At 65.9% G+C, this 56241-nt stretch carries 52 protein-coding genes (2 of these 52 only partly in view); 20 read left to right on the forward strand and 32 right to left on the reverse strand.

Going from position 1 to position 56241, the window contains the following annotated elements:
* From cls to icd, 19 genes are all read right to left on the reverse strand, one after another.
* A protein-coding gene (cls, locus tag AC07XP_RS02245; RefSeq protein ID WP_062471451.1) for a cardiolipin synthase crosses the window boundary here: on the reverse strand, positions 1 to 1327 show its 5' portion. The gene continues 122 nt to the left of window position 1, outside the view; only the first 1327 of its 1449 coding nucleotides appear in the window; the start codon lies at positions 1325 to 1327; its stop codon lies beyond the left edge, outside the window.
* A gap of 100 nt (positions 1328 to 1427) precedes the next feature.
* Positions 1428 to 3749: an ATP-dependent Clp protease ATP-binding subunit ClpA gene (gene clpA, locus AC07XP_RS02250; protein ID WP_062471453.1), complete on the reverse strand. Its 2322-nt coding sequence runs from the start codon at positions 3747 to 3749 to the stop codon at positions 1428 to 1430.
* Between the two features lie 67 nt (positions 3750 to 3816).
* Complete coding sequence (gene clpS / locus AC07XP_RS02255) at positions 3817 to 4176, reverse strand: ATP-dependent Clp protease adapter ClpS (RefSeq protein ID WP_062471456.1); 360 nt, start codon at positions 4174 to 4176, stop codon at positions 3817 to 3819.
* Positions 4177 to 4316: 140 nt separating this feature from the next.
* Entirely contained in the window at positions 4317 to 4898 is a 582-nt protein-coding gene (locus tag AC07XP_RS02260; RefSeq protein ID WP_495263676.1) for a hypothetical protein, read from the reverse strand.
* A complete protein-coding gene (locus AC07XP_RS02265; RefSeq protein ID WP_495263677.1) occupies positions 4895 to 5938 on the reverse strand; it encodes a type VI secretion system protein TssA in 1044 nt (347 codons plus the stop codon). The genes AC07XP_RS02260 and AC07XP_RS02265 overlap by 4 nt, the downstream gene beginning before the upstream one ends.
* Positions 5939 to 5963: 25 nt before the next feature.
* Positions 5964 to 7121, reverse strand: a complete 1158-nt coding sequence (gene tssG / locus AC07XP_RS02270) for a type VI secretion system baseplate subunit TssG (protein WP_495263678.1) — start codon at positions 7119 to 7121, stop codon at positions 5964 to 5966.
* On the reverse strand, positions 7118 to 8239 hold the full coding sequence (locus tag AC07XP_RS02275; protein ID WP_495263679.1) for a TagK domain-containing protein: 1122 nt from the start codon (positions 8237 to 8239) through the stop codon (positions 7118 to 7120). The genes tssG and AC07XP_RS02275 overlap by 4 nt, the downstream gene beginning before the upstream one ends.
* Positions 8236 to 8967 (reverse strand): type VI secretion system-associated protein TagF, encoded by a 732-nt coding sequence (gene tagF, locus AC07XP_RS02280; protein ID WP_495263680.1) that lies wholly within the window; start codon positions 8965 to 8967, stop codon positions 8236 to 8238. Before tagF ends, AC07XP_RS02275 begins: the two co-directional genes overlap by 4 nt.
* 18 nt (positions 8968 to 8985) lie before the next feature.
* Complete coding sequence (gene tssM / locus AC07XP_RS02285; RefSeq protein ID WP_495263681.1) at positions 8986 to 13053, reverse strand: type VI secretion system membrane subunit TssM; 4068 nt, start codon at positions 13051 to 13053, stop codon at positions 8986 to 8988.
* A 24-nt stretch (positions 13054 to 13077) separates the two neighbouring features.
* Complete coding sequence (gene tssL / locus AC07XP_RS02290) at positions 13078 to 14442, reverse strand: type VI secretion system protein TssL, long form (RefSeq protein WP_495263682.1); 1365 nt, start codon at positions 14440 to 14442, stop codon at positions 13078 to 13080.
* A gap of 51 nt (positions 14443 to 14493) precedes the next feature.
* Positions 14494 to 15150 carry a hypothetical protein gene (locus tag AC07XP_RS02295; protein ID WP_495263683.1) on the reverse strand — a complete coding sequence of 219 codons (657 nt, stop codon included), beginning with the start codon at positions 15148 to 15150 and terminating at the stop codon, positions 14494 to 14496.
* Between the two features lie 12 nt (positions 15151 to 15162).
* Positions 15163 to 16425: a sterol desaturase family protein gene (locus AC07XP_RS02300; RefSeq protein ID WP_495263684.1), complete on the reverse strand. Its 1263-nt coding sequence runs from the start codon at positions 16423 to 16425 to the stop codon at positions 15163 to 15165.
* Positions 16422 to 17777 carry a type VI secretion system baseplate subunit TssK gene (tssK, locus tag AC07XP_RS02305; RefSeq protein ID WP_139706207.1) on the reverse strand — a complete coding sequence of 452 codons (1356 nt, stop codon included), beginning with the start codon at positions 17775 to 17777 and terminating at the stop codon, positions 16422 to 16424. Before tssK ends, AC07XP_RS02300 begins: the two co-directional genes overlap by 4 nt.
* Before the next feature lie 35 nt (positions 17778 to 17812).
* Positions 17813 to 18397, reverse strand: coding sequence for a type VI secretion system lipoprotein TssJ (tssJ, locus tag AC07XP_RS02310; RefSeq protein WP_495263685.1), 585 nt, complete (start codon positions 18395 to 18397; stop codon positions 17813 to 17815).
* Positions 18398 to 18515: 118 nt separating this feature from the next.
* The gene (locus AC07XP_RS02315; RefSeq protein ID WP_062471480.1) at positions 18516 to 19001 is read right to left on the reverse strand and encodes an Hcp family type VI secretion system effector; all 486 of its coding nucleotides are present in this window, start codon (positions 18999 to 19001) and stop codon (positions 18516 to 18518) included.
* Between the two features lie 127 nt (positions 19002 to 19128).
* The gene (gene tssC / locus AC07XP_RS02320; protein WP_139706204.1) at positions 19129 to 20619 is read right to left on the reverse strand and encodes a type VI secretion system contractile sheath large subunit; all 1491 of its coding nucleotides are present in this window, start codon (positions 20617 to 20619) and stop codon (positions 19129 to 19131) included.
* Between the two features lie 34 nt (positions 20620 to 20653).
* Positions 20654 to 21199, reverse strand: a complete 546-nt coding sequence (tssB, locus tag AC07XP_RS02325) for a type VI secretion system contractile sheath small subunit (RefSeq protein ID WP_495263686.1) — start codon at positions 21197 to 21199, stop codon at positions 20654 to 20656.
* A gap of 98 nt (positions 21200 to 21297) precedes the next feature.
* The gene (gene tssH / locus AC07XP_RS02330) at positions 21298 to 24003 is read right to left on the reverse strand and encodes a type VI secretion system ATPase TssH (RefSeq protein WP_495263687.1); all 2706 of its coding nucleotides are present in this window, start codon (positions 24001 to 24003) and stop codon (positions 21298 to 21300) included.
* Between the two features lie 361 nt (positions 24004 to 24364).
* A complete protein-coding gene (icd, locus tag AC07XP_RS02335) occupies positions 24365 to 25624 on the reverse strand; it encodes an NADP-dependent isocitrate dehydrogenase (protein WP_062471491.1) in 1260 nt (419 codons plus the stop codon).
* Between the two features lie 219 nt (positions 25625 to 25843).
* Between icd and AC07XP_RS02340 the strand changes: the two genes are divergently transcribed.
* The 3 genes from AC07XP_RS02340 (at position 25844) to AC07XP_RS02350 (ending at position 27085) form a co-directional block, all read left to right on the forward strand.
* Complete coding sequence (locus tag AC07XP_RS02340) at positions 25844 to 26182, forward strand: hypothetical protein (protein ID WP_062471494.1); 339 nt, start codon at positions 25844 to 25846, stop codon at positions 26180 to 26182.
* 152 nt (positions 26183 to 26334) lie between these two features.
* Complete coding sequence (locus tag AC07XP_RS02345; RefSeq protein WP_492736206.1) at positions 26335 to 26523, forward strand: hypothetical protein; 189 nt, start codon at positions 26335 to 26337, stop codon at positions 26521 to 26523.
* A 91-nt stretch (positions 26524 to 26614) separates the two neighbouring features.
* Complete coding sequence (locus AC07XP_RS02350; RefSeq protein ID WP_082548869.1) at positions 26615 to 27085, forward strand: DUF192 domain-containing protein; 471 nt, start codon at positions 26615 to 26617, stop codon at positions 27083 to 27085.
* A 69-nt stretch (positions 27086 to 27154) separates the two neighbouring features.
* Here AC07XP_RS02350 and AC07XP_RS02355 read toward each other — a convergent pair whose 3' ends face one another.
* Entirely contained in the window at positions 27155 to 27736 is a 582-nt protein-coding gene (locus tag AC07XP_RS02355; protein WP_095745206.1) for a superoxide dismutase, read from the reverse strand.
* A 50-nt stretch (positions 27737 to 27786) separates the two neighbouring features.
* A complete protein-coding gene (gene xseA, locus AC07XP_RS02360; protein ID WP_495263688.1) occupies positions 27787 to 29100 on the reverse strand; it encodes an exodeoxyribonuclease VII large subunit in 1314 nt (437 codons plus the stop codon).
* A gap of 312 nt (positions 29101 to 29412) precedes the next feature.
* On the opposite strand from xseA, the gene AC07XP_RS02365 reads away from it, so the two are divergent.
* The 6 genes from AC07XP_RS02365 (at position 29413) to adk (ending at position 33346) form a co-directional block, all read left to right on the forward strand.
* Entirely contained in the window at positions 29413 to 30045 is a 633-nt protein-coding gene (locus AC07XP_RS02365; RefSeq protein ID WP_070060550.1) for a MotA/TolQ/ExbB proton channel family protein, read from the forward strand.
* A gap of 145 nt (positions 30046 to 30190) precedes the next feature.
* A complete protein-coding gene (locus tag AC07XP_RS02370; RefSeq protein ID WP_495263689.1) occupies positions 30191 to 30616 on the forward strand; it encodes an ExbD/TolR family protein in 426 nt (141 codons plus the stop codon).
* Complete coding sequence (gene lpxK, locus AC07XP_RS02375; protein ID WP_495263690.1) at positions 30617 to 31621, forward strand: tetraacyldisaccharide 4'-kinase; 1005 nt, start codon at positions 30617 to 30619, stop codon at positions 31619 to 31621.
* Positions 31602 to 31784, forward strand: a complete 183-nt coding sequence (locus tag AC07XP_RS02380; protein WP_013541700.1) for a Trm112 family protein — start codon at positions 31602 to 31604, stop codon at positions 31782 to 31784. Before lpxK ends, AC07XP_RS02380 begins: the two co-directional genes overlap by 20 nt.
* Positions 31781 to 32554, forward strand: coding sequence for a 3-deoxy-manno-octulosonate cytidylyltransferase (kdsB, locus tag AC07XP_RS02385; RefSeq protein WP_495261604.1), 774 nt, complete (start codon positions 31781 to 31783; stop codon positions 32552 to 32554). Before AC07XP_RS02380 ends, kdsB begins: the two co-directional genes overlap by 4 nt.
* Positions 32555 to 32689: 135 nt before the next feature.
* Positions 32690 to 33346, forward strand: a complete 657-nt coding sequence (gene adk, locus AC07XP_RS02390; protein ID WP_062471515.1) for an adenylate kinase — start codon at positions 32690 to 32692, stop codon at positions 33344 to 33346.
* 30 nt (positions 33347 to 33376) lie between these two features.
* On the opposite strand, the gene AC07XP_RS02395 is transcribed toward adk, so the two are convergent.
* The gene (locus tag AC07XP_RS02395) at positions 33377 to 34363 is read right to left on the reverse strand and encodes an asparaginase (protein WP_495263691.1); all 987 of its coding nucleotides are present in this window, start codon (positions 34361 to 34363) and stop codon (positions 33377 to 33379) included.
* 73 nt (positions 34364 to 34436) lie between these two features.
* Here AC07XP_RS02395 and lexA point away from each other — a divergent pair, with 73 nt between their 5' ends.
* From lexA to AC07XP_RS02440, 9 genes are all read left to right on the forward strand, one after another.
* The gene (lexA, locus tag AC07XP_RS02400; protein WP_062471522.1) at positions 34437 to 35120 is read left to right on the forward strand and encodes a transcriptional repressor LexA; all 684 of its coding nucleotides are present in this window, start codon (positions 34437 to 34439) and stop codon (positions 35118 to 35120) included.
* A gap of 144 nt (positions 35121 to 35264) precedes the next feature.
* Complete coding sequence (locus tag AC07XP_RS02405) at positions 35265 to 35645, forward strand: hypothetical protein (RefSeq protein ID WP_495263692.1); 381 nt, start codon at positions 35265 to 35267, stop codon at positions 35643 to 35645.
* A gap of 167 nt (positions 35646 to 35812) precedes the next feature.
* A complete protein-coding gene (locus tag AC07XP_RS02410; RefSeq protein WP_062471528.1) occupies positions 35813 to 36820 on the forward strand; it encodes a D-2-hydroxyacid dehydrogenase family protein in 1008 nt (335 codons plus the stop codon).
* Positions 36821 to 36824: 4 nt separating this feature from the next.
* The gene (locus tag AC07XP_RS02415; protein ID WP_159277084.1) at positions 36825 to 37985 is read left to right on the forward strand and encodes an MFS transporter; all 1161 of its coding nucleotides are present in this window, start codon (positions 36825 to 36827) and stop codon (positions 37983 to 37985) included.
* A 133-nt stretch (positions 37986 to 38118) separates the two neighbouring features.
* Positions 38119 to 39639 carry a 3-hydroxyacyl-CoA dehydrogenase gene (locus tag AC07XP_RS02420; protein WP_495263693.1) on the forward strand — a complete coding sequence of 507 codons (1521 nt, stop codon included), beginning with the start codon at positions 38119 to 38121 and terminating at the stop codon, positions 39637 to 39639.
* A gap of 11 nt (positions 39640 to 39650) precedes the next feature.
* Complete coding sequence (locus AC07XP_RS02425; protein ID WP_062471537.1) at positions 39651 to 40430, forward strand: oxepin-CoA hydrolase, alternative type; 780 nt, start codon at positions 39651 to 39653, stop codon at positions 40428 to 40430.
* A gap of 60 nt (positions 40431 to 40490) precedes the next feature.
* Entirely contained in the window at positions 40491 to 41210 is a 720-nt protein-coding gene (locus tag AC07XP_RS02430; RefSeq protein WP_062471540.1) for a Crp/Fnr family transcriptional regulator, read from the forward strand.
* Positions 41211 to 41222: 12 nt separating this feature from the next.
* Positions 41223 to 42329, forward strand: coding sequence for a phosphotransferase (locus AC07XP_RS02435; protein ID WP_139706561.1), 1107 nt, complete (start codon positions 41223 to 41225; stop codon positions 42327 to 42329).
* A gap of 34 nt (positions 42330 to 42363) precedes the next feature.
* A complete protein-coding gene (locus AC07XP_RS02440) occupies positions 42364 to 43641 on the forward strand; it encodes an acyl-CoA dehydrogenase family protein (RefSeq protein ID WP_139706559.1) in 1278 nt (425 codons plus the stop codon).
* A 105-nt stretch (positions 43642 to 43746) separates the two neighbouring features.
* Here the strand turns inward: AC07XP_RS02440 and AC07XP_RS02445 are convergent, their stop codons facing one another.
* From AC07XP_RS02445 to AC07XP_RS02465, 5 genes are all read right to left on the reverse strand, one after another.
* On the reverse strand, positions 43747 to 44241 hold the full coding sequence (locus AC07XP_RS02445) for a GNAT family N-acetyltransferase (RefSeq protein WP_062471549.1): 495 nt from the start codon (positions 44239 to 44241) through the stop codon (positions 43747 to 43749).
* Complete coding sequence (gene glmM, locus AC07XP_RS02450; RefSeq protein ID WP_495263694.1) at positions 44238 to 45575, reverse strand: phosphoglucosamine mutase; 1338 nt, start codon at positions 45573 to 45575, stop codon at positions 44238 to 44240. The genes AC07XP_RS02445 and glmM overlap by 4 nt, the downstream gene beginning before the upstream one ends.
* A complete protein-coding gene (gene folP / locus AC07XP_RS02455) occupies positions 45572 to 46384 on the reverse strand; it encodes a dihydropteroate synthase (RefSeq protein ID WP_495263695.1) in 813 nt (270 codons plus the stop codon). The genes glmM and folP overlap by 4 nt, the downstream gene beginning before the upstream one ends.
* Positions 46385 to 46499: 115 nt before the next feature.
* The gene (ftsH, locus tag AC07XP_RS02460) at positions 46500 to 48416 is read right to left on the reverse strand and encodes an ATP-dependent zinc metalloprotease FtsH (RefSeq protein ID WP_062471558.1); all 1917 of its coding nucleotides are present in this window, start codon (positions 48414 to 48416) and stop codon (positions 46500 to 46502) included.
* A 165-nt stretch (positions 48417 to 48581) separates the two neighbouring features.
* Positions 48582 to 49250: an RlmE family RNA methyltransferase gene (locus tag AC07XP_RS02465; protein WP_495263696.1), complete on the reverse strand. Its 669-nt coding sequence runs from the start codon at positions 49248 to 49250 to the stop codon at positions 48582 to 48584.
* Between the two features lie 33 nt (positions 49251 to 49283).
* Between AC07XP_RS02465 and AC07XP_RS02470 the strand changes: the two genes are divergently transcribed.
* The gene (locus AC07XP_RS02470; protein WP_062471564.1) at positions 49284 to 49763 is read left to right on the forward strand and encodes a YhbY family RNA-binding protein; all 480 of its coding nucleotides are present in this window, start codon (positions 49284 to 49286) and stop codon (positions 49761 to 49763) included.
* Positions 49764 to 49804: 41 nt separating this feature from the next.
* Complete coding sequence (locus tag AC07XP_RS02475; protein WP_167395020.1) at positions 49805 to 50524, forward strand: glycosyltransferase; 720 nt, start codon at positions 49805 to 49807, stop codon at positions 50522 to 50524.
* Between the two features lie 37 nt (positions 50525 to 50561).
* Here AC07XP_RS02475 and AC07XP_RS02480 read toward each other — a convergent pair whose 3' ends face one another.
* The 5 genes from AC07XP_RS02480 to carA form a co-directional block, all read right to left on the reverse strand.
* The gene (locus tag AC07XP_RS02480; protein ID WP_495263697.1) at positions 50562 to 50984 is read right to left on the reverse strand and encodes a DUF4149 domain-containing protein; all 423 of its coding nucleotides are present in this window, start codon (positions 50982 to 50984) and stop codon (positions 50562 to 50564) included.
* 5 nt (positions 50985 to 50989) lie between these two features.
* Positions 50990 to 51466, reverse strand: coding sequence for a transcription elongation factor GreA (greA, locus tag AC07XP_RS02485; RefSeq protein ID WP_056518766.1), 477 nt, complete (start codon positions 51464 to 51466; stop codon positions 50990 to 50992).
* Positions 51467 to 51532: 66 nt separating this feature from the next.
* On the reverse strand, positions 51533 to 52402 hold the full coding sequence (gene kdoO / locus AC07XP_RS02490; RefSeq protein ID WP_495263698.1) for a Kdo hydroxylase KdoO: 870 nt from the start codon (positions 52400 to 52402) through the stop codon (positions 51533 to 51535).
* Positions 52403 to 52414: 12 nt separating this feature from the next.
* On the reverse strand, positions 52415 to 55663 hold the full coding sequence (gene carB / locus AC07XP_RS02495) for a carbamoyl-phosphate synthase large subunit (RefSeq protein WP_062471576.1): 3249 nt from the start codon (positions 55661 to 55663) through the stop codon (positions 52415 to 52417).
* Positions 55656 to 56241 carry the end of a glutamine-hydrolyzing carbamoyl-phosphate synthase small subunit gene (gene carA, locus AC07XP_RS02500; protein WP_493192425.1) on the reverse strand. Its footprint extends 599 nt past the window's final position, so 586 of the gene's 1185 nt are visible here — the last part of the coding sequence; its start codon lies beyond the right edge, outside the window; its stop codon occupies positions 55656 to 55658. Before carA ends, carB begins: the two co-directional genes overlap by 8 nt.

Below are 56241 nucleotides of genomic sequence, written 5' to 3' on the forward strand. Positions count from 1 at the left end.
GCTGGGTCAGCGCGGGCCCGTAGACCACGGCGCAGACCTCGAAGTTGAGCCGGAAGCTGCGGTTGTCGAAATTGGCGGTGCCGATCATCGCGCAATGGTCGTCGACCACCAGCGTCTTGGAGTGCAGCATGCGTTCCTTGTACTCCCAGATCTTGACGCCCGCGGCGATCAGCTCGTCGAAGTACGAACGCGCGGCGGCGCTCACGATGGCCGAATCGCTGCGGCGCGGCACGAGCAGCCGCACGTCGACACCGCGCAGCGCCGCGCTGGTCAGCGCCATCAGCGCGGGCTCGCCCGGCACGAAGTACGGCGTGGTGAGCCAGGCCCGGCGCGTGGCCGAATGGATGGCCTCGACGTGCATGCGGTGGATGGCCTCGAAGGCGTTGTCGGGGCCGCTGGTGACGATCTGCACCGGGATGTCGCCCGCCTCCACCTGGGGCAGCAGCGCGTCCAGGACGGCGTCGGAGCGGTGCTGCTTTTCGCCGGTGGCGTAGCTCCAGTCCTCCAGGAAGGTGGTCTGCAGCCAGCGCACCGCGCTGCCTTCGATGCGCACGTGCACGTCGTGGTACGCGTCCTTGGGGTTGGTGCGCTTGTCTTCCTCGTCGGTGATGTTCACGCCGCCCGTGAAGCCCACGCGGCCGTCGCACACCACGATCTTGCGGTGGGTGCGGTAGTTGGTCACAGGGCGCAGGCGCCGGCCGATCTTGGTGTCGTGGAATAGCGCCACTTCCACGCCCGCCGCGTGCATCGGCGCCATGAACTTGCGGCCGATGCGCTTGGAGCCGAGCGCGTCGAGCAGCAGGCGCACCCGCACGCCGGCCTGCGCGCGCTCGACCAGCAGGTCGCGCAGCGCGGTGCCGATGCGGTCGGGCTCGAAGATGTAGTACTCGAGGTGGATGTGGTCGCGCGCCGCGCGCACGGCCTCGAAGATCGCGTCGAAGGTGCGCGCGCCGCCCGAGAGCAGCTCGACGCCCGTGGCGCTCGACACCGGCAGGCCGCAGGCGGCGGTGCCCAGCCGGGCCATCTGCTGCAGTGCCGGCGGCGCATGCTGCGAGGCGTCACGCAGCCGCGCCAGGTCGGCCTGCGCATGGGCGTTCGCGCGGTTGCGCAGGCGCTTGAGCCGCTGCTTGCGCAGCCGCTGCGGCCCCAGGAAGTAATAGACGATGAAGCCCGCGAACGGCAGCAGCGCCAGCGACAGGATCCAGCTCATGGTGGACACCGGCGCACGCTTTTGCATCACGATCCAGATCGACAGCACGGCGATGTAGCCGCTCCACGCCAGGGAGAGGCCGGTTTTCCATTCGTGGCTGAGTTCGGGGAGGATCAAGGCAAAAGCGGTTGAAGGCGGGGTGTTTTCGGCCGGCCCAAAGAAAAAGGCCAGCAGCGAATGCTACCGGCCTTTGACTTCGTTCCTCAGAGAGGCGGGATCAGCCCGTGGCTGCTTCCTCGGCTTCGGGCTTCGACTTGCCTTCCTTCTTCGGGATCGGCTGGATGTCGAGCAGCACTTCGTCCTTCTCGTCGAGGTCGACTTCGAGGCGACCGCCGTCGGTCAGGCGACCGAACAGCAGCTCGTCGGCCAGTGCACGACGGATCGTGTCCTGGATCAGGCGCTGCATCGGGCGTGCGCCCATCAGCGGATCGAAGCCCTTCTTCGCCAGGTGCTTGCGCAGCTTGTCGGTGAAGGTGACCTCGACCTTCTTCTCGCTGAGCTGGGTTTCCAGTTGCAGCAGGAACTTGTCGACCACGCGCAGGATGACCTGTTCGTCGAGCGCCTTGAAGTTGACGATGGCGTCCAGACGGTTGCGGAATTCAGGCGTGAACAGGCGCTTGATGTCGCCCATTTCGTCGCCGGCCTGCCGCGCGTTCGTGAAGCCGATGGTCGCCTTGTTCATGGTCTCGGCACCCGCGTTCGTCGTCATGATGATGATGACGTTGCGGAAGTCGGCCTTGCGCCCGTTGTTGTCGGTCAGCGTGCCGTGGTCCATGACCTGCAGCAGCACGTTGAAGATGTCCGGGTGCGCCTTCTCGATTTCGTCGAGCAGCAGCACCGCGTGCGGCTTCTTCGTGACAGCCTCGGTCAGCAGACCGCCCTGGTCGAAACCGACGTAGCCCGGAGGTGCGCCGATCAGGCGGCTCACCGCGTGACGCTCCATGTACTCCGACATGTCGAAGCGGATCAGCTCGATGCCCATGATGTAGGCCAGCTGCTTGGCCGCTTCGGTCTTGCCGACGCCCGTGGGGCCGGAGAACAGGAACGAGCCGATCGGCTTGTCGCCCTTGCCCAGGCCCGAGCGTGCCATCTTGACCGCGGAGGCCAGCACTTCGAGTGCCTTGTCCTGGCCGAACACCACGCTCTTGAGGTCGCGCTCGATCGTCTGCAGCTTGCTGCGGTCGTCGTTGCTGACGTTGGCCGGGGGAATGCGCGCGATCTTCGCGACGATTTCCTCGACCTCGGTCTTGCTGATGGTCTTCTTGCGCTTGCTCGGCGGCAGGATGCGCTGGGCGGCACCGGCTTCGTCGATGACGTCGATCGCCTTGTCGGGCAGGTGACGGTCATTGATGTACTTGGCGCTGAGCTCGGCTGCAGCCTGCAGGGCCGCCACGGCGTACTTCACGCCATGGTGTTCCTCGAAGCGCGACTTCAGGCCCTTGAGGATGTCGACGGTTTCCTGCACCGACGGTTCGACCACGTCGACCTTCTGGAAACGACGCGACAGGGCCGCGTCCTTCTCGAAGATGCCGCGGTATTCCGTGAAGGTGGTGGCGCCGATGCACTTGAGCTGGCCGCTGGAGAGCGCCGGCTTGAGCAGGTTCGACGCGTCGAGCGTGCCGCCCGAGGCTGCGCCCGCACCGATCAGGGTGTGGATTTCGTCGATGAACAGGATGGCGTTCGGCTTGTCCTTGAGCGACTTGAGCACGCCCTTCAGGCGCTGTTCGAAGTCACCGCGGTACTTGGTGCCGGCCAGCAGCGCGCCCATGTCGAGCGAATAGACCTGCGCCTCGGCGAGGATCTCGGGCACGTCGCCCTGGGTGATGCGCCATGCCAGGCCTTCCGCGATCGCGGTCTTGCCCACGCCGGCCTCGCCCACGAGCAGCGGGTTGTTCTTGCGCCGGCGGCACAGGATCTGGATGACGCGCTCGACCTCGTATTCGCGGCCGATCAGCGGATCGATCTTGCCGTCCTTGGCAAGCTGGTTGAGGTTTTGCGTGAACTGTTCGAGCGGCGAGGCCTTCTCGTTGCGTTCGCCGCCGCCCTCTTCGCCCTCGCCCTGAGGCGCTTCGCCGCTGCCCTTGACGGCTTCCGGTGGATCGCTCTTCTTGATGCCGTGGGCAATGAAATTGACCACGTCCAAGCGGGTGACGCCCTGCTGGTGCAGGTAGTACACGGCGTGCGAATCCTTCTCGCCGAAGATCGCGACCAGCACGTTGGCGCCGGTGACTTCCTTCTTGCCGTTGCCGGTGGACTGCACGTGCATGATGGCGCGCTGGATCACGCGCTGGAAACCCAGGGTGGGCTGGGTGTCGACATCATCGGTACCCGCCACTTGGGGCGTGTTGTCCTTGATGAAGTTGGTGAGCGACGCCCGCAGGTCGTCGACGTTCGCCGAGCAGGCGCGCAGAACTTCCGCGGCGCTCGGGTTGTCCAGCAAAGCGAGCAGCAGATGTTCCACGGTGATGAACTCGTGGCGTTGCTGCCGGGCCTCGACGAAGGCCATGTGCAAGCTGACTTCCAGTTCCTGGGCAATCATGTGATTTCCTTTTGCCTTGCTGTAAATAAGTTCTCAGATGGGTTGGAGCGCGTGCAATTCAACTGGTTCACGCGACCGGTTCGCTGACACATTGCAGCGGGTGCCCTGCCTGCTGCGCGGCCTCCATCACCTGATTGACCTTGGTGGCCGCCATGTCGCGGGAATAAACCCCACAGACACCCCGGCCATCGAGGTGGATCTTGAGCATGATCTGGGTCGCCGTCTCTCGGTCCTTGCTGAAGTATTCCTGCAGGATGACGATCACGAACTCCATCGGCGTGTAGTCGTCGTTCAGCATGACGACCTGGTACATCTGGGGCGGCGCCGTTTTTTGCGGGCGGCGCTCCAGAACGACCGAATCTCCGTCGTCGCCCGCCGGTTTCTGCGCCGGTGGGGTGCTGGGAGTTTTGGGAATTCTCGTTGCCATGAAAAAGATTCTATAGAGCGTGCAAGCACCGTGCCGACGCCAACAGACTTGGTGACGCCTATTCGACAAATCAAGAGGCATGCGTCGTGTACGACAGCACGAAGACAGACGTAAAAAAACCGGCAGGTTGCCGGTCTTTTTTACAGATTGCGCAGAACGGGACCTTTGGGCGCCGGCAATTTCCGGCCCGGCACCCGGGTCGGAACCGGCAGATCGGGCGGCAAGGCGTCGATTTCTTCGTCGGTGAGTTCGCGCTCGGGGGCCGATTCTGCCTCCGGGTCAACAGCGGTGGGCAGGGCGAGCGGGACCGGCGAGTTCTGCGGCTCCGAATCCTCGTGAAAGGCGGGGCCTGGTTGCGATCGCGGCCGCTGTGTGGGGAACGGTGCAACGGGCGGCGCAACCGGCCCTCCTCTTCTGCCCGCCAAAGGGGGGAGCGCTGGCGACAACGCCTGCCATTCAGCCATCCGCCGCGCATCTTGCTCAGCCTGCCACCGCGCCAGTGCCAAGCGTTGCGCTTTCTGATGTGCGGTCTGCTGCTGCCCAAGCAGCGCCAACTCGGCGCGGATCATCAGTCGCACCTGTTCGCGCTCCGAATCCGAGGCACGGCGCTGCGCGTCGAGTTGCCTGCCGAGCCTGTGCGAGAACACCCAGAGGCCCAGCAAGGCGCCGGCGGCGCCGACCGCGAAGCAGACGACAAGAAAATTGGCCTGGATCAGCGTCACAGCGAAGCCTCCTCGTCGGCGTCCCACTTGCGCAGCAGATCGAGTGGAATGGCATCGGCCACCTGGGAAAACCGCAGGCCGGTCATGCGTTCGGCCTGCTTGAGCAACACGGCGACAGGACTGCTTGGTTCGTGGTTCTCGAACCATCGGCGGGCCTTGCGAATGTCACGCAGGATGTCGTCGCGTGTCGCCAGGCCCTCACCGGCTGGCGTGCTTGCCGGCCACGACGGGAGTGGGTCAGGCCTTGCCGCGGCCACGACAGGCGGCGCCGACGACCCGGTTCGCTGGAATGGGGCCAGCAACCGCACCAGCGCATGCAGTGGAGGCGCGTCCAGCCCCAGGTGCTGGGCGGCCCAGGCGACGATCTGCGCCGCCGCCTCTGCCGCTTGCGCCAACAGGCGCAGCGGCGCTTGGTCGTCGCCTGACGCAGCGGCCGCGAGGTCTGCCAACTGCTGCGCCATGGCCTCCGGACTGGCTGCGTCCGGCGCCCGGGGCATCGCAAAGGCGCGCTCGACTTCACGCACCGTCAGGTGCCGCGCGGCATTGGCGGCAATGACCACCTCGCGCACGTCGCTCAACAGGCCCTCCGGATCGGCCAATGCAGCGAGCGCATTGGCACGCACGGCCGGGTCGCGCTCGCCTTCGATCACCAGCTGGGGGTGCACCGCTTCGGGCCAGGTCCGCAGCGCCTCGACCAGCAGCACCAACGACTGCGCAAGCCCTGCCGCCTGCGCCAACCGGGTGCGCGCGCGGCACAGCCAGACAAAGAGATTGATGTCCCGCGTCCGCAACAGCAGCCGGCGGCAGTCCCGTTCGATCTCGGCCCAGTTCGGCGCGTCGGGGGCTCCGACGAACTGCCCGTATTGCGCATCGCCACGCGGGGACATGCGCGCCAGCAGAACGGCGTACTCGGCGTCGTACTCCAGGCTGGGGCCGCATGGCGCTGTCGCGCTGAAGGGGGACAGCCGGTCGCCCGCCTCGCTGGGGGCGCGCGTGGCGTAGGCGGTGGGCTCGGCGTCGGTGTGGATGGGAGCAGTCATGGAACAGGTTCTCGCAAGGAAAGATTCAGCGCGCCGCGGCCGCGTGGCCGTGATGGCGCGAGCCGATGTACGCCTCGGGCTCGAACACCATGCCGACGGTGTAGCCGGGCGTCGAACGCGGCGCATCGACGGCAGGCCGCCCGTCTTCCGCGCGGCCGGAACCGCCGAGCCAGGTGGACCACCCGAGCTTCTCGGCGTCGTCGAGCCGTGCCGGCGGGGTGCTGTCGTTGCGCACACGCAGTTCCACCTCCCAGACGAATTCGTAGCCGACAAAGCCCCGCACCCATTCGACGAGCAAGCCCAGGTCCTGCCCCTGAGGGGTGAAACGCAGGTACTGCTCCAGGCTCAGTGGGCCGAGCACGAGGCGGAACTTGTTCTGCCGGTCGGCCACGACCTCCCCCGCCATGGCCCCGACGCCCATGATGCTGGAGGTCCGCGCGCGCCCCAGGTGGCTCTGGTCTTCGGGATCGATCCGGATCCAGTGGCGCACGAATTCCTGCAGCTGCACGGGCACGGTGAAAAAGTGCGCCAGCGTGGCGGCCAGCCCGTCGGGATTGCGGGCTTCGCGGGCCAGGTGGGTCGAGGCCGCCAACCGGGCGTGCGCGGGCAGCACCGAATCGCGGATCTCGAGCGGGTCGTGCCCCGTCAGGCGTGCGATGTAGCGGCTGAACGCCTCGTCCTCCGACCGGTCGAGCCCGGCAGCGGCCTGCCCTTGCGCCCACGCCCGGTACATGTGCGTCAGGTAGCGGTGATGGAACAGGTCGAGAAAGTCCGCCAGGGTGCTGTCGTTGTGGTTTTCCGTGCGGTCCCGCACCAGCTCGGTGTAGTGCAGCGGCAACGGGCCGTTGGGGCCCAAAAGCCCGAGGCCGTACAGGCGCACGACCGGCAGCGTCGGGTTGTTGCCGGACCGCGTCGGCGACGCCCCCGGCACCCGGCGCTCCGACTCGCCGGGCAGCACCACGCTGGCGATTTCACGCGGCGCGAAGGTCAAGGCCGCCGCCTGCCCCAAACGGAACGGCTCCTGCTGGGGGCGCCTGGCCAAGCCGACGGGGGGATGCTGCAGGTAGGACGCGCCGAAGCGCCTCAACAGGGACAGGAAGCCGAACCTCCACGGCGCACGCCGCAATCGTCCCAGCATGTCTTGAAGCGTCCCGTCGGGGGCAGTCTCCGGGGATTTCGTCATGGCTTCCCCTCGCCTTCGTCGCTGTCCACGCGGTGCGGCGTTGTCGACCCCAGGTGAAGATGGCTGTCCGGCGACAGGTCATGGTGCTCTTGCCGTGTCAGGTTGGGCAATGGTGCACGGCTGTCGCGCGCCAGTTCCGGGGCGAACAGGCCCAGCACGTCCTCGGGCACCTCCTGGTCAAGCAAGCCTGATCTCACGAGGGGCTCGAAGTCTTCGATGATCCGGTCGATGCCCTCGCGCGGCAGCAGGATGTCGCGCAGCAACGGGTACGGCTCGGCCTGCCGACGCAAGTCATCGAGCGTCGGCGCGGCTTCGTTGCCCGATGCCAGCAGGCCCTCCCAGTCGACACGCCCCGAGAGTTGAGCGGGATCGCGCACGACGCGGACGAACTCCTCGTGCAGTTCGTCGAGCAGGCTGGCCGGGCGGCCATCGCCACGGGCCGGCGGGCTTGCCGGACGCACGGCAGGTCGTGTTTGCCCAGCCGCGGGCGCGTCACCGAGCAGCCCCGCCAGGACATCGGCAACGGGCGACGGCTGCGCCCCCGCGATGTCGAGAACGCCGAACGGGTTCGCCAGCACATCCACGTGTTCGTCGCCCTCGCCGCCCTCCGGAGGGTCGTTGAAGGCCAATACACGCAGATCAAAGGGCGGCGCGTCGGACGCGGACGCGGACGCGGGCGTGTGCGACGCCGCGCCCCGGTCGCCATCGGCGGACGCGCGCCGGCCAGGCGCCTGCGTGCCCGGCTGCCTCACGTCGGCCGGGGCGCCTTGCTCGACCGTGAAACGCAACAGCCCGAGTTCCAGCGTGTCCCCCGGCGCGACCGGCACGCTCGCTCCTGCGGGTACGCGCTCGCCCCGGCACACGCACATCAGCGTGTGGCTGCTGTTCGTCAAACGCCATTCCCCCGCACTGTCGCTCCATGCGATGCGGCACAGATTGGCCGCGCGCCATTGCGCTTCGCTCTGACGCTCCCCGCACAGCTGGAGCGCATCGGCCATGCCGGCGCCGGAGGGAGGGATCGACAACGCGCCACGCCGCGGCTCCCCGTTGCTGTGCGTGAGCTGCAGGCGCAACGGGGTCTTTTCGGGGTCGCCCTCCCTTGTCTCCATGCGGATCATGGTGCGTCCCCCCACAGCTTCTGCAATCGGTTGGCCGCTCCGATGAAGCGCCCTTGCGCGTCCTGCTGCCAGAACGCCATTTCCGCCCGGGCTCCCTGCAGACGGTTCGGCCAGTCAGCCCACGGCAGAAAGCGAACGCCTTGCAGCGCCGCGGCGGGATCGTCCGGCAGCGCGGGCCCCGCCCCACGTTCGAGCAATGCCTGCATCTGCCTGCGCCGATGCGCGCGGTTGCTCTCGTCCTTCAATGCCGCACGCCCGTCCTGCGACGGTTGCGCGCGCCACAGCGCCCGCACCGTGCGCTCCAGCACGCGCAGATCGGCCGCTCCCTGGACACAGGCATGACGGGCCACGGCACGCGCAAGCCAGAACTGCCAATCCAGGGGCTCCTGCACCTGAGCGCCGAAGTGCGCCTGCGTCCAGCGCGGATGCGCCAGTTGATAGACGAGCAACGGGTGGTGCCGACCTACCTTGTCGACGGAGGGCGCGATCACCCCCAGCACGAAGCGCCGGCGCGCGAACGCCAGCGTCCCTGGCGGAAGCACGAAGGCGACGGGAATCGCCACGGCACGTGCCGTGGCGTCCGCCCCGACATGGCGGCACTGCTGGGCCAGCCAGGGCATCCACGCGTCCGGCTCCCCGTGGCGGACGCCGCTGCGAACGAAATCCGCATGACCGGGAAGTTTTCCCCAGATGGCGGGCGGGGTGACGTGCCACGCGGCACGCAGCATGCTCCACATCCGCATGGGTCAGGCTGCGCGTCCAGGGCAACGAAAGCCCTTGAGCACATCGCTACCGAGGGGATTCGGCTGACTGCCCGAACTGACATCGATCAACGCCCTGCGGCCGTCGAACGCATATTCCACGCTCAATCGCCCCGGCGTGGCCGTGCTCACGATGCGCCCTTTCTCCAGGAGTCGAAACAAGGCCCACGGCCCATGGGCCAGGAGGGTCGAGGTCGGATTCGAAATGCGAGGGTTGGCCGTGATCTCCGCCATCGACCCGCCGCGGGGCCCCGGCCAGTTCACGGCAAAGGCCTGCACCGGGCCATGAACGTAGCGCTGCCCTTGCCCGTCGATGTCGATGACCAGTTCGGTGATGCTGGGCTCGAGTTCGAGCACACGCAGGTCGATCTTCCAGGCCAGCTTCTTGCCACCCGCGTCGCGGAAGAACAGGTCGCGAATCTGCTGTGCGCGGTAGAAGGCATCGAGACTCGGACCACTCTGGGCCAGCAGCTTGAGCAATTCACCGAGCAAGGTCGGGCCGGAAGTGGCCGGCTTCAGTCCGGCGCCGTTGCCTGCCGCCGCGTCGATGCCGACCATGGCATTGGCCACATTCGGATCCTTGTAGCGCCACGGCCGCACGCTCATGTCCACATAAGGGGCAAGGTGCTTGTTGAAGAACTCGTCCGCCGCACCGCCGGCAGCGAACACCAGCGAAAAGTCTTCGATGGACGCGTCCTGCGTCACGGCGGCCAGCGGGTATCGCCCTTCCACGCCGCGCTTGCAGGGCTCGCTGACCTGCATCGCCATCAACCCCATGATGCGGTCGAGCTGCAGTTGAGCCTGGCTGCGCAGGATGCCGGTGGAGCCGAGCATCACCTTGTCGCCACCGCTTGCGGCCAGCGCCGTCAGCACCTCACGAAAGGGCGCCGGCAATTTGCCGGCCTCCAGCTTCAAACGGGCGCCGACCTCGGCACCTCCGGGAGGCAGGCTTCCGGCTGTGAGCGCCGTGTCTGCCACGACCAGCAAGGTGTAGAACTCGTTCAGCAGGCCAGAGATGTTTTCGAGCCCCGGCTTGCCCGCGGCGGCACCGGCGCTGGTCACGCCAATGTCGGCCTGCCCCGTGACGACCTCGCGCAGTGCGGCGAAGCGGTTGTCGACGATCTGCTTTTCAAGCCGCTCCTCGGCCCGAATGCCGAGGTTCCTGCCGATGGCGTTGGTCTGCTTGTTCAGTTCGTCGGTGGCCTTGTCGAGGAAGCCTTTTTCCTCCTGCGTGCGAACCACCAGCGGGCGCGACAAGGTGGTCTCGCGGGCCGCCGCTCGCGCCAACCGGGCCAGCGGAGAGTCAGGGGCGGCAAGCTGCCGCAGCACGCTCAGATCGAAGCCCAGGCTCGTTCCCGTGGTGTCGCTGCCGCTCACGGTGCGGATCGACTCGAGAAACGACTCCCAATGCTGGGCGTACTCCGCCAAATACTGGCGCCGGATGTCATCGAGCAGCGGATCGTTGCGCAACTTGCGGGCCGCTTCATCGAGCAGCGCCGGTGTTTTCATTTGCGTGACCAAGGTCGCGCCGCCCTGCGCGCCGCGACCCATGACCCATGCATCGTCGTCGAGGGCCCGTACCACGAATTCCGGCAAGCGCTTGTTGAAGACTTCGTGGTAGCCGTCATAGGTGAACAAGCCTGCCACCCCTTTTTCCAGGGGCAACCCGCCTGCGCGGGAAAACACGGTCCCGGCTTGGGGTCCGACCGCGCGCACCAGAGTGAACTCCTGGGGCGCCTCGGACAGCATGGCGGCCTTGGCCCGTTCATAGACGCGCTGACTCGAGGTATTGCTGTCCAGGAAGTTCTGTACCGCGCGCACCAGCGCCTCGTTGGGCAGCGATGCGGACTGCACCGGTCGGGCACCGGAGAACAGTGCCGTGACATGCCCCACCATCGATGCCCGGCCGCCAAAGGCGGCAGCGCTGTCGGCCCTCTCCCAATCTTTCAGCACCCAGTTGCGTACATCCTGCGCACCGCCCTGCATGTAGCGCTCCTTGTCGTGCAGCAGCTTGTAGACGCGCAAGACCTCGTATGCGGTCTTGGCATCGCCGTCATTCATGCTCTGCTTCAGCACGCTCTCCATGCGCTGCAGGACAGAGGGAAGCAGGGTGTGATCCTGCAGCTGGGCGTAGGTATCGCTGGCCGCATCCAGCACCGGAGGCACCGTATAAAGGCCGTAGAGAAAGCTGCCGGGTGGGTTGTCGATGTCGAGGCCCGAATAGCCCGGCAACTCGCGCGCCCCGCTGAGCACGTCCGGGACCCCTGCAGGCTTGAAATCGGCGAACAGCTGGCGTACCTGCACGGTGAGCGCTTCGGCGCGCTGGCCCACGGCGCTCAGGTACTGGCGGTTGTTGCCGAAGCTCAGGGCCAGCGCGCCGGCAAGCCACAGGAAGATCACCACGGCCAGCGCATGCCCCGTGAGACGCAGCAACCGGAAGCGGAACTCCCAGCGCAGATTGGGGCGCACCAGATGCGCCTCGGGAATGATCACCTTGGTCAGCAGGTCCTGCAGAAAGAACCCTTGCTGTCCCCGCATGGGCGAGGCCATTCTTCCCGGTGGCTTGACCCCCTCTTCGTTGCCAGCCGCAGATGCGCCGCCCGCTCCCAGGCCCAGACTGCGCTGCAGACGCTGAAACAGCGTGCCGGCATCGGCAGGCATTTCCAGGTCGGCCTGGGCGCCACTCGTGAAATAGACACCACGCAGCGTGTCGTGCAGCTGGGTTCCGTCGAAACGCGACGCCAGGAACATCTCGTCGAGCATCGGCACCAGGAGCGCCGACATGCCGGCCAGTTCCTGGGGCAACGCGAACAGGCGCTTCCTGCGGTCGACGTCGAATTCCTCGTTCAACCGGGCGCGCAAACCCGCCGCCAGGCGGTCCTTGAGCAACGCCAGCTCCGCCTCGATCTGGGCGCGCAGCGGCTCGCGGTCGCGCACCGCCGCGCGCGAACTCTGGATGCCGTGGAACGGCAGCGTGAAGCCCCAGGTCTGGGTGCGGCCTTCACTGGTGAGGGATTGGAAGTACTCGCTGAAGCCCCGCAGCAGATCGATCTTCGTCACGATCACGTAGACCGGGAAGCGGATGCCAAGCTCCTGGCGCAGATCAGCCAACCGGTCTCGCACCATGCTTGCATGCTCTGCGCGTTCCATCTCGGACATCGTGAGCAGCTCGGCCGCATTGAGCGCGACGATGACGCCGTTGAGCGGCGCGCGCGTGCGGTGCTTGCGCAGCAGCCCCAGAAATCCCCGCCACTCGATGGGGTCCGAGACCGGGTTGCTTTCCTGCGTGGTGTAGCGGCCGGCCGTGTCGATCAACACGGCCTCGTTGGAGAACCACCAGTCGCTGTTCAGCGTGCCGCCTTCCGACCTGAGCACCATGCTTCTGGACGCGTGCCCCATCTGGCGCGCCAAAGGAAACTGCAGTCCGGCGTTCAGGAGCGCCGTCGTCTTGCCCGCGCCCGGACTGCCGACGATCATGTACCACGGCAGTTCGTAGAGGTAGCGCTTGCCCTCCAGGATCCGGCGAAGCCCGCCGCGCCCACGCAAGCCCTTCAGTTGGGCCAGGGCGCGGGTGACCGTGGCGGTGACTGTCTTGAGCTCCTCTTTTGCGCTGTCGTCCTTGTCGGCATCCTGGCCAAAGCGCAGGAACTTCGCGAGCAGATCGTCGTTGTTGCGCAAGGCCTGCCAGAGACGGTAGAGCCAGTACACCGCGTACATCACAAGGATGGCGCAGATGACCATGGTGCGCACCCAGAGCGGCGCCAATGGCTTCGCCGCCCCGATGGCCAGCAGAGGCCCTGCATGCCATACAAGCAGGCAGAGCGCTGCCACGCCCAACAGGCTGTAGGGGCCCGACACCATCCAGAGAAGGCCGAGCACGAGCAGCATGACGATGAAGGTCACGCGCACCCCGACCGAGGCGAAGGGGCGAAGTCCATCCACCGCGAGCAGCGGGCCGATGAACCAGATCGCGAGGGCCAGCAGCACCATCGCGAGGAAGGCCAGCATCTGTCGGGAAAACAGGAAGGCCAGGAACTGTTTGAGATATTGCATGAGTGATGGATTCCTGCCTTGCGTCTAGCGCGGGGCGACGGCTGGCTGCTTCACCGGACCCGCGCTGACGTTGGCGCTGACGCCAGTGCCCTGCGTGACCATGATGTCGACGCGCCGGTTGCGGGCACGTCCCGCAGCCGTGGCGCTGTCTGCGATGGGAACCGTGGCGCCACGGCCCTCGGTCTGGATGCGCGACGGCACGACGCCCTTGCCGGTCAACACTTCGGCCACGGCCTGTGCCCGCTTCTCGCTCAGGACCTGGTTGTCGGGAAACTCGCGCGTGCGAATCGGCTGGTTGTCCGAATGGCCGGTGATCTGAACCGTGCCGGAGACCTGGTTGATCTCGTCGGCCACCTTCGCCAGCACGGGGAGAATCCGTGCACTGAGGCGCGCCTGACCGGGAACGAACATCTCGTCGCCCTTGAAGGTGACGATGCTGCGGCGCTCGTCTTCATCCACGCTCACCGTCTCTCGCTCGATTTCGCTCGCCAGCAATTCCTTCAGGCGCAGCGGCTTGACGGGAGGCGCCGGCGGGGGACGCAGCCGGCCGATGGCGGCAATGCGCTGCTGCAGATCGGTGCTCGACTGCAACAGCTGGTACTTGTACCAGGCAAACAGGCCAAACAGGATCAGCGTCAGCACCGAGCCGGTCACCCACACCGGCACGCTGCGCAGCAAGCGAAACTTGCCTGCCCCCACACCCTTCCAATGCGGCGACAAGTCGCTCGGGACATCGCCGCGCGCGTTGCCCAGCAGAGAGAACAGCCGATGACGAACCGTTTCAAGCTGCCGGCGCCCGTTCGCCGCGGTGCTGAAGCGACCTTCGAAACCCAGCCCGAGGATCTGGTACAGCACTTCGAGCAGATCCACGTGCTCTTGCGGGCTCGCGGCGAGGCGGCCCACGAGAAGGAAGAACTTGTCACCGCCTTTGGTATCGCCGTGAAATTTCGCGGCCAGCTGTTGGCCAGCCCAGATACCGGCCTCTCCGCCCTGCCCGCCGCCCCACGGCGTGCTGTTGGCCGCTTCGTCGAGCGCAGTGCACAGCGCGTAGCTCGCGGCCACCACATGTTCGTGCCGGACCTGCGCAGTGGTGCAGATGGATTGGAAAGCGGCCACCTCGCGCTCGAGCAACTGATGGAACAACGCCACGCCGTCGCTTTCCAGCGCAGCGGGCATGTCTGCCAGGGCCCGCAGCAAGGGCTGGGCCGCCTCCAGCAAAGGATTCTGAGCCGCGGCGACCGCGGTCAGGCGCTCCTGCGTCGAGGACTCGGACACCAGATGCGCGACATCGGCCGACTCGCCGAACAGTTCGCCATCACCGGATCCGTCGCGCGGGTCGGTTCCACCACCTCCCGCAGGCGTCTCGTTGAATTCTTCTTTGTAGAGCATTGGAGCGTTGGAAAATGAACGGGCCGAGCCCGATGAAAAGGCGAAGCCTGCTCAGGCCTCGCACTCGGAGCTGTCGTTGACGATCTGCTCGAAGCTGCTGTTCTGGATGTGGCTGGTCTTCATGCGGCAGTCGACCATTCGCCACACGCCGGAGCCCTGCGAGTTGTCGATCAGGACGGTCGCCGCCAGCGGTGCCCCGCGCCGGCGCTGGCGGCCGATGGCGAAGGTCATGTCGTCGAACCGGCAGTTGTCGATGGTGAGGCGGGTGCCGGCCACCAGCACTTCGCCGCGACCTGTGCAATTGCGAAAGGTGACCTCTCCCATGCATCCCACGCCTTCGTGCGCTGCGGGGGCAGAGCTTCCGCCGTCAAAGCTGCACTCCTGGAACAGGACGCCAGCGCTTCCATCGCCCCCACTGACGATCGAACGTCCAGCCGAACTGCATTGGGTGAAGCTCACATCGGTCATCACGCCGAAGTCGTGATGGGGTGCCAGAAACCGGCAGTCGATGAACTTGCAGCCCGACATCGATGCCAGCTTGATGTTGCCGTCCCCTGCGAAGTCGCATCCGACAAAGGTCAGGTTCTTCCAGGACACGCCGACGAAGGCGCCCGAAGCCATGTGCGCGCCGGCGATGGTCATCGCGGCCGAGCTGCCGTCGAGCAGACGGATGTACTCTTTCTGGAGACTGGTGATGGGTGTGGTCATCTGCGCCTCCGATCAACGGTTCTCTCTGTGCTCGACGCCGTGCGCATCGACCCACCGCCCCGACCATCGGATCGGATGCAGCTGCTGCGCCCAAAACCCTCGCGGGACGTAGTCGCCAACGACCCCATAGCCATCCGGCCAGATCTTGTTCTTGTCGGCTTTGACCGCCGTACCGAACAGGTAGTCCCAGAACGCAAAATGCGCGGCATAGCATCGGTCCAGGCCTTCCGCGTCCCGGCTGTGATGCCAATGGTGAAAGTTCGGTGTCACGATGAGATAGCGCAGGGGCCCCAGCCGCACCGATGCATTGGTGTGGTTGAACACGGCCTGCACGCCCGCGATCAAGACGTAGACGTTGATCACGCTCTGTGAAAAGCCCAGCAAGAACGCTGGCGCCAGGATCACCACCGTCGAGATCACCGTTTCCACGCCATGGGTCCGGCTTCCGGAGATCCAGTCCATGTGTTCAGCGCTGTGATGGATCGAGTGCAGTCGCCATCCAATGGCGGTCTCGTGATAGAAGCGATGCAGCCAGTACCTTCCGAAGTCGGTGATCAGCAAGAGCAACAGCAGTGCATAACCGAACGGAAGCTGCCGCACCCAGCCACGCAACGTGCCTTGTGCGGCAGGATTGAGATCGGCAAGCGCACCACTCACGCCATACAAGACGGCATAGACGAGAAACAACGTCACGCCAATGAGCAAGTGGCCTGTGACGAAGTACATGAAGTCGGTCTGCCAGTCTTTCCTGAAAACCGGCATTTCTGGCTTCAGGGGTCGAAGCTTTTCGATCGTGGTGAAAAGCAAGGTTGTCGCCAGCAAATCGAAGATCAACCAGTCAACCCCCAGATAGGGGACAACAGCCAGCTGCCCCGCAACAGGAAGCCAGCCATTGCCCGTTGCACTGACGCCCAACTTTGACCCCACAACGGCCACGGCCGACCAGAGCAATGCCCATGCAGACAGGCGTCGAACCCGTCCGAAGACAACGTTGAACAACGCCAAGGTTCCGCACAATGCCATCGCGCTCAGCAACACGATTCGCATCACATCGAAGCTCAGGTACTCACGCACCTTCGGCGTGCTGAGGAAATCCGGAAACTGGAACAACAACACGCCCAGCATGCTGAAGTTGGCCAGCACCAGTGTGATCATTCCGCTCACCATCCCTTTGCCCGATCGCAAAGGTCCATGCGACAGTGCGAGCTCGGCGCCCTTCTTGATCTCGTAGACGACCCCTTCGTACAAATGGGTCGGAAATTTCAGGGGATTCATTTTTCCCTCACTCCCCAAAGCTCCATGCGCAACCCCGGAAACTCGCCCGCGACATGCAGCGCCAGCCCACCGTGCTTGACCATGTGCTCCCACAACGGACCACGAGGGTCGATCTGGAAGTAGACAAAGCCTGCATTGAAGGGAATCTGACGCGGCGGAACGGGCAAGGTCTGCAGCGGTATGCCCGGCAGATGGGACCGAATGAGCTCGGTCAACCTGTCGCTCGGCCCCACCTTGCAGCGGGCGGGAAACTGGCTCGCCAACTGTTCCGGCGGCGTGTGCGCCGCGACCGCAAACACCAGGCTGGAGAAGCCCTGCAACTCCGCGGGTTCGACGCTCGCAACGCGCACACCATTGGGTCTTGACGCCAAGGGGATGCTCTGCGCGCTTCGCACCAGCACGTCGTTCAGCAAGGCCTGCACATCCCCGATCAACTCCCTGAAGGAGAGGTACGGGTCGAGGTGTTGATAGGCAGGATGCGGTTGTGGACGACGGGTGGTTCCGCGAACGAACGTGGCCAACTCTCCGCTCAACGTGCGCAATGCGGTGTAGAGCATCTCTGGAGAGGTCTCACGCACCCGAAGCCAGTGCTCGAGCATGGGCTCGTAGCGATTGAGTATCTGCAGCAGCAAGAAGTCGGACACTTCGGCAGCTTCGCTGGACTTGCCGTCGTTGCCACTCAGTCGGGCGGCCAACGATTGCGCGCGCAGCTTGCACAAACCGTGCAGATTGGTGATCCAGTCCGCCAGCAAAGGGCTTGCGCCATAGCCGGCTACCGGTGGAATCAGGTGCGGGTCGACGGCGATGCTTCCGTCCGAGCGCAGCACCGTCACCTTCGCGAGCGGCAAGCCGATCCAGGCGTCGGTCAGTTCGCGTTGCGGAAGGAGACGCAGGCGTAGTCGGGACAGTTGAACGGTCTTTGCACCCTGTCCGATCGAGTTGGCATCGCGCAGCTCCGCATCGAACACCGAAAACCGGGCCAATGACGACGCTGAGATGCCGGCGTCATCGAACGTCGTTTCTTCTCCGTTGGGCGTTCGGATCGGCACCGCCAGGTGAATGACCTGCTCCAGATGCTCCGGCAAGATCGTGAGCGGCGCTGGCGGCAGCGTCTGGCCTGGTGCATCGAAGGGCGTGCCATCCGAGAAGATCCCGGCCGCGCTGGCCAGCACCAGCTTGCCCAGTGAGAGCGACTCCGCATCGATGCTGTAGTGGTTGAACCCCCAGTAAAAGGGAGTCAACGAGGCGGCACGCTTGTGCGCCAGGTGTTCGAGGTAGCGCTCCTGCTGTTGAAACAGCTGCGGACGCAGGAAGAGCCCTTCGCTCCAGGCGACTTTGTTGTACCAGCTCATGGATTCGATCGTTGTGCTTTCGGGCCGCAGACGTGCTACTTGATAGGCGTCAGCTGGATGCCCTTGCCTTGAAGGGCGATCTCCAGCTTGACCTTGTTGGCGGGGATGACGGTGCGATACCAGGCGGACTCGGGGGCGGGATCGACTTTCTGCACAAGGCGCCACTCGCTTTGTGCAAGCTCCCGATAGCCGGCGATCACGCCGATCGCGGCGAGCTCGGGGTGCGACATGCGCCGGATCTTCTTGACCTCTCCGGGTCGCAGGATGAACTCATCGCGCACCAGAAGGTCGGCGCCCATCACAGTCTTGTCGCTGTTGTGCAGCGAGAAGTAATCGGCCGATTCGAAGGTTGCCTCCGACTTGAGCTCGTAGATGCGGACCATGATGGGTGCCGCCCTCCCCTTGTCGTCCGGGTTGACACCGGCTTCCGCAGTGACCGTGATATCGAGCTTGGTTTGCTCTCTTGGGTGTGAGAACTGCGCATATGCCGGCGAAGGCCCTGCCAACGCAACTGCCAATGCAAAGCCCCACAGGCATGGAAACCCGAGACGCGACATCCACCTGGACAGCCCGCGTCGGGACGCAACACTCCGGCACAGCCCTGGCATGTCGAGATTCATGTGGGAATCAAACTGAAAAAAGAATGCAAAAGAACCGACTTCGATTTGCGCCTCCTCAACCCCCTTGCGCGAACCGAAGTCGAAAAGCCCCGGACGGATCCGGGGCGAAGCGAAGGCTTCAGGACTCCTTGTTGCCCTTGATGTCGTAGCCCGCAGTGACAGCACCACCGCTGCCGCCTTGCGCGTTCTGCACGGAGTACTCCTGCTTGATCTTGGAGAAGGAAAGGCGCACACGCTCCTTGACACGCATCTCGTCCGAGTTCGAGCCGAAGGGCTGGATCGAGGTGATGATCACGTCGGAGAAGGTGAACTTCAGGTACTCCAGCGGGTTGCCGCCGGCCTTGCGAACCGTGAGCTTGGCCTCTTGCACGTGCTTGCCGGTCAGGCAGTACTTCATGAGGTTGGGACTCGAACGGTCGATGTAGTGGTCGAACTCGAGGTCTTCGACCGTCGCCTTGCCTGCGCCGCCGCCCGAGCCGGCGTGCATGGTGGATTCCTGGAAGGCTTTCCAGTTGAAGGCCAGAACCTCGATCTCGTTCTTGTGGTCCGAATCCTGCGATTCGCCTTCGATGCCGTTGATCTTCAGAAAAATGTCTTGTGACATGAGAAAACTCCCTGTATTTGAATTTGTCGGTAAATGACGAATGCACGAGCGCTCTTGATGGCGCGTCCTTGGAAATGCCGTGGCGTCTGCGCGCCACTTCCTCGAACAATTCGATGGCGGTTGGGTGTCAGGCCGCTTCCTTGAGCGACGGCAGCTTTGCAACCAGACGCAGAGAAACGGTCAGGCCTTCGAGCTGGAAATGCGGACGCAGGAAGAACTTCGCGCTGTAGTAGCCCGGATTGCCTTCGACGTCCTCCACCACGACTTCGGCAGCCGCGAGGGGTCGCCGGGCCTTGGTTTCCTGGGACGAATTCGCAGGATCGGCGTCGACGTAATGCATGATCCATTCGTTCAACCAGCGCTGCATTTCGTCGCGCTCCTTGAAGGAGCCGATCTTGTCGCGCACGATGCACTTCAGGTAGTGCGCGAACCGCGTGCTGGCGAAAAGATACGGCAGCCGTGCGGACAGGTTGGCATTGGCGGTCGCGTCCGGGTCCATGTACTCCTGTGGCTTCTGGAGCGACTGGGCACCGATGAACGCGGCATGGTCGGTGTTCTTTCGATGCACCAGCGGAATCAGTCCGGCTTTCGCAAGCTCAGCCTCGCGGCGGTCGGAGATCGCGATTTCGGTCGGACACTTCATGTCGAAGCCGCCGTCGTCGGTCGGGAAGGTGTGGCACGGCAAGTTCTCGACGGTGCCACCCGACTCCACGCCGCGGATCATCGTGCACCAGCCGTAGAGCTTGAAGCTGCGGTTGATGTTGACCGCCATGGCATAGGCCGCATTGCTCCATACGTAGTTGCGGTGATCGGCGCCTTCGGTTTCCTCTTCGAAGTCGAATTCGTCGACAGGATTGGTTTTCACGCCATAAGGCAACCGGGCCAGGAATCGAGGCATTGCCAGACCAACGTAGCGGGAGTCCTCGGTGTTTCGCAGCGAATTCCACGGTGCGTGCTCGAGGTTCGACGTGATCTTTGCGAGGTCGCGCGGATTCGCAAGCTCTTGCCACGACTCCATGCCGAGCAACGAGGGCGCCGATCCGGCGATGAATGGCGCGTGAGATGCTGCAGAGACCTTGGCGATTGCACCCAACAACTCGACATCAGGCGGCGTGTGGTCGAAGTAGTAGTCGGCCACCAGGCACCCGTAGGGCTCGCCGCCGAGCTGGCCGTACTCCTCTTCATAGATGCGCTTGAAGATCGGGCTCTGGTCCCAGGCGATTCCCTTGTGGCGACGCAGCGTACGACGGACTTCGTCCTTGGAGACATCCATGAAGCGGATCTTGAGCTTCTCGTCCGTCTCGGTGTTGTAGACCAGATGGTGCATGCCTCGCCAGGCCGACTCGATCTTCTGGAAGTCTTCCTTGTGAAGCACGAGGTTGATCTGCTCCGACAGCTTGCGGTCGATCTCGGCAATGATGGCCTCGATGCTGCTGTAGGCGTCGTCGGTCATCGTTGCGGCGTTGACGAGCGCCTGCTCTGCCAGCGTCCTGACGGCCGCCTCGACGGCATCGCGCGCTTCGTCGGTCTTGGGCTTGAATTCCTTGTCGAGCAGGGCCGAGAAGTCGGTGGGGTCGGTGTAGCGCGTCGCCTCGGGCGCCTCGAGCACGTTGTCCATGAGGGTGGTCATCTGAAGTTCCTTGGTCTGAATGTCACGCGGCGGAATCGGACGCAGGTGCGCCGTCCAGGTCGTCGGTGCGGGGTTTGGCGGATTTCGCCAGCGACTTCATCAGTGAAGGGTCTTGAAGCAGCTTGTTGACGAGGCTTTCGGCCCCTGCCTTTCCGTCCATGTAGGTCTGCAGGTTGGCCAACTGCGTGCGGGCTTCGAGGAGCTTGCTGAGTGGCTCTACCTTTCGTGCGACAGCGGCTGGCGAGAAGTCTTCGATGCTCTCGAAGGTGATGTCGACCATGAGCTGGCCTTCGCCCGTCAGCGTGTTGGGCACGGCGAATGCCACGCGCGGCTGGATGGCCTTCATCCGCTCGTCGAAGTTGTCGATGTCGATATCGAGGAACTTTCTGTCGGGCACAGGAGGCAAGGCCTGCGCCGGCTTGCCGGACAGATCGGACAAGACGCCCATCACGAAAGGCAATTCGATCTTCTTCTCGGACCCGTAGATTTCCACGTCGTACTCGATCTGCACACGTGGTGCCCTGTTGCGGGCAATGAACTTCTGACTGCTGTTGTTGTTGGTGGCCATGAAAACTCCCTGGTGAAAAAAGACAGACAAGAACCTGGCATCGCGCCTTTTCGGAGGCAACGACGCATCTCCTGCGCCAACGAGATGGCTCGCTGGACTCAGGCGAACTCGGTGTGACAGACGATGGCGCCTCCTCCTTGCAAGGCCGGGTTGGCGCTGTCGCTCGGCTTCACGTCGGCAGTCATGCGCCGGATCTTTTGCCGCACTTGAAGCGCATCCAGCCATTGCCGGGAAAGAATCGGCAGGAGACGTTGTTCGATGAAGCCGATCAGACGGCGAGCCCCGGTTTCGTAAGTGCCGCAGTGGCCGACGATTTCGTTCAGCAGCGCAGGCGTGTAGTCCAGCGCAATGTCATGCTGCGCATGCATTCGCTCGACCACGCGATCCAGGTGCAGGCTCACGATGTCGCGCAGTGCGCCCGGGGCCAAGGGCAGGTAAGGCACCACGGTCAACCGGCCAAGGAAGGCCGCCGGAAAGACCGTTCGCAGCGCCGGCTGGAGGGCATCGCGCAGAGCCTCGACATCGGGTACCAGCAAGGGGTCTTCACTCAGAGCGGTGATGAGTTCAGCACCAGTGTTGCTCGTCAACAGGATCGTGGTGTTTCGGAAATCGACACGACGCCCTTCCCCATCTTCCATCCACCCTTTGTCGAACACCTGATAGAAGATCTCGTGCACATCCGGGTGGGCTTTTTCCACCTCGTCGAGCAGGATCGTGCTGTAGGGCTTTCGGCGCACGGCCTCCGTGAGCACGCCACCTTCACCGAAGCCGACGTAACCCGGGGGCGCGCCTTTCAAGGTCGACACCGTGTGCGACTCCTGGAACTCGCTCATGTTGATGGTGATGAGGTTCTGCTCACCGCCATACATGGCTTCGGCCAATGCCAATGCCGTTTCTGTCTTGCCCACACCCGAAGGGCCGGCCAGCAGGAAGACACCCACCGGCTTGTTTGGATCGGTCAGCTGCGCCCGCGCCGTCTGCATGCGCTCGGCGATCGCCGCGAGCGCAGGCCCCTGGCCGATCACGCGCGCTTCCAGCCGTGATTGAAGCGCAACGACTGCCGCGACTTCGTCGGTGACCATCCGCCCCACGGGAATCCCGGTCCAATCGGCCACGATGCCCGCCACCACGGCCTCGTCCACCTGGGGAAAAATCAGAGGCAACTCCTTCTGGTGCGCGGCAAGCTCGAGTTCGAGGGCCTCCAGCTGCGCCGAGGGTGCATTCCCCTCGGCGCAGCTCAGCTCTTTCGCCTCCTCCCTCTTCTTGGTCCTCAATCCATGAATCGTGCGAACCAGCGCAAGCTCGTCTTGCCATCGCGCTTCGTGCAAGGTCAACGCCTGCTGCGCGGCATCGAGTTGGAATCGAGCTTTGTCGAGGCGCAACGCTCTTGCATCACTCCCCTGGGCAACGACACCCTCCTGACTTAGAAGTTCGAGCTCAACCTGGAGGGCTGCGATGCGGTGCCGCCATTGCTCGACGTCAGGCGGCGGCGCGTGAAGCGACATGGCAACGCGCGCGCATGCGGTGTCCAGGAGACTGATCGCCTTGTCGGGCAGCTGGCGTGCAGGGATGTAGCGATGCGACAGCGTCACGGCGGCGCGCACAGCCTCATCGAGCACGAGCACGCCGTGGTGCTCGGCAAAGGTGGCGACAAGGCCACGCACCATCTCGATCGCAGCAATCTCGTCGGGCTCTGCCACCTGCAGCGTCTGAAAGCGTCGCGTCAGCGCCGGGTCTTTCTCAATGTGGCGCTTGTACTCGCTCCAGGTGGTGGCACCGATCGTGCGCAAGGTTCCTCGTGCAAGCGCGGGCTTGAGCAGGTTGGCGGCATCGCCGGTTCCGGATTGCCCGCCCGCGCCGACCAAGGTGTGCACCTCGTCGATGAAGAGGATGACGGGCTGCACCGACTTGCCCGCCTCTTCCAGCAGGGCCTTGAGGCGGGACTCGAACTCCCCGCGCATGCTTGCGCCGGCCAACAGCGCTCCGACATCGAGGCTCCACAAGCGGCAGTTCTTCAGATCGGGAGGAACCTCGCCTTGCGCGATGGCCAACGCGAGCCCCTCGACCACCGCTGTCTTGCCGACGCCCGCGTCTCCCGTGAGCAGGGGATTGTTCTGACGGCGACGCAGCAGGATGTCGACCATCGTGCGGATCTCGTGTCCGCGCCCGATGACCGGATCGATCTGCCCTTGAGACGCGCGCTCGGTCAGATCCGTGCAGTAGCGCCGCAACGCGGACCTTCCATCCGAAGCTGCATCCGTGAGCGCGGCGCTGGCTTCACCGGGCAGCGCCGATGGCAGACCGGAGCCATCGTGCGGTCCTTCCTGCCCTTCGGGGGAGCCGGCCACGATGGCACCGATGGCCTCCGTCAATTGGTCTGCCGGGATTCTCTGGAATGCAGGCGAGATGCCAAGAAGCACGCGCCGCAGGTCCGGCGTCTGAAGCAGCGCAGCAAGCAGCCACGCACCACGCACGCAATGCGCGCCGAACTCGAGGCTCGAGAGTACCCACGCACGCTCGATGGCAGCTTCGATGTGACTGGAAAAATCGGTCAGCGAGGTGGCACCCGATGGCAAGCTGGACAAGGCCGATGCGAAGTCTTTCTCGATGGCTTGCGCGTCGATCTGGTAGTGCCGGCAGATGCGGTGCAGATCGCTGTCGTTGAGCTGCCAGAGCTGGTGAATCCAGTGCGTCAGTTCGACATAGGGATTGCCGCGCAGCTTGGCAAATGCGGTGGCGGACTCGATGCCGCGAAACAAGGTGAGGTTGAGCTTGCCGAACAGCGCTCGCCGAGAGATCGTCATTGCGCGATCTGCCGTGCAGCGTGCACGCCCTGTTCGATCGAGTCGCCTGCGAGGCCCCCTGTTGCCGGGCAGATTCCTGCGTTCTTTTCCCCCACTTCGCGCCCCCTATGCTTCTTGGAATGGGCGCGATTCTGGCGGCTCGCTGCGAGGCAAACACAGCACAGTTTCTACCAATGGTTAAACGAAAGACTGAGCCTATTGATCTGTGATGTTTGCCCGCCTCTCCTTACGTTCAGAACACAAAGGAGGTAATTCGCTAACGATATCGCGAGGGCGACAGGCAAGAAAAAAACCCTCGACTCCTTTCGGAAGCTCGAGGGCTTGATAAGGGTCTGACGTTTCTCGACGTCAGCGATCGCAATTACATGTTGTCGATCATGACCTGACCGAAGCCAGAGCAGCTCACTTGCGTCGCACCGTCCATCAGGCGCGCGAAGTCGTAGGTGACCTTCTTGCTGGCGATCGATTTTTCCATCGAGCTGATGATCAGGTCGGCCGCTTCGGTCCAGCCCATATGGCGCAGCATCATTTCGGCGGACAGGATCTCGGAACCCGGGTTCACATAGTCCTTGCCGGCGTACTTGGGGGCCGTGCCGTGGGTGGCTTCGAACATGGCGACGGTGTCGCTCAGGTTCGCGCCCGGTGCGATGCCGATGCCGCCAACCTGTGCGGCCAGCGCGTCGGAGACGTAGTCGCCGTTGAGGTTCAGCGTGGCGATCACGCTGTATTCGGCGGGACGCAGCAGGATCTGCTGCAGGAACGCATCGGCGATGCTGTCCTTGACGGTGATTTCCTTGCCCGTCTTGGGGTTCTTGAACTTCATCCAAGGGCCGCCGTCGATCAGCTCGGCGCCGAATTCCTTGGCGGCCAGGTTGTAGCCCCAGTCACGGAAGCCACCTTCGGTGAACTTCATGATGTTGCCCTTGTGGACCAGGGTCACGCTGGGCTTGTCGTTGTCGATCGCGTACTGGAAGGCCTTGCGCACGAGGCGCTCGGTGCCTTCGCGCGAGACGGGCTTGACGCCGATGCCCGAGGTGTTGGGGAAGCGGATCTTCTTGACGCCCATCTCGTCCTGCAGGAACTTGATGAGCTTCTTGGCCTTGTCGCTTTCGGCTTCGAACTCGATGCCGGCGTAGATGTCTTCCGAGTTCTCGCGGAAGATGACCATGTTGGTCTTGTGCGGCTCGCGCACCGGGCTGGGCACGCCCTCGAAGTACTGGATGGGCCGCAGGCAGACGTACAGGTCGAGTTCCTGGCGCAGCGCCACGTTCAGCGAGCGGATGCCGCCGCCGACGGGCGTGGTCAGCGGGCCCTTGATGGACACCACGTAGTCGCGCACCGCATGCAGGGTTTCCTCGGGGAGCCAGACGTCGGGGCCGTAGACCTTGGTCGACTTCTCGCCGGCGTAGACCTCCATCCAGTGGATCTTCTTCTTGCCGCCGTAGGCCTTGGCCACTGCGGCGTCCACCACCTTGAGCATCACCGGCGTGATGTCCAGCCCGGTGCCGTCGCCTTCGATGAACGGAATGATCGGCTGATCGGGCACATTGAGCGAATTGTCAGCGTTGACCGTGATCTTCTGGCCTTCGGTCGGGACTTTGATGTGCTGATAGCTGGACATGAGGGGGCTTGACTCCAGGAGTGACGTAATTCGAACGACTGTCTGCGAATTCAGACAGCGAGGGAGAATCGCTGTACAGCGCGCTAACAAATCGCTGTACATTTTAGACGCAACCCATCAGCGGACAATTGTCAACCGTAGGGCGATAGAGCCCGTTACTGGCTGACCTTCTGCTCGCCGGGAGGCGTTTCCAACCAATTCTCGATAGAGGAATCATCAATGAGCAAACTTCTCGCAGTCATGATCGCTGGCCTGTTCGCCGCTGGCGCGTACGCCCAGAACCCGGCCGGTACCACGCCCGAACAAGGCAACGCGACCAACAGCAAGCCGCAAGCTCGCGCTGAAGCCAAGAAGGAAGCCAAGCCCGCTGGTCAAGTGGCTCCCGCTGCTGGCGACATCGCCAAGACGCCTGAAGGCGGCGCCTTCGGTGCCGACAAGGCTGGCGTTGCTGGCGAAAAGCGCGCCAAGACCCGCGACGATCGTCGCCGCAACAAGGACGGCAGCGTGAAGCGCAAGGCCACCCAAGGCGGCACGCCTGACATGCCCGGCGCCAAGTAAGCCGGTCTGTCCCCCTAAGAAAAGCGCTCTCCAGAGCGCTTTTTTTCGTTCGCAGTTTTGTTCAACCACTGTCAACCGGGGTTCTTGAGGTCCGTTGAATGGAGGCCTTCCGCAGGGAGGTGATCCATATCAACAATCTCAAAGGATTTCTCATGAACAAGCTGATCGCAGCCCTGGTCGCCGGCCTCTTCGCAGCCGGTGCATTCGCCCAAGCCGCCGAACCCGCTTCCGCAGCGCCGGCCGCTCCCGCCGTCCACAAAGCCAAGGCCAAGCACACGGTCAAGAAGCACAAGGTGCGCCACGTCTCCAAGGCCCACGCGGCCGCCGCCAAGAAGGTGTAAGCTTTCAAGCTCCCGGCAATGCCCGCTTCAGCGGGCATTTTTATTGGTCACGGGCCGACCTCGTGTGTCGCCGCCCCGAAAGAGTCATCCGATGTTTCAGCGTCTCGCCGCGCTGCTTCTGGTGTCCGCGTCCTTCCTGGCGCCGGCCCACGCGCAGCAGCAAATCCAACCGCAACCCCAAACCGATCTGGCACGCACGCAGTTGTCGGTCGGCCTCTACAAGATCGATGCGCAAGTGGCGCAATCGCCCCGCGAACGCGAGATCGGCCTCATGTTCCGCAAGACGATGCCGCAGGCCGAGGGCATGATCTTCGTCTTCGAGCAGCCGGCCACGCAGTGCTTCTGGATGCGCAACACCCTGTTGCCGCTGACCGCCGCCTTCGTGGCCGACGATGGCCGCATCGTCAATCTGGTCGACATGCAGCCGATGACCGAGAACTCGCACTGCTCCGAGGAGCCGGTGCGCTACGTGCTCGAGATGAACCAGGGCTGGTTCGCCAAGAAGAACATCAAGAAGGGTGCCAAGCTCGGCGGCGAGCTCTTCTCGGCCGCCAAGCGCTGAGCAATTGAGCGCCCGTAAAAAAGCCGACCCGCAGGTCGGCTTTTTTCATGGCGAGCGCCAGGTCCGGCTTCAGCCGAAGTTCTTCGCTGCGAAGTCCCAGTTGGCCAGCTTGGCCAGGAAGGTCTCGACGAACTTCGGGCGCAGGTTGCGGTAGTCGATGTAGTACGCGTGTTCCCACACGTCCACCGTCAGCAGCGCGGTGTCGGCGGTGGTCAGCGGCGTGCCGGCGGCGCCGGTGTTCACGATGTCCACCGAACCGTCGGCCTTCTTCACGAGCCACGTCCAGCCCGAACCGAAGTTGCCCACGGCCGACTTCACGAAGGCTTCCTTGAAGGCGTCGTAGCTGCCCCACTTGGCATCGATGGCCTTGGCCAGCGCGCCGGTGGGGGCGCCGCCGCCCTGGGGCTTCATGCAGTTCCAGAAGAAGGTGTGGTTCCAGATCTGGGCGGCGTTGTTGTAGATGCCGCCGCTGGACTTCTTGACGATCTCTTCGAGCGTCATCGCTTCGAATTCGGTGCCCTTTTGCAGGTTGTTCAGGTTCACCACGTAGGCGTTGTGGTGCTTGCCGTGGTGGTACTCGAGCGTTTCCTTCGAATACTCGGGGGCCAGTGCGTCGATGGCGTACGGCAGGGGTGGGAGCACATGTTCCATGGTTTTTTCTCGTGGGTTGGTTGTGGGGAATGAAGGATTCTAGGAAGTAATCATGGGGGCGGCGTCAGACGTGTTCCCGTCGCGCCGCCGGGCGTCACGGTCAGGTCGACCGAGCCATCCGAAAGGCGTGCGACCACGGCATCGCCGGCCTTCAGGCTGCCTGCGCTGACGACCGCGCGGCCTTCGCCGTCGGTCAGCAAGGCATAGCCGCGCTGCAGCACCAGGGCCGGGTCGAGCAGCCGCAGGCGCAGGGCCACGCGTTCGAGCCGCTCGCGCCGCTGCGTCAGCGAACGCGCGAACTTCGCGGAGAAATCGGTGGCGATGGCCTGCGGCACCTGCGCCAATCGCTCCCGGCGCGACAGCACCGCGTAGTGCAACCGCTGCGCGTGGTGCGCCAGCCGCAACTGCTGGCGCGCAACCAGGCCCGACGGGCGGCCCAGCCGCGCGGCCGCCTGGTCCAGCCGTTGGCCGAGCACGTCGAGGCGCCCGCCCAGCGCACCGCCGAGCCGTTCGTCAAGCAGATCAAGCGCGCCGAGCCACAGGTCGCGCGGCGCGCTGACGAGTTCGGCGGCGGCCGTCGGCGTCGGCGCGCGCAGGTCGGCGCAGAAATCGGCGATGGTGAAATCGGTTTCGTGCCCCACGCCGCTGATCACCGGCACGGGGCTCTGCACGATGGTGCGCGCCAGCGCTTCGTCGTTGAAGGCCCAGAGGTCCTCGATCGACCCGCCGCCGCGCACCAGCAGGATCACGTCGACGGCCGGCTCCAGCGTGTAGAGCGACTGCAAGGCGCGCACCAGGTCGGCCGGCGCACTGGCCCCCTGCACTGCCGACGGCGCCAGCACCACGGGAATATGTGGCACGCGCCGCCGCAGCGCGGTCACGACGTCATGCAGCGCCGCGGCCCCCAGCGAGGTGACAACGCCCACGGCACGCGGCATGGAGGGCAGCGCCCGTTTGCGCGCCGGGTCGAACAGGCCTTCGGCCTCGAGGCGTGCCTTGCGCTGCAGGAACTGCTCGAACAGCGCGCCCTGCCCCGCGCGCCGCAGGCTTTCGACCACCAGTTGCAGATCGCCGCGCGGTTCGTACACCGCCAGCCGGCCGCGCACTTCGACCTGGTCGCCGTCGCGCGGCGTGAAGTCGAGCAGACTCGCCGCGCGACGGAACATCGCGCAGCGCAGCTGGCCGGATTCGTCCTTGAGCGAGAAATAGCAATGACCGCTCGATGCACGCGAGAACCCGGAGATTTCCCCGCGCACCGAGACCGGGTTGAAGCGCGCATCGAGCGCATCGGCCACCGCGCGGCACAGCGCGCCCACGGCCCACACGCGCGGCCCGGGCGCGGCATTCGGCTCCCTGAAGCTCATCGCGCCCCTCCGCCGCCGAGCGCCACTCTTCCACAACGGGCGTCGCGCCCCCCACTTTGGAGGGGTATGCTGGAACAGATGCACGAGTTCTCGTGCAAGCTGTTGATTTCATTAAAAAAAGTGCTGCTCAAAATTCAATCGATCTAACGGAAAGCCCGTCCCATGCGGGTTCGGAGTCATTGCGCGATGGGTTAATCACAAAGTTATCCACAGAATCTGTGCGTCCTTGCCGACACGCAAACAAGCCGCGAGCCGATGGTGGCTCGGTGGATAATCGCCGCGCATTTGCAGTCTACGGGCCGGAGGATTTTCTTGTTTTCCATCATTGTTGCCGCGGGCTGGCCAATCTGGCCATTGCTCGCCTGTTCGGTCATCGCACTCGCGCTGGTCATTGAACGTTTCACCAGCCTCAAGACCGTCAAGGTCCTGCCGCCGAAGCTGCTGGACGAGACCATCACCGTGTCGCGCGGCGCGGTTCCCGGCCCAGATGTCGTGACCAAACTGGAAAGCAACTCGATGCTCGGCCAGGTGCTGGCCGCCGGCCTGCGCGCGCTGAACGCCAACCCGCGCTGCACCGAAGAAGACCTGCGCGCCGCCATGGAGGCCTCGGGCCGCACCGTGGCGCACAAGCTGGAGCGCTACCTGCCGGCGCTGGCCACCATCGCCTCGGCGGCGCCGCTGCTCGGCCTGCTGGGCACGGTGATCGGCATGATCGAGATCTTCGGTTCGCAGTCGCCCGGCAGCGGTGCGGTCGGTTCGGGCAATCCGGCGCAGCTGGCGCACGGCATTTCGATCGCGCTGTACAACACGGCCTTCGGCCTGATCGTGGCCATTCCGACACTGATCTTCTGGCGCTACTTCCGCAGCCGCGTCGACGAGTACCTGCTGAACCTCGAACTCTCGGGCGAGCGCTTTGCGCGCCACTTGAACGCACTTCGCAAATGACGGCCATCGCAGCAACCGACGGCCGTCACACCAGGGACACCGCGGAACCGGCTTCGCCGGGCCGCAGGTGTCGCCCCCGGAAGGGGGTTGGCGTAGCGACACGAAGTGCGCGCAGCCTGGGGGTGAGCCTATGACTCGGGGCCGCATGCAGTTTCGCCACGGCGCGCGCGACGAGCCGGAGATCAACCTGATCCCGTTCATCGACGTGCTGCTGGTCGTGCTGATCTTCCTGATGCTGTCGACCACCTACAGCAAGTTCACCGAGATGCAGCTGCGGCTGCCGACCGCGGACGTCGACGCCCAGCGGGACTACCCGAAAGAGGTGATCGTGGCGGTGTCGGCCGACGGCCGCTACGTGGTCAACAAGTCGCCGCTGGCGGACCGCAGCGTCGACACCGTGGCCGCCGCGCTCGGCGCCGCCGCCACCGGCGGCAAGGACAGCGTCGTGATCATCAGCGCCGATGCCGCCAGCCCGCACCAGGCCGTGGTGACGGTGATGGAGGCCGCGCGCCGCGCCGGCCTGATGCAGATCACCTTCGCCGCCCAGTCGACGGCCCAGGCCGGTCACTAAGTGTCGACCGGCGCGCGGCTGCAGGATGCCTGGCTGCGCCGCGGTGCGCTGGCCTGCCTGCTGTGGCCGCTGTCGCAGGTCTACGGCGCCCTCTTCGCGTTGCGGCGCGCCTTCTATCGTTGGGGCTGGCAAAAAAGCGGACGCGTGCCGGTACCCGTGATCGTGGTCGGCAATGTGATCGCGGGCGGGGCCGGCAAGACACCCGTCGTCATGGCGGTCGTGCGCCATCTTCAGGCGAATGGCCTGCGGGTGGGCGTGGTGTCACGGGGCTACGGCCGCCGCACCGACGACTGCCGCGAAGTCCAGGCCGACAGCGATCCGCAGGACGTCGGCGACGAACCCGCGCTGATCCACCATGCCACCGGCGCGCCGGTCTTCGTGGCCCGGGAACGCATTGACGCCGCGCGCGCCCTGCTCGAGCGACATCCGGACATCCAGGTCATCGTCAGCGACGATGGACTTCAGCATCTGGCGCTGGCCCGCGATATCGAGATCTGTGTGTTCGACGACCGCGGTGTCGGCAACGGCTGGTTGCTACCAGCCGGCCCCTTGCGCGAGCCGTGGCCACGCCGCTGCGACCTGCTGCTGCACAGCGGCGAGCGGCCTGCCTTCGCCGGTGGCTACACCGCAACCCGCGAACTGGCGCCGTACGCCCTTGCGAAGGACGGTCGACGCATCCCGCTGAGCACACTCACCGGCCAGCCCGTGATCGCGCTCGCCGCCATCGCACGGCCGGAAGCCTTCTTCACGATGCTGCGCGCGCACGGCCTCACGCTCGCGGACACCTTCGCGCTGCCCGATCACCACGACTTCAGCGACTGGCAACGCCCGGCCGGTCGCGCCCTGCCCCTCGTCTGCACCGAAAAAGACGCCGTCAAGCTCTGGCACCAGGCGCCCGACGCGCCCGACGCGCTCGCCGTGCCACTGCACTTCGAACCCTCGCCGGCATTCTTCGCCGCCCTCGACGCGAAGCTATCATCGCTCGATGGATACCAAGCTGCTTGAACTGCTCGTCTGCCCCGTCACCAAGGGCCCGCTGACCTGGAACGCCGAGAAGCAGGAACTCTGCTCGCGCAGCGCGCGCCTGGCCTACCCGGTGCGCGACGGCATCCCGGTGCTGCTCGAGAACGAGGCCCGCACGCTGTCCGACGAAGAGCTGGGCCTGTGAGCTTCACCGTTCTGGTGCCGGCCCGGCTGGCTTCGACGCGACTTCCCAACAAACCGCTGGCCGACATCGCCGGCCTGCCGATGGTCGTGCGCGTGGCACAGCGTGCCCGCCAGTCTGGCGCCGCCCGCGTGGTGGTGGCCGGCGACGACGCCACCATCATCGACGCCTGCAAGGCGCATGGTATCGAGGCCCTGCTCACCCGCCAGGACCACCCCAGCGGCACCGACCGGCTGGCCGAAGCCTGCGAACAGCTCGGGCTCGACGGTGACGCGATCGTCGTCAACGTGCAGGGCGACGAGCCGCTGATCGACCCCGCGCTGATCGACGCCGTTGCCGCCACGCTGGGCGCGCGCCCGCAGGCCGCGATGAGCACCGCCGTCCACGCGATCGACTCGCTGGCTGACTTCATGAACCCGAACGTGGTGAAGGCCGTGCTCGATGCGCAAGGCCATGCGCTCTATTTCAGCCGCGCGCCGATCCCCTGGTGGCGCGACGGCTCGTCGGGCGGGGCGGCGCCGTCGGTGCTGCCCAGCCCCGCACCGCTGCGCCACATCGGCATCTACGGCTATCGCGCAGGCTTCGTGCGGCAATTCCCGTTGCTGTCGCCCGCCCCTGTCGAAGCCACCGAGGCGCTCGAACAGTTGCGTGCGCTGTGGCACGGACACCGTATCGCGGTGCATGTCAGCGATGTGGCCCCAGGCCCCGGGATCGACACGCCCGAAGACCTGGCGCGCGTGCGCGCCGTCTTCGCGGCCGGCTCGCCTGCGTGAGCTGCAGGCCGCCCCGAGGGAGACGGCGGCAATTTGTCACGGGGACGCATGCTATCCTCGATGCAATTCCGCCTCGGCGCGCCTGAGGGCGCGCATGGGGCGCGACACAAAATCTAAGAACCTTCCGAGGACACCATGAGACTTATTTTGCTGGGCGCGCCCGGAGCAGGCAAAGGCACGCAAGCGACCTTCATCTGCCAGAAATACGGCATTCCCCAAATCTCGACCGGCGACATGTTGCGCGCCGCGGTCAAGGCAGGCACCCCCCTCGGGCTGCAGGCCAAGACGATCATGGATTCGGGTGCACTGGTCAGCGACGACCTGATCATCAACCTCGTGAAGGAACGCATCGCGCAGCCCGACTGCAACGGCGGTTTCCTGTTCGACGGCTTCCCGCGCACCATTCCGCAGGCCGACGCCATGAAGGCGGCCGGCGTCAAGCTCGACTACGTGCTCGAGATCGACGTGCCCTTCGGCGACATCATCGAACGCATGAGCGGCCGCCGCTCGCACCCGGCATCGGGCCGCACCTACCACGTCAAATTCAATCCGCCGAAGGTGGAAGGCAAGGATGACGTGACCGGTGAAGAGCTGATCCAGCGCGAAGACGACAAGGAAGAGACCGTGCGCAAGCGGCTCGACGTCTACAGCCAGCAGACCCGTCCGCTGGTCGACTATTACTCGGCCTGGGCCAAGACCGACCCGGCCGCCGCGCCGAAGTACCGCGCCATCCAGGGCGTGGGCACGGTCGACGAGATCACGCAGCGCGCGCTTGCCGCACTGAACAGCTGATTCAGCGGCTGATTCGTCAGCCTCTTTCTCCTAGCCGCCCTCCGCCTCCGGCAGGGCGGCCACTCCCAACAGTTCCAGCACCAGCGCGACCCGCGCCTTCACCGGCGTGAGTGCGCCCGCGTCCCGCAGCCCGTCACCGGGTTTCGGCAGGATGCGTCCGTTCGCACAGCGTGTGGCGCGCAACACCACCAAGCCGCTGTCCTGCGCCTTCAGCGCTGCAGCTTCCAGCGCGTGGTGCACGGTGCCGTTGCCGGTCGTGGCCACGACCAGCCCGCGCAAGGGCTCAGTCGACGAGAGCAGCAACGCCTCCACGATCGCACCGCTCGCGCCCGCGTGGCTCATGACGATCTCGACGCGGGGCCACGGCTTCAACACCGCCTCCAGCCGCGCCGCATCGAACGGCGCCCCCTGCGGCCACGCACGCACGCGCCGCACTTCGCCCTCTTCCACATAGCCGACCGGCCCCGCATCGCCCGACGCGAAGGCATCAAGGCGGTAGGTGTGCACCTTCTGCACATCGAGGCCGCTGTGGATCGCGCCCGCACACACCACCGTCACGCCCTGCGCGCCGGGCGTCGAGGCCACAGCGAGTGCGTCGCGGACATTCTGCGGACCGTCAGGCGACAGGGCCGTCGCCGGGCGCATCGCGCAGGTCAGCACCACCGGCTTGGCCGGCGCGAGCACGGCGTGCAGGAAGAAGGCGGTCTCTTCCAGCGTGTCGGTGCCGTGCGTGACCACGATGCCGGCCACGTCCGGCTGCGCCAGCCAGTGTGCGCAGCGCGCGGCCAGCTGGCGCCAGGTGTCGGCGTCCATGTCCTTGCTATCGAGCTGCGCGACCTGCTCCGCCACCAGCGTCACGCCGGTCGGCGCCTCGATGCCGCCCAGCAGGTCCGCCACGCCCACCTGCCCGGCGGTGTAGCCGATGTTGTCGCCGCTGCTGGCGGCCTTGCCGGCAATGGTGCCGCCGGTGCCCAGCACGACCACGCGGCGCGTCCCGGACGAAGAGGAATGAGTCATGGCTTGTCAACTTTTGAAAACTGGTTAAAAATACAGGTACTGGATATCTAGCCAGTGCCGCAAGGAAACCACTATGCAGTTCGCAGTGAAGCTTACCGCCCGCCAGCAGCAGATCCTGGACCTGATCCAGGGCGCCATCGCACGCACCGGTGCGCCGCCCACGCGCGCCGAAATCGCCAACGAGCTGGGCTTCAAGTCGGCCAACGCCGCCGAGGAGCACCTGCAGGCCCTGGCCCGCAAGGGCGTGATCGAACTCGTCAGCGGCACGTCGCGCGGCATCCGCCTCAAGGGCGATGCGCTGCGCTCGCTCCACGAAACGCGCCACCGCGAAGGCAACCAGTTCTCGCTTTCGCTGCCCGGCATGGCCCAGCTCGCGCTGCCGCTCATCGGCCGTGTCGCGGCGGGTTCGCCCATCCTCGCGCAAGAGCACGTCGACCAGACCTACTACGTCGAGAACACGCTGTTCCAGCGCCAGCCCGACTACCTGCTCAAGGTGCGCGGCATGTCGATGCGCGACGCCGGCATCATGGACGGCGACCTGCTTGCCGTGCAGGCCACGAAGGAAGCGCGCAACGGCCAGATCGTGGTGGCACGCCTGGGCGAAGAAGTCACCGTGAAGCGCCTGAAGCGCAACAAGCAGGTGATCGAACTGCACGCCGAGAACCCCGACTACCCGACCATCATCGTCCAGCCCGGCGAGCCCTTCGAGATCGAAGGCCTCGCGGTCGGCCTCATCCGCAACACGATGCTGATGTAGGCCCCGGGCCTGTTGCCCACACGCAGCAGCACCTCATCCGGCCGCGACAGGTGGCGGGCGTATGGCGCGAAGTCGCCATCACCCTGTCGTGGCCGATTCAAGAAATCCTGCCTGTGTTCAACCTCATACTTTTTTGGAGTTCACATGGGAATCGCCCTCCTCGCCATCGCCGACCTCTGGTCGCCCCTGCAATCGCTGGCCACCCGCTGGATGCCCGCCCGCCGTCCCTCGCATGGTGAGAGCGGCGATGCAGCCGCTGGCCTGCGCTACGTGGCCATTCGCCCGGCCTGCACGGCGCGCACCGCTGGCAGCCCGGCGCCGACCGCGTCACCGTCCGCCGCCACGCCCGCCCGCCCGCTGCGCGTGGTCCGCGTGGTCGATCGGCAAGGCTCGCAGCGCGGCTGCGCCAACCGGGTCGTGATTTACGGCCGCATGGCCGACGTGTGCGCCGAACTCGACCGGCTCGCCGCACTGGAAGCCGCGGAAACCGGCAGCGGCGCGCCCCGCCCCAGCCACCTGCACTGAGAAAGTGCCAACGAACCCGCCGTGCCTGCGCACTCTGTGCGCCCCTCATGCGCACGGCGGATTCACCTCCAACGGGCTGAAACAGGCCTCCCGGGCGCCATCCGGTGCCGGGTATCCAAACGTTCACACGTGCGACGTGCCGATGCTGCGAGGCACAATGGCATGCCATGAACATTGTGATCCTCGACGACTACCAGGACGCCGTGCGCAAGCTGCAGTGCGCTGCCAAGCTGGACGCTTACGCCGCCAAGGTCTACACCAACACGGTCAAGGGCATCGGCCAACTGTCGGTTCGCCTCAAGGATGCGGACGTCATCGTGCTCATCCGCGAGCGCAGCCAGATCTCCCGCCAGCTGATCGAGAAGCTGCCCAAGCTCAAGCTGATTTCCCAGACCGGTCGCGTCGGTGGCCACATCGACGTCACCGCCTGCACCGAACGCGGCGTGGCGGTGGCCGAAGGCTCGGGCTCGCCGCAGGCGCCCGCCGAACTCACCTGGGCGCTGATCATGGCGGCCATGCGCCGCCTGCCGCAGTACATCAGCAACCTCAAGCACGGGGCCTGGCAGCAGTCGGGCCTCAAGTCGGCGTCGATGCCTCCGAATTTCGGCGTGGGCTCGGTGCTCAAGGGCAAGACGCTGTGCATCTGGGGCTACGGCCGCATCGGCCAGTTGGTGGCCCGCTATGGGCAGGCCTTCGGCATGCAGGTCGTGATCTGGGGCCGCGAGGCCAGCTGCGCCAAGGCGCGCTCCGACGGCTTCCAGGTGGCGCAGAACCGCCACGAATTCTTTGCCGCCGCCGACGTGCTGTCGGTGCACCTGCGGCTCAACGAGGACACCCAGGGCCTCGTCAAGCTCGAAGACCTCTCGCGCATGAAGCCGACGGCGCTGTTCGTCAACACCTCGCGCGCCGAGCTGGTCGAGGCCGATGCCCTGCTGGCCGCGCTCAACCGCGGCCGCCCCGGGCTGGCGGCCATCGACGTGTTCGAGAGCGAACCGCCGCTGCAGGGCCATGCGCTGCTGCGCCTCGAAAACTGCATCTGCACGCCGCACATCGGCTACGTCGAGCAGGAAAGTTACGAAAGCTACTTCGGCCAGGCGTTCGACAACGTCGTGAGCTTCATCAAGGGCAACCCCACGAACATCGTGAACCCCGGCGCGCTGCAGGTCCGGCGGTGAGCGCATGAGCCGGCCCGCGCCGCAGCGAGGCGCGCTCTGGGCGCTGCTGGCCGGCAATTTCGTGATCGGCACGGGCGTGATGGTCGTGCCCGGCACCCTCAATGAGATCAGCGCCTCCTTGGCCATCAAGGTCGCCACTGCAGGCCAGCTGATCAGCGCGGCCGCCTTCGTGATGTGCCTGGGCGCCCCGCTGCTGGCCGCCGCGGTCGCCGGCTGGGACCGCCGCAAGTTGCTGGCCCTCACCCTGCTCTGGTACGCCGCGTGGCACGTGGTCGCGGCGCTCGTGCCCAGCTTCGGCGCGCTGCTGCCGGTGCGCATGCTGACGGTGATCGCGCCCGCCATCTTCACGCCCCAGGCCGCGGCCTGCGCCGGCATGCTGGTGCCGCCCGAGCAGCGCGGGCGCGCCGTCACCTTCGTCTTTCTCGGCTGGTCGGTGGCCTCGGTGCTGGGCCTGCCGATAGGCGCGCTGATCGGCGGCCACCTGGGCTGGCGCATGGCCTTCATGGCCATCGCGGCGCTCAGCGTCGTGAGCGCCGCCTCGGTCTGGCTCACGCTGCCCAGCGGCATCCGGCCCGCCGCGCTCACGGCTGCCGCCTGGTCGCGCGTGCTGCGCAGCCCGGTGCTGATGGGCATCGTGTCGGTCACGGCGCTGCAGGGCGTCGGCCAGTTCGTGCTGTTCAGCTATTTCGGCCCGCTGCTCAAGCAGGGCTTCGGCGCCGACGCCAACACGCTGAGCCTGATGTGGGCGCTATTCGGCGCCTTCGGCCTGCTGGGCAACATGGTGGTGAGCCGCTACATCGACCGCGTCGGCGCCGGGCGCATGGTGCTGCTGACGACCGGGCTGATCGCGCTGAGCCTGCTGCTGTGGCCGTTGGCCAGCACGCTGGCGTGGCTGGCGGTGGTGCTCGTGCCCTGGGGCCTGGGCTGCTTTGCCACCAACTCCTCGCAGCAGGCGCGCCTCGTGGGGCTGGCGCCCGCCCTGGCGCCGGGCTCGGTGGCGCTCAACAGCTCGGGCATCTACATCGGCCAGGCCCTGGGTGCGGCGCTGGGCGGCTGGCTGCTGGCGAACGACGCCACCGAGTGGATGAGCCGGGTCGGTTTTGCACTGATGCTGCTGGCGATGGGCCTGAGCATCGCCATCGATCGCAGCCGCCGCCCGGCCTGATTCCGATGCCCCGCGTAACACCCGGGGCGCGGGCCTCCCGCGAGATTGCAAAATCGGAGCTTTCGTCCGTGTCGCGCACCCGCGCCGGCGCGGCCGCCCCAGACACCCACCAACCCATGAGAACCCTGATCCCATGACAGTGAACTACCCCCGAATCGGCGTGATCGGCGCCGGCGCCATGGGGCGCGGCATCGCGCAGATCGCCGCCCAGGCCGGCAGCGAAGTGCTGCTGCTCGACAGCTTCGCAGGCGCCGCCGAGCGCGGCCGCGAAGCCCTCGCCGCCCAATGGAACAAGCTGCACGAGAAGGGCAAGATCGATGCCCCCACGCGCGACGCCTACGTGGCGCGCGTGAAGGCGGTCGACGGCATGCAGGCGCTCGCGGGCTGCGACCTCGTGGTCGAGGCCGTGGTCGAGAACCTCGAGGTCAAGCGCACGCTGTTTCGCGAGCTCGAGGACGTGGTCGCGCCCACCGCCACGCTGGTCACCAACACCTCGTCGCTGTCGGTCACGGCCATCGCGGCCGGCCTGCAGCACCCCGCGCGCTTCGCGGGCTTCCACTTCTTCAACCCCGTGCCGCTGATGAAGGTGGTCGAGGTGGTGGCGGGCTTCAAGACCTCGCCCGAGGTCTGCCAGCAACTGGCCGGCTACGCCACGCAGATGGGCCACAGCGCCGTGCAGGCGCAGGACACGCCGGGCTTCATCGTCAACCACGCGGGCCGCGGCTACGGCACCGAGGCGCTGCGCATCGTCGGCGAAGGCGTGGCCGACTTCGCCACCATCGACCGCATCCTGAAGGACCAGGCAGGCTTTCGCCTCGGCCCGTTCGAGCTGCTCGACCTCACGGCGCTCGACGTGTCGCATCCGGTGATGGAGTCGATCTACCACCAGTACTTCGAAGAGCCGCGCTTCCGACCCAGCGTGATCACCGCGCAGCGCCTGGCCGCCGGCGCACTCGGCCGCAAGACGGGCGAAGGCTTCTACCGCTACGACAACGGCGTGATGCAGCAAACGCCCGAAGCGCCGGCGCCGGTGATCGAAGGCACGCCCGCGGTCTGGGTGTCGCCGCGCGCCGCGCGCCGCGCCGAGCTGCTGCGCCTGGTGAACACGCTGGGTGCGCAGATCGACAGCGGCAGCGCTCCCGCACCGCAGTCGATCATCCTGGTCGCGCCGCTGGGCTTCGACGTGACGACGGTCGCGGCCGTCGAGCGGCTGGACGCCACGCGCACCGTCGGCATCGACATGCTCATCGACGACGCCGCCACCAAGCGCCGCGTGCTCGCCACCAACCCGGCCACGCGCCGCGACGTGCGCGACGCCGCGCACGCCCTCTTCGCGCGCGACGGCAAGGCCGTGAGCGTGATCCGCGACAGCGGGGGCTTCGTCACGCAGCGCGTGATCGGCGCCATCGTCAACATCGCCGCCGACATGTGCCAGCAGCGCGTGTGCACGCCGGCCGACCTCGAGACCGCCGTGCAGCTGGGCCTGGGCTATCCGCGCGGCCCGCTCGCCATGGGCAACCTCTACGGGCCGACCAACATGCTCGAAGTGCTGTTCAACCTGCAGACCGTGTATGGCGATCCGCGCTATCGCCCGAGCCCGTGGCTGCGCCGCCGCGGCGCGCTGGGCCTGAGCCTGCTGCACGAAGAAGAATAAGCACGCACACCATGACCGCCGAACTCAAGAGCACCAGCGAAGGCAGCACCATGGTGCTGACCATCGTCAACCCGACCCAGCGCAATGCGCTGGGCCCCGAGATTTATGCCGCCGGCATCGAGGCGCTGAACGGCGCCGAGAGCAGCGACGAGATCCGCAGCGTCGTCATCGTGGGCGAAGGCGCCTGGTTCTGCGCCGGCGGCTCGCTGCAGCGGCTGCTGGCCAACCGCCAGCTCGACCGCTCGGTGCAGGCCGAGAGCATCGAGGGCCTGCACAACTGGATCGACTCGATCCGTACCTTTCCCAAGCCGGTCATCGCGGCCGTCGAGGGCGCGGCGGCCGGCGCCGGCTTCTCGCTCGCGCTGGCCTGCGACTTCGTCGTGGCCGCGCGCGACGCCGTGTTCGCGGCCTCGTACAGCAACGTGGCGCTCTCGCCCGACGGCGGCCTCAGCTGGCACCTCGGACAGGCGCTGCCGCGCCAGCTGGCGAGCGAATGGCTGATGAACGGCGAGCGCATCGAGGCCGCGCGCCTGCATGCCTTCGGCCTCGTCAACGAGCTCACCGACAGCGGACAGGCGCTGGCCGGCGCGCTGGCCCTGGCCACTCGCCTGAACGCGCGCGCGCCGAACTCGCTGGCCAGCATCAAGGAGCTGCTGAGCGACGCGCGTGGCGCCACACTGGCGTCGCAGCTATCGCAGGAGCGCGATCATTTCGTGCGCAACCTGCACCACGCGAACGCGGGCATCGGCATCGCCGCGTTCCTCGACAAGACACCGCCACGCTACGAGTGACGCCTGACGGCGTCGCTCCCGAGACACCCCACAGCTTTTCAGTCGCCGAGAGGACAGACCATGGACGACCCCATTCTTACCATCGAAGAACGTGAAGCGATCAACAGTGGTCGCTGGTTTTCTTCCCTATCTCCATCGCTACGGCACGACATCCTCCGATGCGCCTTTGTCAAACGCTACAAGGACGGCGACCTGCTCGCCGCGCGCGGCGACCCGCCCGAGCACTGGATCGCCTGTGCCAAGGGGGCGTTGCGCGTGAGCTCGACCGCGGTGTCGGGCAAGCAGGTGACGCTGACCTACGTCGAGCCGGGCATCTGGTTCGGCGACGTGGCGATGTTCGACGGGGAGCGGCGCACGCACGACACGTACTCGCACGGCGACACCACCGTGCTGTGCGTGGCGCGGGCCGATTTCCAGAAGATCCTGGCCACGCACGTCGAGCTGTACGAAGCGCTGATGCGGCTGCAGGCGCGCCGCATCCGCACGCTGTTCGGGCTGGTGGAAGACCTCAACACCCTGCCCTTGCGCGCACGCCTGGCCAAGCAGCTCATCCATCTGGTGCGCAGCTACGGCGTGCCCAACCTGGACGACGGCAGTCAGACGCGCATCGGCCTGCAACTGGCGCAGGAAGAACTCGCGCAGCTGCTCGGCGCCTCGCGCCAGCGGGTCAACCAGGAACTCAAGACGATGGAGCGCGAGGGCACCATCCGGATCGAGCCGGCCGGACTGGTCGTGCTGGACCGCTCGGCGCTGATGCACATCTCTGAAGCAGACAACTAAAAAAGATTCGACATGAGCCAGGACTTCTCCAGTTTCATCGGCACCCGCGCGGTGTCCCAACAGCACACCTTCGACGTGGACGCGCTTGCGGCCTGGCTCGAAAAGAACCTCGAGGGCTTCCAGGGTCCGCTGACGGTCGAGATGTTCAAGGGCGGTCAGTCCAACCCGACCTACAAGCTCGTCACGCCCACGCAGAGCTACGTGATGCGCGCCAAGCCCGGCCCGGTCGCCAAGCTGCTGCCCTCGGCCCATGCGGTCGAGCGCGAATACAAGGTCATGCGCGGCCTGCAGGGCACCGACGTGCCCGTGCCGCGCATGTACTGCCTGTGCGAAGACGAATCCATCATCGGGCGCGCCTTCTACATCATGGAGTTCATGCAGGGCCGCGTGCTGTGGGACCAGTCGCTGCCCGGCTTCAGCAACGCCGAACGCGCGGCCTACTACGACGAGATGAACCGCGTCATCGCGGCGCTGCACACGGTCGACTTCGCCGCCCGCGGCCTGGGCGACTACGGCAAGCCCGGCAACTACTTCGAGCGCCAGATCGGCCGCTGGAGCAAGCAGTACAAAGCCTCGGCCGACGGTGCCGGCGAACTGTCGCAGCCCATCGAAGCCATGGAGCGCCTGATCGACTGGCTGCCCGCCCACATGCCCGCGAGCGCACGCGACGAAAGCAAGGTCTCGATCGTCCATGGCGACTACCGCCTGGACAACGTGATGTTCCACGCCACCGAGCCGCGCATCATCGCGGTGCTCGACTGGGAACTCTCCACACTGGGCCACCCGCTGGCCGACTTCAGCTACCACTGCATGTCGTGGCACATGCCCCCCACCACCGGCCGCGGCATCGGCGGCGTGGACGTGGCGGCGCTGGGCATTCCCACCGAGAGCGAATACATCGCCCGCTATTGCGAGCGCACGCGCATCAGCACGCCCGAGGCGCTGGCGCCCGACTGGAATTTCTACCAGGCCTACAACCTGTTTCGCATGGCCGCCATCCTGCAGGGCATTGCGAAACGGGTCGAAGCCGGTACTGCATCGAGCGAGCAAGCCGTGGCGTCCGCCCGTGGCGCACGGCCGATGGCCGAGATGGCCTGGCAATTTGCCCAAAAGGCATAGCCAGCCCTCCCCCTTAACCCCACCAGGAGACAGCATGGATTTCGAATATTCGGCCAAAACCAAGGAGCTTCAGAAGCGCGTTCTCGCCTTCATGGAAGACCACATCTACCCGGCCGAAGCCGAGTACAGCGCCGAACTGGCCGCCAACACGGTCGCAGGCAAGCGCTGGAGCGCCCTGCAGACCGTCGAGAAACTCAAGGCCAAGGCCAAGGCACAAGGCCTGTGGAACCTGTTCCTGCCAGTCGACAGCGCCTCGGCCTCGGGCTATGAGGGTGCGGGCCTGACCAATCAGGAATACGCCCCGCTGGCCGAGATCATGGGCCGGGTGCCATGGGCCTCCGAAGCCTTCAACTGCTCGGCGCCCGACACCGGCAACATGGAAACCATCGCCCGCTACGGCTCGGAAGAGATCAAGGCGCGCTGGCTCAAGCCGCTGCTCGAAGGCCAGATCCGCTCGGCCTTCGCGATGACCGAACCCGACGTCGCCTCCAGCGACGCCACCAACATCGCCACCCGCATCGAGCGCCAGGGCGACGAGTACGTCATCAACGGCCACAAGTGGTGGATCTCCGGTGCCGCCGACCCGCGCTGCGCCGTGTTCGTCACCATGGGCAAGACCGACCCCGAGGCGCCGAAGCACTCGCAGCAGAGCATGGTCATCGTGCCGGCCGACACCAAGGGCATCCGCATCGTGCGTCCACTGAACGTGATGGGCTACGACGACGCGCCGCACGGCCACGTCGAGATGTACTTCGAGAACGTGCGCGTGCCCGTCGGCAACATCCTGCTGGGAGAAGGCCGCGGCTTCGAGATCGCCCAAGGCCGCCTTGGCCCCGGACGCATCCACCACTGCATGCGCCTGATCGGCCTGGCCGAGCGCGCGCTCGAGCTGATGTGCAAGCGTGCCTCGTCGCGCGTGGCCTTTGGCAAGACCGTCGCCTCGCAGACCGTCACGCAGGAACGCATCGCCGAAGCGCGCTGCAAGATCGACATGGCCCGCCTGCTCACGCTCAAGGCCGCCTGGCTGATGGACGTGGCCGGCAACAAGGTCGCGCGCACCGAGATCGCCATGATCAAGGTGGTGGCGCCCACCATGGCCTGCCAGGTCATCGACTGGGCCATGCAGGTCCACGGCGGCGGCGGCATGTGCGACGACTTCCCGCTGGCCTCGGCCTATGCCCAGGCGCGCACCCTGCGCTTTGCCGACGGTCCGGACGAAGTGCACCGCAACGCGATCGCCAAGTGGGAGCTGGGCAAGTACGCCGCCGATAAGTCGGGCGCCACCGCCGACGCGCCTGTCACGCGCTTCTGATCCCGAAAAAAAGAAAGGGCGCGTTCGCCGCGCCCTTCTCTTGTCTGCTTCGGCCATGCCGCCCACGCCTTGCGCGTCGGCGGCATTTTCATTGGCCTGATTCGGTCAGAGCTTCTTCTGCAGGAAGACAGCGTGGCCGAATTCCGGGTCGAGCTGGTAGCTGACGAAGCCTTCGCGCTCGTAGCTGCGCAGCGCAGGCGCATTGCCCGACAGCACCTCGAGCGTGAGCTTGCAGGCGCCGCGCCGGCGGGCTTCCTGCTCGACCTGCGCGAACATCTGCTGCGCCACGCGCTGGCCACGGTGGCTGGCGCGCACGACCACGTCGTGCACGTTGACCAGCGGCTGGCAGGCGAAGGTCGAAAAACCTTCGATGCAGTTGATCAGGCCCACGGGCGTGTCGCCGTCGAAGGCGAGCACGCTGAACGCCTGCGGACGCGCCGCCAGCGCGGCGGGCAGGCCTTCGCGCACCGATGCAGGCAATGGCGTGCCGCCGCCGGCTGGGTCGCGCGCGTAGCTGTCGAGCAACTCGACCAGCGCCGCCGCTTGCAGCGGATCGCGGTAGTCGGCCAGGCGGATTTCGATGCGGCCCGCCGTCGTCATGCGGCGGGCTTGAGCGTGGCCGCGAGGCGCTCGGCGCAAGACTGCGATTGCTTCGGATCGCGCGCCTCGACCATCACGCGCACCAGCGGCTCGGTGCCACTCGCACGGATCAGCACGCGGCCCGCATCGCCCAGCTCGGCTTCGATGCGCTTCGTTTCGCTGGCGAGCGCTGCGTTGCTCTTCCAGTCCTGGTCGGGTGCGAGGCGCACGTTGATCAGCGTCTGCGGGAACAGCGTCACGCCTTCGAGCAGCTGCGCCACCGTCTTGCCGCTGCGCACGCAGGCCTGCAGCACCTGCAGCGCGCTGACGATGCCGTCGCCCGTGGTGTGGCGGTCGAGTGCCAGCAGGTGGCCTGAGCCTTCTCCGCCGAGCAGCCAGCCGCGCTTGTCGAGCTCTTCGAGCACGTAGCGGTCGCCGACCTTGGCGCGCACGAACTCGATGTCCTGTGCACGCAGGGCCATCTCGACGGCCTTGTTGGTCATGAGCGTGCCGACCACGCCCGCCGGCTTCTCGCCGCGCGCGACGCGTTCGGCCACCATCAGGTACAGCAGCTCGTCGCCGTTGAACAGGCGGCCGGTGGCATCGACCAGCTGCAGCCGGTCGGCGTCGCCATCGAGGGCGATGCCGTAGTCGGCCTTTTGCGCCGTCACAGTGGCGACCAGCGCCTCGGGATGCGTGGCGCCGAAACCCTTGTTGATGTTGAGCCCGTCGGGTGCGCAGCCGATGCTGGTGACGTCCGCGCCCAGTTCGTGGAACACGTTCGGCGCCACCTGGTAGGCCGCGCCGTGGGCGGCATCGACCACCAGCTTCATGCCACGCAGCGACAGGTCGTTGGCGAAGGTGCTCTTGCAGAACTCGATGTAGCGGCCATCGGCATCGTTGAGGCGGCGGGCCTTGCCCAGGTTGGCCGAATCCACCCAGACAGGCGCTTCTTCGAGCGCCGCCTCGACGGCCAGCTCCCAGGCGTCGTCGAGCTTGGTGCCCTGCGCGCTGAAGAACTTGATGCCGTTGTCGGGAAAGGCGTTGTGGCTGGCGCTGATCACCACGCCCAGGCTGGCGCGCTGGGCGCGCGTGAGGTAGGCCACGCCCGGCGTGGGCAGCGGGCCGAGCAACACCACGTCGACGCCGGCGGAGTTGAAGCCCGACTCGAGCGCCGACTCGAGCATGTAGCCCGAGATGCGGGTGTCCTTGCCGATCAGCACCGTGGGACGCGCCTGGGTCTTCTTGAGGACGCGGCCCACGGCGTGCGCGAGGCGCAGCACGAAATCGGGGGTGATGGGCGATTGGCCGACCGTGCCGCGGATGCCGTCGGTGCCGAAATACTTACGGGTCATGTTGTTGCTCTTTGAAGGTGTTCTTGCGGTGCTTCCGCGCGCATGGCACGCCATACGGCGAGGGCGGCGACGGTGTCGCGAACGTCGTGCACCCGCACGACCGCAGCACCCCGGTCCACGGCCAGCACGGCGGCTGCCACGCTGGGCACGGTACGCCCGGATGCATTGTCGATGCCGGTGACGGCCCCGATGGAGGACTTACGGGACCAACCTAGCAACAAGGGGTAACCGGTTGCCAACAATTCCCGCTGTCGACCGAGGAGCGCGAAGTTCTGCGCCACGCTCTTGCCGAAACCGACGCCCGGATCGAGCGTGATGCGCGCGGGATCGATGCCCAGCGCCGTCAGGGGCGCCAGCTGCGCGTCCCAGAAAGCCAGCACCTCGGGAATCACGTCGCCCTGCATCGGCAGCGCCTGCATGGTTTGCGGGTCGCGGTGCATGTGCATCAGGCAGATGCCGCAGGTCGGGTGCGCCGCCACGACCTCGCGCGCGCCGGGTTGGCGCAGCGCCCAGATGTCGTTGACGATGTCCGCGCCCAGGTCGAGCACGGCGCGCATCACCTCGGGCTTGTAGGTGTCGATGGACAGCGGCACGTTCAGCTTCACGGCCTCGCGCACCACGGGCAGCACGCGCGCCAGCTCGGCGTCGAGCGGTACGGCGGGGCTGCCGGGGCGGGTCGATTCACCGCCGATGTCGAGGATGTCGGCGCCCTCCTTCAGCAACTGCTCGCAGTGCTTCAGCGCAGTCTCGGTCGACGCGTGCGCGCCGCCGTCGGAGAAGGAATCGGGCGTGACGTTGACGATGCCCATCACGCGCGGCTGCGCGAGGTCAATCCTGAAACGCGAGGTCTGCCAAACCGCACCATCTGGCTCACCATGGAAAACGGGGCCAGGGGCCCCGTTGTTGCTTGATTTCAAGCCCACCTCAAGCGGCGGTCGGCGCCGGGTCAGGATTGACGGCCGGCGTGCCACCACTGCCGCCGCTGCCCGAAGGCGGGATGCGCGGCGTCCAGTCCTTGGGCGGACGCGGTGCGCGGCCGGCCATGATGTCGTCGAGCTGTTCGCTGTCGATGGTTTCCCATTCGAGCAGCGCCTTGGCCATGGCGTGCATCTTGTCGCTGTTCTCTTCGATGAGGCGGCGCGCCAGGGCGTACTGCTCGTCGATGATGCGGCGCACCTCGCCGTCGACCTTTTCCATGGTCTGCTCGCTCATGTTGGTCGTCTTGGTGACCGAGCGGCCCAGGAACACTTCGCCTTCGTTCTCGGCGTAGACCATCGGGCCCAGCGCGTCGGTCATGCCGTAGCGCGTGACCATGTCACGGGCGATGGAGGTCGCGCGCTCGAAGTCGTTGCTGGCGCCGGTGGTCATCTGGTGCATGAACACTTCTTCGGCGATGCGGCCACCGAACAGCATGCTGATCTGGTTCAGCATGTACTCGCGGTCGTAGCTGTAGCGGTCCTGCGACGGCAGGCTCATGGTCACGCCGAGGGCGCGGCCACGCGGAATGATCGTGACCTTGTGGACCGGGTCGCACTTGGGCAGCAGCTTGCCGATGAGGGCGTGGCCGGACTCGTGGTAGGCCGTGTTGCGGCGCTCTTCCTCGGGCATGACCATGCTCTTGCGCTCGGGGCCCATGAAGATCTTGTCCTTGGCCTTCTCGAAGTCCTGCATCTCGACCACGCGCGCATTGCGGCGGGCGGCCATCAGGGCAGCTTCGTTGCACAGGTTGGCCAGGTCGGCACCCGACATGCCGGGCGTGCCGCGGGCGATCACGCTCGGGTTCACGTCCTGGCCCAGCGGGACCTTGCGCATGTGGACGGCCAGGATCTGCTCGCGACCGCGGATGTCGGGCAGCGTGACGTACACCTGACGGTCGAAACGGCCCGGGCGCAGCAGAGCAGCGTCGAGGATGTCGGGACGGTTGGTGGCAGCCACCACGATCACGCCGAGGTTGGTTTCGAAGCCGTCCATCTCGACCAGCATCTGGTTGAGGGTCTGCTCGCGCTCGTCATTGCCGCCGCCGAGACCGGCGCCACGCTGGCGACCCACCGCATCGATTTCGTCGATGAAGATGATGCAAGGCGCGTTCTTCTTGGCGTTCTCGAACATGTCGCGCACGCGGGCCGCGCCCACGCCGACGAACATTTCAACGAAATCGGAACCCGAGATCGAGAAGAACGGCACCTTGGCTTCGCCGGCGATCGACTTGGCCAGCAGCGTCTTGCCGGTGCCCGGAGGACCGACCAGCAGCAGGCCGCGCGGAATGCGACCGCCGAGTTTCTGGAAGCGCTGCGGGTCTTTCAGGAAGTCGACGACTTCACGGACTTCTTCTTTTGCCTCGTCGCAGCCTGCGACGTCGGCGAAGGTCACCGTGTTGTTGTTCTCGTCCATCATGCGGGCCTTGCTCTTGCCGAAGCTGAACGCCCCGCCCTTGCCGCCGCCCTGCATCTGGCGCATGAAGTAGATCCACACGCCGATCAGCAGCAGCATCGGGCCCCAGCTGACCAGCAAGGTCATGAGGAGCGAGCCCTCTTCGCGCGGCTTGACGTCGAACTTGACGTTGTGGTCGATCAGGTCGCCCACGAGGCCGCGGTCGAGCACCGTGGCGGTCGTGCGGATCTTGCGATCGTCGTTGGTGACGGCGACGATCTCGCCGCCGCCGGCGCCTTCAGGAATGATGGCGCTCTTGATCTGGTTGTTGCGGACCTGGTCCAGGAACTCGGAATAGCTCACCGTTCCCGAGCCGACGCCACCGCGGGTGTCGAACTGCTTGAACACAGTGAACAACACCATGGCAATGACGAGCCATACGGCAACTTTGGAAAACCACTGATTGTTCAAACGAAGCTCCAGTCGAAAGCGCGTGACGGGAATATGAAATACGCGCTGAGGTACGCAATTGCGCCCCATTTTAGGCTTTTCAAGCTGCGAAAAGCGGACATTTCCCTATAGCAGCCATAGGCTGACAAGGGTTTGCGCCCCTGGAGGGCACGCTGCGGCAAGGTATCAATGCGTATCGGATGCCTTCAATCCCCTGCCGATGAGGAAGGTCTCGGCCGATTTGTCGCGCGATGCCTTGGGCTTGAGCGGCTTCACGACGCGGAAATTGGCCTTGAACATCTTGACCAATTCGTCGTACCCGCTGCCATGGAAGACCTTGGCCACCAATGCCCCTTCGGGCTTCATGTGGTTCTGGGCGAAGTCGATGGCCAGCTCGATCAGGTGCTCGACCCGGGCCGCGTCGGCCGAATGGATGCCCGACAGGTTGGGCGCCATGTCGGACACCACCAGGTCGGCCTTGCGGCCGTCCAGCACGGCCAGGAGCTGCGCCAGCAGTGCGTCTTCGCGGAAGTCGCCCTGCAGGAAGGTCACGCCTTCGATGGGCTCCATCGGCAGCAGGTCGAGCGAAACGATGGTTCCGTTGAGGTCGCCGACCGCCGCCCCGCCGGGCGACATGCGGCGCCGCAGGTACTGGCTCCAGGCGCCCGGGGTCGAGCCCAGGTCGACCACCAGCTGGCCGGGCTTGACCAGCCCGAGCGACTCGTCGATTTCCTTGAGCTTGTAAGCCGCGCGGGCGCGGTAGCCCTCTCTGGTCGCGAGCTTCACGTAGGGGTCGTTGATGTGGTCGTGAAGCCACGCCTTGTTGACTTTTTTGCTTTTGGCTTTGGTGCTCATGAGGGTGTTCGTGTACGCGTCGATAATACGGGGATGCCCGCCATTCAACTTACCCCTGCCGAGCGCAAGGTGCACCGCGCCGAAGCTCACCACCTGGATCCGATCGTCATGGTCGGTGGAGACGGGCTCACCCCTGCCGTGAAAAAGGAGGCCGACGCGGCCTTGAAGGCCCATGGCCTGATCAAGGTGCGCGTCTTCTCCGACGACCGCCTCGCCCGCGACGCCATGCTCCAGGAGCTCGCCGACGAGCTCGACGCCGCCCCGATCCAGCACATCGGCAAGCTGCTCGTGCTGTGGCGCCCGAAGCCCGAAAAAGAGCGTGTGATCGACGAAGACCGCATGCCCGGCCCGCGCGACGTGAAGATCGTCAAGTACAGCAAGCGTGGCGGCCAGCGCCCCGAAATCAAGACCCTGCGCGTGCTCGGCAACCAGCGCCTCACCCCTGGCGGCACCATCAAGCGCGCCAAGGCCAAGCGCCCGCTGTCGGCCAAGAAACGCAACCAGGCGGACTGAACTTGGTGGCAGCGCAAGGCGCCCAGCGCCATATCCTCTGCATGAAGTGGGGCACCAAGTACGGCCCCGAGTACGTCAACCGGCTCTACGCCATGGTGCGCCGCCACCTCAGCGGCGACTTCAAGTTCGTCTGCCTGACCGACGACGGCAACGGCATTCGCCCCGAAGTGACGTGCCTGCCCATTCCGCCGCTTAACCTCCAGCTGGCCCCGGGCCAGCGCGACGGCGCCTGGAAGAAGCTCACGACCTTCGAGCAGGACCTGCACGGCCTGCGCGGCACCGCCCTCTTCCTGGACGTCGACGTGGTGATCGTCGGCAGCCTGGACGCCTTCTTCGAGCAGCCCGGCGAATTCCTGATCATTCACGACTACGCCCGCCCCTGGCGGCGCGAGCGGATCACGGGCAATTCATCGGTCTACCGCTTCGAGCTGGGCGCCCATGCCGACGTGCTGGCGTACTTCCGCGCCAACATGGACAAGGTGCAGGCCGAGTACCGCAACGAGCAGGCCTACCTGTCGGACGTGCTGCACAAGCAGGGCAAGCTGGCCTACTGGCCGGCCGCCTGGTGCCCGAGTTTCAAGTACCACGGCATCCCGACCTGGCCGACCAACTACTGGGAAGAGCCCTTCGTGCCCGAAGGCGCTCGTGTGATGGTGTTCCACGGCGAGTGCAACCCGCCCGATGCGCTGGCGGGACGGCGCAATCGCGCCTTCCGCTACATCCGGCCGGCGAGCTGGGTCGCCAAGCACTGGAAAGAGTAACCAGGCCGGAGGCGGCGATGCGCGTCGCCGCCCCGGTTCAGCGTGGCGCCTGAGCGGCGCCGCCCATGCGCCACAGCAACGTGCCGGCGCAGGCCCACTGAACGAAGTACATGCCCGTGCCCACGGCATGCCACAGCTTGAGGTTGTCGCGCGCCACGATGCGCGGCGCCACGGCGTACTGCTGCAGCAGCGCCAGCAGCAACGCCGCCAGCACCAGGAAGATGGCCATCAACACCGGCTTGGTCATGCCATCGTCGGCCTTCTGGCGGAAATGGATCAGCAGGATCAGCCCGCAGCCGATGGCGATCCAGCTTTGCGCCTCGAACAGCTGGGCCGCGAAATTGCCCGCCACCGCCGGGTTGCCGAGCCGGGCGAACAGCATCGGCACCACCAGGAAGCCGATGGTGCTGAGGCTGCCCCACCAGAGGGCCGCCAGCATCAGCGCGACGCGGTCTTTCATCCGGCTCAGAGGTAGCGGACCGCCACGATCTCGTAGCGCTTGAGGCCGCCCGGCGCCTGCACCTCGGCTGTGTCGCCCTCTTCCTTGCCGATCAGCGCGCGCGCGATCGGGCTGGAGATGTTGATCAGGCCGAGCTTCAGGTCGGCTTCGTCTTCGCCCACGATCTGGTACTTGACGGCATCGCCCGACTCTTCTTCTTCGAGTTCGACGGTCGAGCCGAACACCACCTTGCCGCCGGCATCCAGCTCGCTCGGGTCGATGATCTGCGCGGCCGAGAGCTTGCCTTCAACTTCCTGGATGCGGCCTTCGATGAAGCCCTGGCGGTCCTTGGCGACTTCGTATTCGGCGTTTTCGCTCAGGTCGCCCTGGGCGCGTGCCTCGGAAATGGCGTTGATGACCCAGGGACGGTCGACCGTCTTGAGCTGGTGCAGTTCGGCGCGCAGTTTTTCAGCGCCGCGCTTGGTGATCGGAATGGTGGCCATGTTGTTGGTTCTCCATAAAGCGAAACCGCCGAACGCTGCCGTTCGGCGGTCGATTGAGGGAATTGATCAGACGAGTGTGCGTCCGGTCAGCCGGCTCAGGATGGCGAGCGGGCTCGATTCGGGATTGTATTGCTTCGATGCGGCCAGATGAAGGGTCTGCTCGAGCATGTACTGGCCCGCCATGACGGCGTGCGAGGTCTGGTCCGAGAAGCACACCCACACCGAACCGGGCGGGAATTTCGCCGTTTCCTGGGGCGAGTTTTCCTGGTACGCCATGTCCGACTTCATGCCGTCGTGCAGCTGCAGCATCAGGTGGTCGTACTCGCTGCGGAACGACTTGGTGACGTGCAGCGCCTGCAGCAACTTGGCTTGCCAGCGCTCATAGGGCTTGGCCCGCGGCAGGAAGCGCTTGGCGATGTCCTCGAAAGGCTCGCCCACGCGCCACACGCGCGGTGCGCCGTCGGGATTGACGTTGGTGAACACGCGCAGGATGCGCTCGCCGTAATTGGGCCGCGACGGGAACGCATCGACGTGCAGGCGCCGGTCGTCGGCGCGCCACGATTGCACGCGCGTCTCGACCTGGGCCGGCCTGTAGCTGGTCGGCGCCAGGCGCAAGGCCGGCGTGTAGTGCGGCAGCAGCCCATGGATGAGCTGCTGCGCCTGCGTGCGAAAACGCTTCACCATCGCCGCCGTGGCACGCTGCACCGCCTCGTCACCGACGGCGCCCTTGAGCTTGCCGTGGGCGTCGAGGCTGATGTTGCGCACGTCGGGCGACAGCAGGCTGGGCGTCAGCAGGCTGCGCTCTTCAGGCATTAGCTCGAAGCCCAGCCGCGGGAAGTACAGCACCTTGCCGGCTTCCAGTTCCGCAATCCACGCCTCGTTGGGCGCGGCCGCGTTCCAGTCCGCGAGGTCCAGTTCGACCAGCTGCGTTTCCATGGCGGTGCCCGATCAGGCAGCGGCCAGCTGCGCGTGCATCTCCTGCACCGAGATCACGCCCAGCTCGTCCATGAAGCCCATGCCTTCGACCGCGGCTTCGGCGCCGAAGATCGTGGTGAAGGTGGTCACGCGCGCCAGCAGTGCCGAGGTGCGGATCTGGCGCGAGTCGGTGATCGCGTTGCGGCGCTCTTCCACCGTGTTGATGACCAAGGCAATCTCGTTGTTCTTGATCATGTCCACGATGTGCGGGCGGCCTTCGGTCACCTTGTTGACCGTCTCGCAGGCGATGCCGGCGGCGCTGATGGCCGCGGCGGTGCCCTTGGTGGCGACCAGCTCGAAGCCCAGCTTGGCCAGGCCGCGCGCCACTTCGACGGCGCGCGCCTTGTCGTTGTTCTTCACCGAGATGAAGGCCTTGCCCGACTTGGGCAACAGCGTGCCCGCGCCCAGCTGGGACTTCACGAAGGCTTCGCCGAAGGTCTTGCCCACGCCCATGACTTCGCCGGTCGACTTCATCTCGGGGCCGAGGATGGTGTCCACGCCCGGGAACTTGACGAACGGGAACACGGCTTCCTTCACGCTGAAGTACGGCGGCGTGACTTCCTTGGTCACGCCCTGCGACGCGAGCGACTGGCCGGCCATGCAGCGTGCCGCCACCTTGGCCAGCTGGATGCCCGTGGCCTTGCTCACGTAAGGCACGGTGCGCGAGGCACGCGGGTTCACTTCGAGCACGTAGATGACGTCCTTGCCGTCCTTCTGCTGGATGGCGAACTGCACGTTCATCAGGCCGACCACGTTCAGCGCGGCAGCCATGGCGGCGCTCTGGCGCTTCAGCTCGGCCACCGTGTCGGCGTTCAGGCTGTAGGGCGGCAGCGAGCAGGCAGAGTCGCCCGAATGCACGCCGGCCTGTTCGATGTGCTCCATCACGCCGCCGATCAGCGTGCCGCCTTCGGCGTCGCGGATGCAGTCGACGTCGCATTCGACGGCGTCGTTCAGGAAGCGGTCGAGCAGCACCGGCGAGTCATTGCTGACCTTCACGGCTTCGCGCATGTAGCGCTCGAGGTCGCGCTGCTCGTGCACGATTTCCATCGCGCGGCCGCCGAGCACGTAGCTCGGGCGCACCACCAGCGGGTAGCCCAGGGCCGCAGCCTTTTCGAGCGCTTCGGGTTCGGTGCGCGCAGTGGCGTTCGGCGGCTGGCGCAGGCCCAGCTCGTGCAGCAGCTTCTGGAAGCGCTCACGGTCTTCGGCCGCGTCGATCATGTCGGGCGAGGTGCCGATGATCGGCACGCCGTTGGCCTCGAGGTCGAGCGCGAGCTTCAGCGGCGTCTGGCCACCGTACTGCACGATCACGCCGAGCGGCTTTTCCTTGTCGACGATCTCGAGCACGTCTTCGAGCGTGAGCGGCTCGAAGTACAGGCGGTCCGAGGTGTCGTAGTCGGTCGACACGGTCTCGGGGTTGCAGTTGACCATGATGGTCTCGTAGCCGTCCTCGCGCATGGCGAGTGCGGCGTGCACGCAGCAGTAGTCGAACTCGATGCCCTGGCCGATGCGGTTGGGACCGCCGCCGAGCACCATGATCTTCTTCTTGTCGGTCGGGTCGGCCTCGCACTCGTCCTCGTAGGTCGAGTACATGTAGGCGGTGTTGGTCGCGAACTCGGCTGCGCAGGTGTCCACGCGCTTGTAGACCGGGCGCACGCCCAGGGCGCGGCGCTTCTCGCGGATGGCCGTGTCGGTGGTCTTGAGCTGCTTGGCCAGGCGACGGTCGGAGAAGCCCTTCTTCTTGAGCGCGAGCAGCGTGTCCTTGTCGATGTCGTCGAGCGACTTGGTTTCCAGCTCGAGTTCGATCTTCACGATCTCTTCGATCTGCACCAGGAACCACGGGTCGATCTTGGTCAGCGCGAACACTTCATCCACGCTCAGGCCCATGGCGAAGGCGTCGCCCACGTACCAGATGCGCTCGGGACCGGGCTCGCCCAGTTCCTTCTCGAGCACTTCGCGGTCCTGCGTCTTCTCGTTCAGGCCGTCGACGCCCACTTCGAGGCCGCGCAGGGCCTTCTGGAACGATTCCTGGAAAGTGCGGCCCATGGCCATCACCTCGCCCACCGACTTCATCTGCGTCGTGAGGCGCGAGTCGGCCTGCGGGAATTTCTCGAACGCGAAACGCGGGATCTTGGTGACCACGTAGTCGATCGAGGGTTCGAACGACGCGGGCGTGGCGCCACCGGTGATCTCGTTGCGCAGCTCGTCGAGCGTGTAGCCCACGGCCAGCTTGGCCGCGACCTTGGCGATCGGGAAGCCCGTGGCCTTGGAGGCCAGCGCCGAGGAGCGCGACACGCGCGGGTTCATCTCGATGACGACCATGCGGCCATCCTTCGGGTTGATGGAGAACTGCACGTTCGAGCCGCCGGTGTCCACGCCGATCTCGCGCAGCACGGCCAGCGAGGCGTTGCGCAGGATCTGGTATTCCTTGTCGCTCAGCGTCTGCGCGGGGGCCACGGTGATCGAGTCGCCGGTGTGCACGCCCATCGGATCGAGGTTTTCGATCGAGCAGACGATGATGCAGTTGTCGGCCTTGTCGCGCACGACTTCCATCTCGTACTCTTTCCAGCCGAGCAGCGACTCTTCGATCAGCAGCTCGTTGGTCGGCGAGGCTTCGATGCCGCGCTTGCAGATGGTCTCGAACTCTTCCGGGTTGTAGGCGATGCCGCCGCCGGTGCCGCCCAGCGTGAAGCTGGGGCGGATGACGACCGGGAAGCCGACCGTCTTCTGCACGGCCCACGCTTCGTCGAGCGTGTGGGCGATGCCCGAACGCGCCGAGCCCAGGCCGATCTTGGTCATCGCGTCCTTGAACTTCAGGCGGTCCTCGGCCTTGTCGATGGCTTCGGGCGTGGCGCCGATCAGCTCGATCGGGCGGTTCGTGGCCGTGCCGGTGTACTTGTCGAGCACGCCGTTGCGCCACAGGTCGAGCGCGCAGTTCAGCGCGGTCTGGCCGCCCATGGTCGGCAGGATCGCGTCGGGGCGTTCCTTGGCGATGATTTTTTCAACCGTCTGCCAGGTGATGGGCTCGATGTAGGTGACGTCGGCCGTGGCCGGGTCGGTCATGATCGTCGCGGGGTTGCTGTTGATCAGGATGACCTTGTAGCCCTCTTCGCGCAGCGCCTTGCAGGCCTGCACGCCGGAGTAGTCGAACTCGCAGGCCTGGCCGATGATGATCGGGCCGGCGCCGATGATGAGGATCGATTTGAGGTCGGTGCGCTTAGGCATGCTTGTGCTCCGTCTTGTGCTTTTCCATGAGTGCCGTGAAGCGATCGAACAGGTAGCCGATGTCGTGCGGGCCCGGCGAAGCTTCGGGGTGGCCCTGGAAGCAGAACGCGGGCTTGTCGGTGCGCGCCAGGCCCTGCAGCGTGTTGTCGAACAGGCTGATGTGGGTGGGACGCAGGTTGGCCGGCAGCGACTTCTCGTCGACCGCGAAGCCGTGGTTCTGGCTGGTGATGCTCACGCGGCCGTTGTCCAGGTCCTTCACCGGATGGTTCGCGCCGTGGTGGCCGAACTTCATCTTGAAGGTCTTCGCGCCCGAGGCCAGCGCCATGATCTGGTGGCCCAGGCAGATGCCGAAGGTGGGGATGCCGGTTTCGATCAGTTCCTTGACGGCGCTGATGGCGTAGTCGCAGGGCTGCGGGTCGCCGGGGCCGTTGGCCAAGAAGATGCCATCGGGCTTGAGCTTGAGCACGTCGGCCGCGGGCGTCTGCGCCGGCACCACGGTGATGCGCGCGCCGCGCTGCGCGATCATGCGCAGGATGTTCTTCTTGACGCCGTAGTCGAACGCGACCACGTGGAACTGC

It is taken from the genome of Variovorax sp. GW531-E2 (genome assembly GCF_059423125.1).

What these genes read in the sequence shown, in the direction of transcription:
- AC07XP_RS02350 (WP_082548869.1), top strand. Translation starts at nt 26,615, where the DNA reads ATGTTTCAGCGTCTCGCCGCGCTGCTTCTGGTGTCCGCGTCCTTCCTG.
- clpA (WP_062471453.1), bottom strand. Translation starts at nt 3,749, where the DNA reads ATGATTGCCCAGGAACTGGAAGTCAGCTTGCACATGGCCTTCGTCGAG.
- adk (WP_062471515.1), top strand. Translation starts at nt 32,690, where the DNA reads ATGAGACTTATTTTGCTGGGCGCGCCCGGAGCAGGCAAAGGCACGCAA.
- tssH (WP_495263687.1), bottom strand. Translation starts at nt 24,003, where the DNA reads ATGACGATCTCTCGGCGAGCGCTGTTCGGCAAGCTCAACCTCACCTTG.
- glmM (WP_495263694.1), bottom strand. Translation starts at nt 45,575, where the DNA reads ATGACCCGTAAGTATTTCGGCACCGACGGCATCCGCGGCACGGTCGGC.
- AC07XP_RS02425 (WP_062471537.1), top strand. Translation starts at nt 39,651, where the DNA reads ATGACCGCCGAACTCAAGAGCACCAGCGAAGGCAGCACCATGGTGCTG.
- icd (WP_062471491.1), bottom strand. Translation starts at nt 25,624, where the DNA reads ATGTCCAGCTATCAGCACATCAAAGTCCCGACCGAAGGCCAGAAGATC.
- AC07XP_RS02475 (WP_167395020.1), top strand. Translation starts at nt 49,805, where the DNA reads ATGAAGTGGGGCACCAAGTACGGCCCCGAGTACGTCAACCGGCTCTAC.
- AC07XP_RS02370 (WP_495263689.1), top strand. Translation starts at nt 30,191, where the DNA reads ATGCAGTTTCGCCACGGCGCGCGCGACGAGCCGGAGATCAACCTGATC.
- tssJ (WP_495263685.1), bottom strand. Translation starts at nt 18,397, where the DNA reads ATGAATCTCGACATGCCAGGGCTGTGCCGGAGTGTTGCGTCCCGACGC.
- AC07XP_RS02295 (WP_495263683.1), bottom strand. Translation starts at nt 15,150, where the DNA reads ATGACCACACCCATCACCAGTCTCCAGAAAGAGTACATCCGTCTGCTC.
- tssC (WP_139706204.1), bottom strand. Translation starts at nt 20,619, where the DNA reads ATGGACAACGTGCTCGAGGCGCCCGAGGCGACGCGCTACACCGACCCC.
- clpS (WP_062471456.1), bottom strand. Translation starts at nt 4,176, where the DNA reads ATGGCAACGAGAATTCCCAAAACTCCCAGCACCCCACCGGCGCAGAAA.
- AC07XP_RS02395 (WP_495263691.1), bottom strand. Translation starts at nt 34,363, where the DNA reads ATGACTCATTCCTCTTCGTCCGGGACGCGCCGCGTGGTCGTGCTGGGC.
- xseA (WP_495263688.1), bottom strand. Translation starts at nt 29,100, where the DNA reads ATGAGCTTCAGGGAGCCGAATGCCGCGCCCGGGCCGCGCGTGTGGGCC.
- kdoO (WP_495263698.1), bottom strand. Translation starts at nt 52,402, where the DNA reads ATGGAAACGCAGCTGGTCGAACTGGACCTCGCGGACTGGAACGCGGCC.
- AC07XP_RS02275 (WP_495263679.1), bottom strand. Translation starts at nt 8,239, where the DNA reads ATGATCCGCATGGAGACAAGGGAGGGCGACCCCGAAAAGACCCCGTTG.
- AC07XP_RS02470 (WP_062471564.1), top strand. Translation starts at nt 49,284, where the DNA reads ATGCCCGCCATTCAACTTACCCCTGCCGAGCGCAAGGTGCACCGCGCC.
- AC07XP_RS02445 (WP_062471549.1), bottom strand. Translation starts at nt 44,241, where the DNA reads ATGACGACGGCGGGCCGCATCGAAATCCGCCTGGCCGACTACCGCGAT.
- AC07XP_RS02410 (WP_062471528.1), top strand. Translation starts at nt 35,813, where the DNA reads ATGAACATTGTGATCCTCGACGACTACCAGGACGCCGTGCGCAAGCTG.
- AC07XP_RS02435 (WP_139706561.1), top strand. Translation starts at nt 41,223, where the DNA reads ATGAGCCAGGACTTCTCCAGTTTCATCGGCACCCGCGCGGTGTCCCAA.
- AC07XP_RS02380 (WP_013541700.1), top strand. Translation starts at nt 31,602, where the DNA reads ATGGATACCAAGCTGCTTGAACTGCTCGTCTGCCCCGTCACCAAGGGC.
- AC07XP_RS02405 (WP_495263692.1), top strand. Translation starts at nt 35,265, where the DNA reads ATGGGAATCGCCCTCCTCGCCATCGCCGACCTCTGGTCGCCCCTGCAA.
- tssK (WP_139706207.1), bottom strand. Translation starts at nt 17,777, where the DNA reads ATGAGCTGGTACAACAAAGTCGCCTGGAGCGAAGGGCTCTTCCTGCGT.
- AC07XP_RS02440 (WP_139706559.1), top strand. Translation starts at nt 42,364, where the DNA reads ATGGATTTCGAATATTCGGCCAAAACCAAGGAGCTTCAGAAGCGCGTT.
- AC07XP_RS02355 (WP_095745206.1), bottom strand. Translation starts at nt 27,736, where the DNA reads ATGGAACATGTGCTCCCACCCCTGCCGTACGCCATCGACGCACTGGCC.
- AC07XP_RS02480 (WP_495263697.1), bottom strand. Translation starts at nt 50,984, where the DNA reads ATGAAAGACCGCGTCGCGCTGATGCTGGCGGCCCTCTGGTGGGGCAGC.
- carB (WP_062471576.1), bottom strand. Translation starts at nt 55,663, where the DNA reads ATGCCTAAGCGCACCGACCTCAAATCGATCCTCATCATCGGCGCCGGC.
- AC07XP_RS02430 (WP_062471540.1), top strand. Translation starts at nt 40,491, where the DNA reads ATGGACGACCCCATTCTTACCATCGAAGAACGTGAAGCGATCAACAGT.
- tssL (WP_495263682.1), bottom strand. Translation starts at nt 14,442, where the DNA reads ATGCTCTACAAAGAAGAATTCAACGAGACGCCTGCGGGAGGTGGTGGA.
- AC07XP_RS02300 (WP_495263684.1), bottom strand. Translation starts at nt 16,425, where the DNA reads ATGAATCCCCTGAAATTTCCGACCCATTTGTACGAAGGGGTCGTCTAC.
- lexA (WP_062471522.1), top strand. Translation starts at nt 34,437, where the DNA reads ATGCAGTTCGCAGTGAAGCTTACCGCCCGCCAGCAGCAGATCCTGGAC.
- AC07XP_RS02340 (WP_062471494.1), top strand. Translation starts at nt 25,844, where the DNA reads ATGAGCAAACTTCTCGCAGTCATGATCGCTGGCCTGTTCGCCGCTGGC.
- tssG (WP_495263678.1), bottom strand. Translation starts at nt 7,121, where the DNA reads ATGACGAAATCCCCGGAGACTGCCCCCGACGGGACGCTTCAAGACATG.
- tagF (WP_495263680.1), bottom strand. Translation starts at nt 8,967, where the DNA reads ATGCTGCGTGCCGCGTGGCACGTCACCCCGCCCGCCATCTGGGGAAAA.
- AC07XP_RS02420 (WP_495263693.1), top strand. Translation starts at nt 38,119, where the DNA reads ATGACAGTGAACTACCCCCGAATCGGCGTGATCGGCGCCGGCGCCATG.
- AC07XP_RS02265 (WP_495263677.1), bottom strand. Translation starts at nt 5,938, where the DNA reads ATGACTGCTCCCATCCACACCGACGCCGAGCCCACCGCCTACGCCACG.
- folP (WP_495263695.1), bottom strand. Translation starts at nt 46,384, where the DNA reads ATGGGCATCGTCAACGTCACGCCCGATTCCTTCTCCGACGGCGGCGCG.
- AC07XP_RS02465 (WP_495263696.1), bottom strand. Translation starts at nt 49,250, where the DNA reads ATGAGCACCAAAGCCAAAAGCAAAAAAGTCAACAAGGCGTGGCTTCAC.
- tssB (WP_495263686.1), bottom strand. Translation starts at nt 21,199, where the DNA reads ATGGCCACCAACAACAACAGCAGTCAGAAGTTCATTGCCCGCAACAGG.
- tssM (WP_495263681.1), bottom strand. Translation starts at nt 13,053, where the DNA reads ATGCAATATCTCAAACAGTTCCTGGCCTTCCTGTTTTCCCGACAGATG.
- AC07XP_RS02315 (WP_062471480.1), bottom strand. Translation starts at nt 19,001, where the DNA reads ATGTCACAAGACATTTTTCTGAAGATCAACGGCATCGAAGGCGAATCG.
- greA (WP_056518766.1), bottom strand. Translation starts at nt 51,466, where the DNA reads ATGGCCACCATTCCGATCACCAAGCGCGGCGCTGAAAAACTGCGCGCC.
- AC07XP_RS02415 (WP_159277084.1), top strand. Translation starts at nt 36,825, where the DNA reads ATGAGCCGGCCCGCGCCGCAGCGAGGCGCGCTCTGGGCGCTGCTGGCC.
- AC07XP_RS02345 (WP_492736206.1), top strand. Translation starts at nt 26,335, where the DNA reads ATGAACAAGCTGATCGCAGCCCTGGTCGCCGGCCTCTTCGCAGCCGGT.